The organism is Bradyrhizobium cedriense (assembly GCF_054602315.1).
On the sequence record NZ_JBTSWB010000005.1, the window covers coordinates 55275 to 110352 of the forward strand.

The 55078-nt window shown below is 62.6% G+C and carries 58 protein-coding genes (2 of these 58 only partly in view); 29 read left to right on the forward strand and 29 right to left on the reverse strand.

What is annotated here, in order from left to right; genetic code table 11:
• From ACYCVF_RS21535 to ACYCVF_RS21555, 5 genes are all read left to right on the forward strand, one after another.
• On the forward strand, positions 1-635 hold the 3' portion of the coding sequence (locus tag ACYCVF_RS21535) for an ATP phosphoribosyltransferase regulatory subunit (RefSeq protein ID WP_061026707.1). It extends 517 nt beyond the left edge of the window; 635 of the gene's 1152 nt are visible here — the last part of the coding sequence; the start codon falls outside the window, past its left edge; its stop codon occupies positions 633-635.
• A 3-nt stretch (positions 636-638) separates the two neighbouring features.
• A complete protein-coding gene (hisG, locus tag ACYCVF_RS21540) occupies positions 639-1610 on the forward strand; it encodes an ATP phosphoribosyltransferase (RefSeq protein WP_459600036.1) in 972 nt (323 codons plus the stop codon).
• A gap of 86 nt (positions 1611-1696) precedes the next feature.
• The gene (locus ACYCVF_RS21545) at positions 1697-2743 is read left to right on the forward strand and encodes a glycosyltransferase family 2 protein (protein ID WP_459600038.1); all 1047 of its coding nucleotides are present in this window, start codon (positions 1697-1699) and stop codon (positions 2741-2743) included.
• Positions 2740-3585 carry a ChbG/HpnK family deacetylase gene (locus tag ACYCVF_RS21550; RefSeq protein WP_459600040.1) on the forward strand — a complete coding sequence of 282 codons (846 nt, stop codon included), beginning with the start codon at positions 2740-2742 and terminating at the stop codon, positions 3583-3585. Before ACYCVF_RS21545 ends, ACYCVF_RS21550 begins: the two co-directional genes overlap by 4 nt.
• Positions 3586-3711: 126 nt before the next feature.
• Entirely contained in the window at positions 3712-4542 is an 831-nt protein-coding gene (locus ACYCVF_RS21555) for a DUF2076 domain-containing protein (protein ID WP_459600042.1), read from the forward strand.
• Positions 4543-4657: 115 nt separating this feature from the next.
• On the opposite strand, the gene ACYCVF_RS21560 is transcribed toward ACYCVF_RS21555, so the two are convergent.
• A complete protein-coding gene (locus ACYCVF_RS21560) occupies positions 4658-5458 on the reverse strand; it encodes a L,D-transpeptidase (protein ID WP_459600044.1) in 801 nt (266 codons plus the stop codon).
• Here ACYCVF_RS21560 and ACYCVF_RS21565 point away from each other — a divergent pair.
• Complete coding sequence (locus ACYCVF_RS21565; RefSeq protein WP_459600046.1) at positions 5451-5777, forward strand: hypothetical protein; 327 nt, start codon at positions 5451-5453, stop codon at positions 5775-5777. The genes ACYCVF_RS21560 and ACYCVF_RS21565 overlap by 8 nt on opposite strands.
• The gene (locus tag ACYCVF_RS21570) at positions 5777-6562 is read left to right on the forward strand and encodes a protein phosphatase CheZ (RefSeq protein WP_459600048.1); all 786 of its coding nucleotides are present in this window, start codon (positions 5777-5779) and stop codon (positions 6560-6562) included. The genes ACYCVF_RS21565 and ACYCVF_RS21570 overlap by 1 nt, the downstream gene beginning before the upstream one ends.
• Before the next feature lie 161 nt (positions 6563-6723).
• Here ACYCVF_RS21570 and ACYCVF_RS21575 read toward each other — a convergent pair whose 3' ends face one another.
• Positions 6724-7245 carry a hypothetical protein gene (locus tag ACYCVF_RS21575; RefSeq protein WP_459600050.1) on the reverse strand — a complete coding sequence of 174 codons (522 nt, stop codon included), beginning with the start codon at positions 7243-7245 and terminating at the stop codon, positions 6724-6726.
• Between the two features lie 316 nt (positions 7246-7561).
• Between ACYCVF_RS21575 and ACYCVF_RS21580 the strand changes: the two genes are divergently transcribed.
• From ACYCVF_RS21580 to ACYCVF_RS21590, 3 genes are all read left to right on the forward strand, one after another.
• Positions 7562-7858 carry a co-chaperone GroES gene (locus ACYCVF_RS21580; RefSeq protein ID WP_008544107.1) on the forward strand — a complete coding sequence of 99 codons (297 nt, stop codon included), beginning with the start codon at positions 7562-7564 and terminating at the stop codon, positions 7856-7858.
• Between the two features lie 146 nt (positions 7859-8004).
• The gene (gene groL, locus ACYCVF_RS21585) at positions 8005-9636 is read left to right on the forward strand and encodes a chaperonin GroEL (protein WP_459600052.1); all 1632 of its coding nucleotides are present in this window, start codon (positions 8005-8007) and stop codon (positions 9634-9636) included.
• 142 nt (positions 9637-9778) lie between these two features.
• A complete protein-coding gene (locus tag ACYCVF_RS21590) occupies positions 9779-10990 on the forward strand; it encodes a hypothetical protein (RefSeq protein WP_459600054.1) in 1212 nt (403 codons plus the stop codon).
• 125 nt (positions 10991-11115) lie between these two features.
• Here ACYCVF_RS21590 and ACYCVF_RS21595 read toward each other — a convergent pair whose 3' ends face one another.
• Together ACYCVF_RS21595 and ACYCVF_RS21600 are read right to left on the reverse strand one after the other, a co-directional pair.
• Positions 11116-11514, reverse strand: a complete 399-nt coding sequence (locus tag ACYCVF_RS21595) for an META domain-containing protein (RefSeq protein WP_459600056.1) — start codon at positions 11512-11514, stop codon at positions 11116-11118.
• Positions 11515-11652: 138 nt separating this feature from the next.
• Positions 11653-13317: an L-lactate permease gene (locus ACYCVF_RS21600; RefSeq protein ID WP_459600058.1), complete on the reverse strand. Its 1665-nt coding sequence runs from the start codon at positions 13315-13317 to the stop codon at positions 11653-11655.
• A 306-nt stretch (positions 13318-13623) separates the two neighbouring features.
• Here ACYCVF_RS21600 and ACYCVF_RS21605 point away from each other — a divergent pair, with 306 nt between their 5' ends.
• Positions 13624-15384 (forward strand): ABC transporter ATP-binding protein/permease, encoded by a 1761-nt coding sequence (locus tag ACYCVF_RS21605; protein ID WP_459600060.1) that lies wholly within the window; start codon positions 13624-13626, stop codon positions 15382-15384.
• A 129-nt stretch (positions 15385-15513) separates the two neighbouring features.
• On the opposite strand, the gene ACYCVF_RS21610 is transcribed toward ACYCVF_RS21605, so the two are convergent.
• The 5 genes from ACYCVF_RS21610 to ACYCVF_RS21630 all read right to left on the reverse strand — a co-directional run bounded on the left by ACYCVF_RS21610 (position 15514) and on the right by ACYCVF_RS21630 (position 21505).
• Positions 15514-16548, reverse strand: coding sequence for a TorF family putative porin (locus ACYCVF_RS21610; protein WP_459600062.1), 1035 nt, complete (start codon positions 16546-16548; stop codon positions 15514-15516).
• 400 nt (positions 16549-16948) lie between these two features.
• Entirely contained in the window at positions 16949-17317 is a 369-nt protein-coding gene (locus ACYCVF_RS21615) for a histone (RefSeq protein ID WP_459600064.1), read from the reverse strand.
• Positions 17318-17400: 83 nt separating this feature from the next.
• Complete coding sequence (glcF, locus tag ACYCVF_RS21620; protein ID WP_459600066.1) at positions 17401-18723, reverse strand: glycolate oxidase subunit GlcF; 1323 nt, start codon at positions 18721-18723, stop codon at positions 17401-17403.
• Positions 18724-19959: an FAD-binding protein gene (locus ACYCVF_RS21625; RefSeq protein WP_459600068.1), complete on the reverse strand. Its 1236-nt coding sequence runs from the start codon at positions 19957-19959 to the stop codon at positions 18724-18726.
• A 52-nt stretch (positions 19960-20011) separates the two neighbouring features.
• Complete coding sequence (locus tag ACYCVF_RS21630; RefSeq protein ID WP_459600070.1) at positions 20012-21505, reverse strand: FAD-linked oxidase C-terminal domain-containing protein; 1494 nt, start codon at positions 21503-21505, stop codon at positions 20012-20014.
• A 261-nt stretch (positions 21506-21766) separates the two neighbouring features.
• Here ACYCVF_RS21630 and cycA point away from each other — a divergent pair, with 261 nt between their 5' ends.
• Complete coding sequence (gene cycA / locus ACYCVF_RS21635; RefSeq protein WP_459600072.1) at positions 21767-22162, forward strand: cytochrome c-550 CycA; 396 nt, start codon at positions 21767-21769, stop codon at positions 22160-22162.
• Positions 22163-22280: 118 nt separating this feature from the next.
• On the opposite strand, the gene ACYCVF_RS21640 is transcribed toward cycA, so the two are convergent.
• Positions 22281-23237, reverse strand: coding sequence for an alpha/beta fold hydrolase (locus ACYCVF_RS21640; protein WP_459600074.1), 957 nt, complete (start codon positions 23235-23237; stop codon positions 22281-22283).
• A gap of 327 nt (positions 23238-23564) precedes the next feature.
• Here ACYCVF_RS21640 and ACYCVF_RS21645 point away from each other — a divergent pair, with 327 nt between their 5' ends.
• Positions 23565-23747, forward strand: a complete 183-nt coding sequence (locus ACYCVF_RS21645; RefSeq protein ID WP_459600076.1) for a hypothetical protein — start codon at positions 23565-23567, stop codon at positions 23745-23747.
• Between the two features lie 6 nt (positions 23748-23753).
• Here ACYCVF_RS21645 and ACYCVF_RS21650 read toward each other — a convergent pair whose 3' ends face one another.
• From ACYCVF_RS21650 to ykgO, 3 genes are all read right to left on the reverse strand, one after another.
• On the reverse strand, positions 23754-24014 hold the full coding sequence (locus ACYCVF_RS21650; protein WP_459600078.1) for a hypothetical protein: 261 nt from the start codon (positions 24012-24014) through the stop codon (positions 23754-23756).
• A 125-nt stretch (positions 24015-24139) separates the two neighbouring features.
• Positions 24140-24772 carry a tetratricopeptide repeat protein gene (locus tag ACYCVF_RS21655; protein ID WP_459600080.1) on the reverse strand — a complete coding sequence of 211 codons (633 nt, stop codon included), beginning with the start codon at positions 24770-24772 and terminating at the stop codon, positions 24140-24142.
• Between the two features lie 121 nt (positions 24773-24893).
• Positions 24894-25019 (reverse strand): type B 50S ribosomal protein L36, encoded by a 126-nt coding sequence (gene ykgO, locus ACYCVF_RS21660; protein ID WP_006611362.1) that lies wholly within the window; start codon positions 25017-25019, stop codon positions 24894-24896.
• A gap of 304 nt (positions 25020-25323) precedes the next feature.
• Here ykgO and ACYCVF_RS21665 point away from each other — a divergent pair, with 304 nt between their 5' ends.
• Complete coding sequence (locus tag ACYCVF_RS21665) at positions 25324-26208, forward strand: amidohydrolase family protein (RefSeq protein WP_124163064.1); 885 nt, start codon at positions 25324-25326, stop codon at positions 26206-26208.
• A gap of 77 nt (positions 26209-26285) precedes the next feature.
• Here ACYCVF_RS21665 and ACYCVF_RS21670 read toward each other — a convergent pair whose 3' ends face one another.
• Positions 26286-27020 carry an SDR family NAD(P)-dependent oxidoreductase gene (locus ACYCVF_RS21670; protein WP_459600855.1) on the reverse strand — a complete coding sequence of 245 codons (735 nt, stop codon included), beginning with the start codon at positions 27018-27020 and terminating at the stop codon, positions 26286-26288.
• Between the two features lie 193 nt (positions 27021-27213).
• Here ACYCVF_RS21670 and ACYCVF_RS21675 point away from each other — a divergent pair, with 193 nt between their 5' ends.
• The 3 genes from ACYCVF_RS21675 to ACYCVF_RS21685 all read left to right on the forward strand — a co-directional run bounded on the left by ACYCVF_RS21675 (position 27214) and on the right by ACYCVF_RS21685 (position 29788).
• On the forward strand, positions 27214-27552 hold the full coding sequence (locus tag ACYCVF_RS21675) for a winged helix-turn-helix transcriptional regulator (RefSeq protein WP_459600083.1): 339 nt from the start codon (positions 27214-27216) through the stop codon (positions 27550-27552).
• A 700-nt stretch (positions 27553-28252) separates the two neighbouring features.
• Positions 28253-28963, forward strand: a complete 711-nt coding sequence (locus ACYCVF_RS21680) for a Crp/Fnr family transcriptional regulator (protein ID WP_459600085.1) — start codon at positions 28253-28255, stop codon at positions 28961-28963.
• A gap of 48 nt (positions 28964-29011) precedes the next feature.
• Entirely contained in the window at positions 29012-29788 is a 777-nt protein-coding gene (locus ACYCVF_RS21685) for a Crp/Fnr family transcriptional regulator (RefSeq protein ID WP_459600087.1), read from the forward strand.
• A gap of 152 nt (positions 29789-29940) precedes the next feature.
• Here the strand turns inward: ACYCVF_RS21685 and ACYCVF_RS21690 are convergent, their stop codons facing one another.
• From ACYCVF_RS21690 to ACYCVF_RS21715, 6 genes are read right to left on the reverse strand one after another with little or no spacing between them, the layout of a single operon-like run.
• The gene (locus ACYCVF_RS21690; protein WP_459606611.1) at positions 29941-30957 is read right to left on the reverse strand and encodes a SphA family protein; all 1017 of its coding nucleotides are present in this window, start codon (positions 30955-30957) and stop codon (positions 29941-29943) included.
• A 14-nt stretch (positions 30958-30971) separates the two neighbouring features.
• Complete coding sequence (locus ACYCVF_RS21695) at positions 30972-31913, reverse strand: HlyD family secretion protein (protein WP_459600091.1); 942 nt, start codon at positions 31911-31913, stop codon at positions 30972-30974.
• Complete coding sequence (locus ACYCVF_RS21700; protein ID WP_459600093.1) at positions 31910-32155, reverse strand: DUF3302 domain-containing protein; 246 nt, start codon at positions 32153-32155, stop codon at positions 31910-31912. Before ACYCVF_RS21700 ends, ACYCVF_RS21695 begins: the two co-directional genes overlap by 4 nt.
• Before the next feature lie 40 nt (positions 32156-32195).
• Positions 32196-33638: a DUF1254 domain-containing protein gene (locus tag ACYCVF_RS21705; RefSeq protein ID WP_459600095.1), complete on the reverse strand. Its 1443-nt coding sequence runs from the start codon at positions 33636-33638 to the stop codon at positions 32196-32198.
• Entirely contained in the window at positions 33635-34150 is a 516-nt protein-coding gene (locus ACYCVF_RS21710; protein WP_459600097.1) for a hypothetical protein, read from the reverse strand. The genes ACYCVF_RS21705 and ACYCVF_RS21710 overlap by 4 nt, the downstream gene beginning before the upstream one ends.
• A 12-nt stretch (positions 34151-34162) precedes the next feature.
• On the reverse strand, positions 34163-35572 hold the full coding sequence (locus tag ACYCVF_RS21715) for a DUF1254 domain-containing protein (protein WP_459600857.1): 1410 nt from the start codon (positions 35570-35572) through the stop codon (positions 34163-34165).
• An 894-nt stretch (positions 35573-36466) separates the two neighbouring features.
• Here ACYCVF_RS21715 and ACYCVF_RS21720 point away from each other — a divergent pair.
• Entirely contained in the window at positions 36467-37438 is a 972-nt protein-coding gene (locus tag ACYCVF_RS21720; protein ID WP_459600099.1) for a helix-turn-helix domain-containing protein, read from the forward strand.
• A 154-nt stretch (positions 37439-37592) separates the two neighbouring features.
• Positions 37593-38036, forward strand: a complete 444-nt coding sequence (locus ACYCVF_RS21725) for a hypothetical protein (protein ID WP_459600101.1) — start codon at positions 37593-37595, stop codon at positions 38034-38036.
• A 290-nt stretch (positions 38037-38326) separates the two neighbouring features.
• Here the strand turns inward: ACYCVF_RS21725 and ACYCVF_RS21730 are convergent, their stop codons facing one another.
• Positions 38327-39058 (reverse strand): outer membrane protein, encoded by a 732-nt coding sequence (locus ACYCVF_RS21730; RefSeq protein ID WP_459600103.1) that lies wholly within the window; start codon positions 39056-39058, stop codon positions 38327-38329.
• A gap of 517 nt (positions 39059-39575) precedes the next feature.
• Here ACYCVF_RS21730 and ACYCVF_RS21735 point away from each other — a divergent pair.
• Positions 39576-39812 (forward strand): hypothetical protein, encoded by a 237-nt coding sequence (locus tag ACYCVF_RS21735; protein WP_459600105.1) that lies wholly within the window; start codon positions 39576-39578, stop codon positions 39810-39812.
• Positions 39813-40116: 304 nt separating this feature from the next.
• On the opposite strand, the gene ACYCVF_RS21740 is transcribed toward ACYCVF_RS21735, so the two are convergent.
• The 4 genes from ACYCVF_RS21740 to ACYCVF_RS21755 all read right to left on the reverse strand — a co-directional run bounded on the left by ACYCVF_RS21740 (position 40117) and on the right by ACYCVF_RS21755 (position 43218).
• Positions 40117-40407 carry a hypothetical protein gene (locus ACYCVF_RS21740; RefSeq protein ID WP_459600107.1) on the reverse strand — a complete coding sequence of 97 codons (291 nt, stop codon included), beginning with the start codon at positions 40405-40407 and terminating at the stop codon, positions 40117-40119.
• A 380-nt stretch (positions 40408-40787) separates the two neighbouring features.
• Positions 40788-41600, reverse strand: a complete 813-nt coding sequence (locus ACYCVF_RS21745) for a nickel-binding protein (RefSeq protein ID WP_459600109.1) — start codon at positions 41598-41600, stop codon at positions 40788-40790.
• A gap of 393 nt (positions 41601-41993) precedes the next feature.
• Positions 41994-42899 carry a LysR family substrate-binding domain-containing protein gene (locus ACYCVF_RS21750; protein WP_459600111.1) on the reverse strand — a complete coding sequence of 302 codons (906 nt, stop codon included), beginning with the start codon at positions 42897-42899 and terminating at the stop codon, positions 41994-41996.
• Positions 42900-43020: 121 nt separating this feature from the next.
• Positions 43021-43218 (reverse strand): hypothetical protein, encoded by a 198-nt coding sequence (locus ACYCVF_RS21755; RefSeq protein ID WP_459600903.1) that lies wholly within the window; start codon positions 43216-43218, stop codon positions 43021-43023.
• On the opposite strand from ACYCVF_RS21755, the gene ACYCVF_RS21760 reads away from it, so the two are divergent.
• The 4 genes from ACYCVF_RS21760 (at position 43217) to ACYCVF_RS21775 (ending at position 46531) form a co-directional block, all read left to right on the forward strand.
• Complete coding sequence (locus ACYCVF_RS21760; protein ID WP_459600859.1) at positions 43217-44035, forward strand: tripartite tricarboxylate transporter substrate-binding protein; 819 nt, start codon at positions 43217-43219, stop codon at positions 44033-44035. The genes ACYCVF_RS21755 and ACYCVF_RS21760 overlap by 2 nt on opposite strands.
• A gap of 5 nt (positions 44036-44040) precedes the next feature.
• Positions 44041-45117 carry a tartrate dehydrogenase gene (locus ACYCVF_RS21765; RefSeq protein WP_459600113.1) on the forward strand — a complete coding sequence of 359 codons (1077 nt, stop codon included), beginning with the start codon at positions 44041-44043 and terminating at the stop codon, positions 45115-45117.
• A gap of 159 nt (positions 45118-45276) precedes the next feature.
• Positions 45277-46008, forward strand: a complete 732-nt coding sequence (locus ACYCVF_RS21770) for a haloacid dehalogenase type II (protein ID WP_459600115.1) — start codon at positions 45277-45279, stop codon at positions 46006-46008.
• 55 nt (positions 46009-46063) lie between these two features.
• Positions 46064-46531 carry a YbaK/EbsC family protein gene (locus ACYCVF_RS21775; protein WP_459600117.1) on the forward strand — a complete coding sequence of 156 codons (468 nt, stop codon included), beginning with the start codon at positions 46064-46066 and terminating at the stop codon, positions 46529-46531.
• 110 nt (positions 46532-46641) lie between these two features.
• Here the strand turns inward: ACYCVF_RS21775 and ACYCVF_RS21780 are convergent, their stop codons facing one another.
• Positions 46642-46995, reverse strand: a complete 354-nt coding sequence (locus ACYCVF_RS21780; protein WP_459600119.1) for a hypothetical protein — start codon at positions 46993-46995, stop codon at positions 46642-46644.
• 210 nt (positions 46996-47205) lie between these two features.
• Positions 47206-48189: an AraC family transcriptional regulator gene (locus ACYCVF_RS21785; RefSeq protein ID WP_459600121.1), complete on the reverse strand. Its 984-nt coding sequence runs from the start codon at positions 48187-48189 to the stop codon at positions 47206-47208.
• Between the two features lie 280 nt (positions 48190-48469).
• Between ACYCVF_RS21785 and ACYCVF_RS21790 the strand changes: the two genes are divergently transcribed.
• Positions 48470-51079, forward strand: coding sequence for an autotransporter outer membrane beta-barrel domain-containing protein (locus ACYCVF_RS21790; RefSeq protein ID WP_459600123.1), 2610 nt, complete (start codon positions 48470-48472; stop codon positions 51077-51079).
• A gap of 256 nt (positions 51080-51335) precedes the next feature.
• Positions 51336-51593 (forward strand): hypothetical protein, encoded by a 258-nt coding sequence (locus tag ACYCVF_RS21795; RefSeq protein ID WP_459600125.1) that lies wholly within the window; start codon positions 51336-51338, stop codon positions 51591-51593.
• 39 nt (positions 51594-51632) lie between these two features.
• Here the strand turns inward: ACYCVF_RS21795 and ACYCVF_RS21800 are convergent, their stop codons facing one another.
• On the reverse strand, positions 51633-52574 hold the full coding sequence (locus tag ACYCVF_RS21800; RefSeq protein WP_459600127.1) for a LysR family transcriptional regulator: 942 nt from the start codon (positions 52572-52574) through the stop codon (positions 51633-51635).
• A 170-nt stretch (positions 52575-52744) separates the two neighbouring features.
• Here ACYCVF_RS21800 and ACYCVF_RS21805 point away from each other — a divergent pair, with 170 nt between their 5' ends.
• The gene (locus ACYCVF_RS21805; protein ID WP_459600129.1) at positions 52745-53443 is read left to right on the forward strand and encodes a pirin family protein; all 699 of its coding nucleotides are present in this window, start codon (positions 52745-52747) and stop codon (positions 53441-53443) included.
• A 137-nt stretch (positions 53444-53580) separates the two neighbouring features.
• On the forward strand, positions 53581-54180 hold the full coding sequence (gene wrbA / locus ACYCVF_RS21810; RefSeq protein ID WP_459600131.1) for an NAD(P)H:quinone oxidoreductase: 600 nt from the start codon (positions 53581-53583) through the stop codon (positions 54178-54180).
• 277 nt (positions 54181-54457) lie between these two features.
• On the opposite strand, the gene ACYCVF_RS21815 is transcribed toward wrbA, so the two are convergent.
• Positions 54458-54934, reverse strand: a complete 477-nt coding sequence (locus ACYCVF_RS21815) for an Lrp/AsnC family transcriptional regulator (RefSeq protein WP_459600861.1) — start codon at positions 54932-54934, stop codon at positions 54458-54460.
• 122 nt (positions 54935-55056) lie between these two features.
• Between ACYCVF_RS21815 and ACYCVF_RS21820 the strand changes: the two genes are divergently transcribed.
• On the forward strand, positions 55057-55078 hold the beginning of the coding sequence (locus ACYCVF_RS21820) for an RBBP9/YdeN family alpha/beta hydrolase (protein WP_459600133.1). The gene runs 518 nt beyond the window's last position; only the first 22 of its 540 coding nucleotides appear in the window; it begins with the start codon at positions 55057-55059; the stop codon falls past the right edge of the window.

Here is a 55078-nt window from a genome sequence, read left to right on the forward strand (position 1 = left end):
AGGATTTCAACCGCAAGATCAGCCTGGAGAAGGATCTGGAGCGACTGGCGGCCGCAACCACCGCGACGCGCAGCGAATATGAGGGCGTGCTGGCCGCCCTCGCCGGCTCCGACCGCAAGGCGGCGCTCGCCTTCGTCACCGATCTGATGTCGATCGCGGGCACCACCAATGTCGGCGGGCGCACCACGGCCGAGATCGCCGATCGCTTCCTCGAGCAATCGACGCTGAAGGGCGGCGCGCTGCCTCGCGAGGCGATCGCCGTACTCAAGCGCTTCCTGTCGATCGCGGGCAATCCCGACGAGGCGATCGCCGAGCTGCGCGCTCTCACCGCCGACGCGAAGCTCGATCTCGCCTCGGCGATCGATCAGTTCGAGAGCCGGGTCGGCTTCATGGCGGCGCGCGGTATCGACGTGAAGCAGACCCGCTTCTCGACGGCGTTCGGGCGCGGCCTCGACTATTACACCGGCTTCGAGTTCGAGCTTCATCACAGGGGCAACGGAGCCGAGCCGCTGGTCGCCGGCGGCCGCTATGACGGCCTGATGACCCAGCTCGGCTCGACAGCGCCGATCCCCGCGGTCGGCTTCTCGGTCTGGGTGGACGCGCTGACGCGTATCGGCCGCAAGGTGGGAGCTTAAGTGATGAGCGCGCCATTCGTATTGGCCGTTCCCTCAAAGGGCCGCCTTCAGGAGAATACCGAGGCCTTCTTCGCCCGCGCGGGGCTCAAGCTGTCGAAGGCCGGCGGCGCCCGCGACTATCGCGGAACGATCGCGGGCCTCGACAATGTCGAGGTCGCCTATCTCTCGGCGAGCGAGATCGCCTCGCAACTGTCGCGCGGCTTTGCGCATCTCGGCGTCACCGGCGAGGACCTGGTGCGCGAGAACATCGCGGATGCCGACAAGCGCGTGTCTCTCATCGAAGGGCTCGGCTTCGGTTATGCCGACGTCGTCGTCGCGGTGCCGCAGGCCTGGATCGACGTCCGCACCATGGCCGACCTCGACGACGTCACCACCGGCTTCCGCGAGCAGCATCACATGCGGATGCGGGTCGCGACCAAGTTCGTCAACCTCACCCGCGGCTTCTTCCAGGCGCATGGCATCACCGATTATCGTATCGTGGAAAGTGCAGGCGCGACCGAAGGCGCGCCGGCAGCCGGCAGCGCCGAGCTGATCGTCGACATCACCACGACGGGCGCGACGCTCGCCGCCAATGGCCTTCGCGTGCTCGACGACGGCGTGATCCTGCGCAGCCAGGCCAATCTGGTCGCCTCGAAGGAAGCCGACTGGTCGCCGCAGGCACGGGAGACGGCGCGTGTCATCCTCGATCACATCGCGGCACGGGCACGGGCCAACAAATACCGCGAGGTCCGCACCCGCTTCCGGGAATGCGACGCGACTTTGCTCGCCGAGGCCCACAGCCGTTTCGGTGTCGAGGCACCGTTCGGCGCGCCAACCTCCTCAGGCATGCTGACGTTGCACTGCCCGCCGGGGCAGCTCTACGCACTGGCGAGCTTCCTGCGCGAGCATGGCGCGGAGACCGTCTCGGTTGTCTCGCTCGATTACGTATTTGACCGCGAGAATCCGCTGTTCGCCAAGCTCGAAGCGTTCCTGTGAGTCTCGGGTTTGTTCAGCGTAGCGACAGCAAACGGCAGCTACCATATGCTGTTGAGAAGACCTAAACACCTCTGGAACCTTGATCGATGACGCTGGGCTCTGACGTTTCCGGCATGACGACCACGGCGGTCAGCGCCGCCGCGAAGGGGCTGTCGATTGTCGTCCCCGTCTACAACGAGGCGGCGGGGCTCGCTGCCCTGCACGAGCGCATCTGCGAGCTCGCGAAGACCTTGCGCCAGCGTTATCGCCTGTCTTGCGAAGTCGTCTATGTCGACGACGGCAGCGCGGATGCGACGTTGACGATCGCGCGGGCGCTGCCGGCCGACGCCGTCGATGTCCAGGTGGTGTCGCTGTCGCGCAATTTCGGCAAGGAGGCCGCACTGATGGCGGGCCTCGACCATGCCCGGCTCGGCGCCGTCATGTTCATGGATGGCGACGGCCAGCACCCGCCGGCACTCATCGAACAGCTGGTGCGGCACTGGATCGAGGACGGCTATGACGTCGTCTACACCGCCAAGGCCCATCGCGACAACGAGCCCTTCCTGCGGCGGGTCGCGGTGCACGGCTTCTACGCGCTGGTCAATTGGGGCGCGCGCCAGAAGATCCCCGAGGACGCCGGCGACTTCCGCCTGCTCTCCCCGCGCGCGGTCGCCGCACTCAGGCAGTTGCCGGAGCGTAACCGCTTCTTCAAGGGCCTCGCCAGCTGGATCGGCTTCCGCCAGATCCGCGTCGACTACGAGCCTGCGGCGCGCGTCCACGGCGTCACGACCTTCAACGCCGCCAGCCTGCTCGGCCTCTCGATCGAAGGCCTGACCTCGTTTTCGGTGGCACCGCTTCGCTTCGCCAGCCTCCTCGGCGTCATTCTCGCCGGAGGTGCCTTCCTGTTCGGCCTTTCGATCCTCTGGGAGGTGTTCACGACCGGCAAGCAGGTGCCCGGCTATCCCTCGCTCGTGATCGGGCTGATGACCATCGGCGGCGTGCAACTGATCATGATCGGCATCGTCGGCGAGTATATCGGCAAGATCCTTTCCGAGCTGAAGGCGCGCCCGATCTACTTCGTTGCCGAGCACAGCGAAAAGCATTTCGAGGCCGACAAGGCCGACGACGTCTCCAAGAGGACGGCGGCCGAATGAGCGCGGCGGCGAGGCCGCGGCGGATCTGGCTCTGCGCCGATGATTACGGCATCAGCCCGGGCGTCAACCGCGCCATCCGCGACCTGATCGAGCGCCGCCGCCTCAACGCCACCTCGGTGATGATGGTGGGTCCGGCGATCGAGCGCAGCGAGATCGAGGCGCTGCAGTCCGCCGCCAAGACGAGCCCGCGCTGCACGATCGGATTGCACGTGACTCTGTCGGCGCCGTTCAGGCCGCTCACCATGCATTTCCGCCCGCTCGACGGCGACATGTTCATGCCGTTTCCGAAGCTGCTGCGCGCGGGTGTATTGCGGCGGCTCGACCGCGAGTTCTTCCGCAATGAGGTCAAGGCGCAGCTGGCCGCGTTTGCGGACGCATTCGGGCGCACTCCTGACTTCGTCGACGGCCACCAGCATGTGCAGCTCTACCCGCAGGTGCGCGACGGCTTCGTCGATGCGGTCGTTGAGACTGCGCCGAACGCCTGGGTGCGTCAGGGCGGTCGCGATCTGCCGCTCGGGCAGCGGCTGGCCTCACCAAAAGCGCTGGTGCTCGATAGTCTCAGCGCGCAATTCCGCCGCCGCGCCCGCAGCGCCGGCCTCAACTTCAACCCCGGCTTCGCCGGCGCCTATGATTTTTCACGCGCCGCCGATTTCGGCGCGCTGATGCGGCAGTTCCTGGAAGGCCTGCCCGACGGCGGTCTCGTGATGTGCCACCCCGGCTTCGTCGATGACGTCCTCGCCGGCCTCGACCCGATGACCGACGTGCGCGAGCGCGAGCACGCCTATCTGGCCGGAGACGCCTTTGCGCGTTTGCTGACGGACAGCAACGTGACGCTGGGATGAAACCGGCGAAAGGCGGGCCGGGAGGCAGCTTGTCGCATACGGAAATTTAATCCGGCCGGCACTGTTGGGGCCACAATGGAACCCTACATCTCCTGCGCGCTTGATTTTGCGCGAAGGAGACAGATCATGACGCCGCAGGAACGCCAGCTCGTCGACGACCTTTTCGACCGGCTTTCAAAGCTGGAAAATGCACCGCGCGATCCCGACGCGATCGCCGCGATCTCCGACGGCCTGCGCAAGGCGCCCGGCGCAGTCTACGCGCTGGTGCAGACCACGCTGTTGCAGGACGAAGCGCTGAAGCGCGCCCATAACCGCATCCAGGAGCTGGAAGCAGGGCAGGCTCCCGAGCAGGCCCAGTCCGGCGGCTTCCTGGATTCCATGCGCGATACGCTGTTCGGCGGAGGCCCGTCGCGGGGCTCAGTTCCGAATGTGCCTCCGCGCGATTCGCGCCCCACCTGGAATAGCGGCCAGGCGATGCAACAGGGTCAGCCGGGTTATGGCCAGCCGCCGTACGGTCAGGCTTACGGCCAAGGTCCGGGCCAAGCTCCCGGCCAACCTCCCGGCCAAGGCTTTGGCGCGCCGCCGATCGGCGGTGGCGGAGGCTCGTTCCTCGGCACGGCGGCGGCGGCCGCGGCCGGCGTCGTCGGCGGCTCGCTGCTGCTCTCCAGCATCCGCGGCATGATGGGCGGATCGCATCAGCAGGCTTTTGGCGACACCAACGCCTCGGGCGACCGCAGCCCCTGGGGCGGCAGCGACCAGTCGGGCGGATCGCTCGCGCGCGACGCCGGCGCCGACGACATCGGATCGAACCGCGATTCCCGCCAGGGCCTCTTCGACCAGGCGTCGAACGACGACCGGAACAACAACAACGATCAGAACTACGACGATAACGACGACAACATGGACATGGCCGACGACAGCGATTTCGGAGACGACGGCGGCAGCGATTACGCCTGACGCCGCTCTCCAGCGCATCCACGCGAACGGCCGCCGATGAGGCGGCCGTTTTCACGAGACGTGTCTTGCCCGGAGGCCCTCCTTCTCCCCCAACGAGGGGAGAGGATAAAGCCGATCACATCACCACGACCTTGGTGCCGACATTGACGCGGCCATAGAGGTCGATGACGTCCTCGTTGCGCATGCGGATGCAACCGGAGGAGACGTTGGTGCCGATGGTCCAGGGCTCGTTGGAGCCGTGGATGCGGTAGAGCGTGGAGCCGAGATACATCGCGCGGGCGCCAAGAGGATTTTCCGGACCGCCTTCCATGTGCCGGGGCAGATCGGGACGGCGCGCGAGCATTTCCTTCGGCGGCGTCCAGTCCGGCCATTCGCGCTTGGCGGTGATCGACTTCACGCCGGACCAGGTGAAGCCGGGACGGCCGACGCCGATGCCGTAGCGCGTCGCCCTGCCATTGCCCTCGACGAGATAAAGGAACTTGTTCGGCGTATCGACCACGATCGTGCCGGGACTTTCGTTGCCGTTATAGTCAACGAGTTGCTTCTCGAATTTCGGATCGAGCAGGCGCTGCCGCGGGTCGACCGCCTCCTGCTGAAGGGCTGCGCCTTGTATCTGCGGCTCACCCATCGGCGGCAGGCGGCGCTGGTCGTAGTAAGCCGGCTGCTGCTGATACACCGGCTGCTGAGGCGCGTAAGCCGGACCTCGGCCGGGGCCATCGCCGAACAGGAACTCGATGAATCCGCCGCCCATGTTCGCATTGGAGGCGACGCGCACCGGCGCCGGCGGCACCTGCGGCGCATAGAGCACCGCCGGCGGATCGTTCGGAACGCTGTTGTCGAAGGCGCTGGCGCCGTTCACGCCGGCAATGAAGCTGCAAGCGCTGCCGAGCAGCGCGACGGACATTTTCTTGAACATCGACGTACTCTGTACTGTTTCGTCTGGATCGCATGCGCCGTTGGAAGGTGCCCGGCTGGACGGCGCCCGCGACGTGGTCAATAAAGAGCAAAAGCCGTTTTGTTTGGTAAACGAAACGGGCTTTTGGATTCACCACGTCGCGAGCGGCGGCGCAATTTGGCGATCAGCGTTTATTTTCGATGAACGCCGCGCATACATGGTTAATCGCTTCTTTGCGCAGCGTCGCACGCAGCCGCCCCCGACAGTTCCGGTTGTGAACCTCGTGTTAAATCGCTTCTGCCTACAAAGGCGCGTGAGTGAGGTGGGGGGAGTATCCTGATGGCTGTTCACCGCAAACGTTTTCGTGTCGAAGATATCGTCGGTGGCGAGATGCCCATTCTAGACGTGGCTGAAGAGGCACCCCCGATGCACAGCGAGATCATGGCCGAGCTGCGCGCGATCCGCGCACAGATGGCGAAGGGCGTCGCCGCGGCGCCGCTGTCCGGAAGCGCGGCCATGGCGGCGATCGACGCCTCGACGGCCCACGAGCTCGCTGAAGCGCGTACCATGCTCGACACTTACCGAGCACAGATCGAGCAGTGCGAGAAGCTGAAGGTCGAGCTCGACCTCATCCATGACGCCATCGATCGCACCAAGCGCGAGATCGCGACGCTGCACGGCAAGAGCTTCGACGGAGGGGAGATGGCCAAGGTCAATGGCGAGCTCGGCGCGGTGGTCGGCGGCACCGAGCAGGCGACCCAGCAAATTCTCGAAGCCGCGGAATCGATCGACCAGGCCGCCAGCGCAATGTCCAAGGTCGACTCGGCCGATCAGCAGAAGCGGCTCGCCGACGACATCCAGGAACGCGTCATCTCGATCTTCGAAGCCTGCAACTTCCAGGACCTGACCGGCCAGCGCATCAGCAAGGTCATGACCACCATGAAGTTCATCGAGCAGCACATCAATGCGATGATGGACATCTGGGGTGGCGTCGACGCGATCAAGGCCCATGTGCCGGCGCAGGTCGACAACCGCAGCGAGGACGAGAAGCTCCTCAACGGCCCGAAGCTCGCCGGCGAAGTCGGCCATGCCTCCCAGGACGACATCGACGCGTTGTTCGACTGAGCGGACGCGGATCACGGAAAAAGCAAAACGCCGGCGAGAGCCGGCGTTTCTTGTTTTTCATCTGAAGCTGTCATTCCGGGGCGATGCGTCAGCATCGAACCCGGAATCTCGAGGTTCCGGGTTCGGTCCTGCGGACCGCCCCGGAACGACAATCACAACGATCATGCCCGCGGCGCGCAGCGGACGTAGACCATGTTGCCGTAGCGGGTGGCGGCGTCCTTGTCGATGAAGCGGGTGATCAGGACGCGGCCGTCGAAGGAGATGATCTCGCGGTCCTGGTCGCCCGGCGTGGGACCGGCGGGCCCGATGTAGTTCTTGCCGCTCGGCGAGCCCTTCAGCCGCAGCTCCTGGGGTGTCGCCTGGTCGGCCAGATGCATGATCACGCCGCCGGAGGAACCGGCAGTGATCACATAGGGGTTCTTGCACTGGGCACGGGCGGCGGCCTCGGTGCGGGCGCGGTCGGCCGGGTTCTGGAACGAGGCGAGACCCCAGCGACCGACGATCTCGTCGGCGCGGATGGTGGCGGGCATTTCCGGAGCTGTACCGGGCTCGGCTTCGGGCGGCGGCGAGGACGACGAGAAGGACGGCAGGCTCATGCCACCGCCGCAGGCGCCCAGCAACAGCGCCAGACAAGAGGCGGCTGCCAGATTGGCAACCGTGCGCGCGTGAGCCGAACTGATCATGGCATTCCCCCCGAACAAAACCATGGCCGCACCCCTCCCGCAGCCAAGCGCAAAACCGCTGCCGGAGCAATGACGTCCTTGTATGCGCCGGCGCCCCGAACGAGTTTCCAATGCCACCATCCTATATCCGCCTCAACAATCGCTTAACCACCTTTGCTTGACAGGATCGCGGCCAAGCCATATTTCCGGGCCCACTATTAGCACTCGGAAAGCCCGATTGCTAAGCGCGCCGTTCAGTCCTCGAGGAGGGGGTGGACGGAAGCGCCGCCCCACCGACTTCCACTACTTCCGAAGCGAGCCTCCAAAGGGAAACGTCATGGCTAAATCCAAATTTCGTCCGCTGCATGACCGTGTCGTGGTCAAACGTATCGACGCCGAGGAAAAGACCAAGGGCGGCATCATCATTCCCGACACCGCCAAGGAAAAGCCCTCCCAGGGCGAGATCGTCGCCGTCGGCCCGGGCGGCCGCGACGAGACCGGCAAGCTGATTCCGATCGATCTCAAGGTCGGCGACCGCGTGCTGTTCGGCAAGTGGTCGGGCACCGAGGTCAAGATCGACAACGAAGAGCTCCTGATCATGAAGGAGTCGGACATCATGGGCGTGCTGGCCTAGGGCCATCTGCCTGAACAGCCGCTGAATGTCATGCCCGGATCGCGCGATCCGGGCATCCATCGTTCCACCCGGCTCGCTCCACGAGTCCCGGAATTGGTGCAACTGACAAGCGGCAGACACATCACGAAACACGAGGGATTGCAGACATGGCTGCCAAAGACGTCAAGTTTTCCGGAGACGCGCGCGATCGCATGCTGCGCGGCGTCGACATTCTCGCCAACGCCGTCAAGGTGACGCTCGGCCCGAAGGGCCGCAACGTCGTCATCGAGAAGAGCTTCGGCGCGCCCCGCATCACCAAGGACGGCGTCACCGTCGCCAAGGAGATCGAGCTCGAGGACAAGTTCGAGAACATGGGCGCCCAGATGGTGCGCGAGGTCGCTTCCAGGACCAACGACCTCGCCGGTGACGGCACCACCACCGCGACCGTGCTGGCCCAGGCCATCGTGCGCGAAGGCGCAAAGGCGGTCGCCGCCGGCATGAACCCGATGGACCTCAAGCGCGGCATCGACATCGCGGTGGCAGCCGTGATCAAGGACATCGAGAAGCGCGCCAAGCCGGTCGCCGCCTCCTCCGAGGTCGCCCAAGTCGGCACCATCTCGGCCAATGGCGACGCCGCCATCGGCAAGATGATCGCCCAGGCGATGCAGAAGGTCGGCAACGAGGGCGTCATCACCGTCGAGGAGAACAAGTCGCTCGAAACCGAGGTCGACATCGTCGAGGGCATGAAGTTCGACCGCGGCTATCTGTCGCCTTACTTCGTCACCAACGCCGAGAAGATGACCGCCGAGCTCGAGGACGCCTACATCCTCCTGCACGAGAAGAAGCTCTCGGGCCTGCAGGCCATGCTGCCGGTGCTGGAAGCCGTGGTGCAGTCGGGCAAGCCGCTCGTCATCATCGCCGAGGACGTCGAGGGCGAGGCGCTGGCCACCCTGGTCGTCAACCGCCTGCGTGGCGGCCTCAAGGTCGCGGCGGTCAAGGCGCCGGGCTTCGGCGATCGCCGCAAGGCCATGCTCGAGGACATCGCGATCCTCACCGGCGGCCAGCTGATCTCCGAGGACCTCGGCATGAAGCTCGAGAACGTCACGGTGAAGATGCTGGGACGCGCCGGCAAGGTGGTGATCGACAAGGAGAACACCACGATCGTCAAGGGCGCCGGCAAGAAGCCCGAGATCGAGGCCCGCGTCGGCCAGATCAAGGCCCAGATCGAGGAGACCACCTCGGACTACGACCGCGAGAAGCTCCAGGAGCGCCTCGCCAAGCTCGCTGGCGGCGTCGCGGTGATCCGCGTCGGCGGCGCCACCGAGATCGAGGTCAAGGAGAAGAAGGACCGCGTCGAGGACGCGCTCAACGCCACCCGCGCCGCTGTGCAGGAAGGCATCGTCCCCGGGGGCGGCGTCGCGCTGCTCCGCGCCAAGAAGGCGGTCGGCCGTCTCACCAACGCCAATGAGGACGTCCAGGCCGGCATCAACATCGTGCTGAAGGCGCTGGAAGCCCCTATCCGCCAAATCTCCGAGAACGCGGGCGTGGAGGGTTCGATCGTCGTCGGCAAGATCCTCGAGAACAAGTCCGAGACCTTCGGCTTCGACGCCCAGACCGAGGACTATGTCGACATGGTCGAGAAGGGCATCATCGATCCCGCCAAGGTGGTGCGCACCGCGCTCCAGGACGCCTCCTCCGTGGCCGGCCTGCTGGTGACCACCGAGGCCATGGTTGCCGAGACGCCGAAGAAGGAAGCCCCGCCCGCCATGCCAGCCGGCGGCGGCATGGGCGGCTTCTAAGCCTCCCAAGCAAGACAGTGTTGCGAAGGCCGCCTCCGGGCGGCCTTCTTTTTTGCCCACCCTGCTCGTTCGCTTTCCGATTCAACCTGCGCGCAAAACCCACTACGGTGGCGCGCCGATTCGATTGCGCGAGGATCCATCAATGCGTGCGCTTCTGGTTTGTTCGACAGCCGTGCTGGCGGCCCTGCTCACCGTTTCGCCGCACCCCGCGCCCGCGCAGATGAAGCTGTCACCAAAGGCCGCGGCGCCGGGCGGAACCGAGACACGCTATTTCACCTCGCTCGACGGGCTGATGGACGGCAATGCCGACGTGATCCTGAAGGAGACGCGCCAGGGCAAGACGGTCACCGCGGCGGTGCTCGACGTCTGTTATCCGCTCGCGAAGAATTCCGACCGCAAGGACCGCTTCGTCGTCAATCTCCAGGTCGCGGGCCAGACGCTGACGGGAACGACGCAGAGCATCAATGAGAAGTCGCCAGTCAGCGTCAAGCTGCTGCGCAAACAGTCCGGCGACACGTTCGAATTCCGCGGCCAGATCGCGATCGGCCAGGCGGTGACCGAGGTCACCTCCTCCGACAATTCCGATCTCAGTGAAAGGGAATTTCTGGACAACCAGACTTCCGACGACGGCATCACGCCGCAGCCGAAGGATTTCACCGACGTCTCGCCGGAAGCGATCGCGGTCAAGGTCAAGCTCGACGGTGCAACCGACTTCCTGAAGAGCCTGAAGGGCCAGGATGTCGAGGTGACACTGGCCAGCCTCACCGTCGGCTGCGATGCGCTGCGCGCGGGCGAGCAGACCATCAACATGTCGGTCGATCCCGAGCGCGCCGGCGCGCTGCTGTCGAAATTCAAGGCGATGCCCGGCGTCACGGCCGCAGGTTGGACCGCCGGCATGACCGAGATGGACCGTACCATCCGCTTCCCCGCGGCGGACTGGCGCGAGGGCGACAAGATCGACAAGGGCAAGCTTGCGACCAAGGTGGCGAGCGTTCTGAGCAGGACGCTCGCGGCCAAGCCGGTCTCGCAGAGCTTCAGCCCGTCGACCGGCAAGCTCAAGCTCGTATTCAAGCGCCCCAACCAGGATTTTCCGGCGCTCGAGCTCACCGACACGATCGAGGTCGCAGGGCTCGTCTCGCCGGACAAGCCCGGCTCCACGGACAAGCTCATGCTGTGGATCGGCAGCCCCGCGACCACGACCGCCGACGAGAGCAGCGGTCCCAAGCTCAATCTGTCCGAAGACGCGAGCCTGGACGAAGAAGGCGATCTGCCCGACGACAACGGCTCGATCGAGGCGCTCGCCAAGGAGCTGAAGGGGCAGCACTGGGACGCCGACAAGTCGGAGTGGAAATAGGCGGAGACACCCACCGCTGTCATCGCCCGGCTTGACCGGGCGATCCAGTACTCCGAGACAGCAGTGATGGAATCGATAGGCTGCGGCGTACTGGATTCCCCGCCTTCGCGGGGAATGACAGAGACCTAGTTCCCCGTCGTACGAAAGCGCAGCGGCTTGGGACCGACGAGCGTGAGCACATCGCCCTGGCGCTTCCAGGTCTCGACGCTGCCGAGCGCGGACACGAGCTCGTCGTCAGCCTGGGCCCTGGCCGGCGGACAGGAACGGTCCTGGATCTGACCGGGGACGAAGATCACGGTGTTGCCGGCAACGGAGAACTGGCCCTTGCCGCCCTTGCACCAGAGCTCCAGCACGACCTCGCCATGGTCGCCGATCTCGATGTTCGGAATTCGCTTCGAGCCAGGCTGCGGCAGCGCTTCCAGCGTCATCTCGGTGCCGAAGGGGAACCCCTCCTCGGCACGAGCGAGCGAGGACATCGCGAGCATTGCAAGTGCCGCACATGCCAACCGACTGAGCAAAACCATGAGACCTCTCGAACGACCTGACCTGCGGCACCTTCTATAAGACGGCTGCGCCGTTGAGAAGGTTCGCGCAGCCGCGGCGCAAAAATCCCCGCGGGGCGGACCTCGCGGGGATTTGCGTCGAAGCGAGGCCGGCGACCGCTACTTCAGAACCATCGCCGTGAATGGCCAGACATAGGCCTGCAACGTCACGAGCGCACCGACGAGACACGCGAGCACGATCGAGTGCCAGAACACGAAGCGCAGGATGGTGCCCTCGTGGCCGTACCAATTGGTGGCGGTGGAGGCGACCACGATCGACTGCGCGTCGATCATCTTGCCCATCACGCCGCCGGACGAGTTCGCCGCGGCCATCAGGATCGGCGACAGGCCGAGCTGCTCGGACGTGATCTTCTGGAGGTTGCCGAACAGGATGTTCGACGACGTATCCGACCCCGTCAGCGCAACACCGAGCCAGCCGAGCAGCGTGCCGAAGAAGGGATAGAGCACGCCGGTGGCCGCGAAGGCGAGGCCGAGCGTCGCGTCGACACCGGAGAGCCGCGTCAGCGTGCCGATCGCGAGCATCGCCGAGATCGTGATCAGCGAGATCGCGCACAGCCGGATGGTGCGGCCGTACTGGGTCACGAGTTGTCCGGGACCGACACCCATCAGGAGGCCGGAGATGATCGCGGCGATCAGCATGCCCGTGCCGGTGAAGGAGAGGTAGGTGAAGCCGAACACCGCGCTCTCTTTCGTCGGCGCTGGCGCGACCGGCGGCATCTTGTTGATCATCTGGTGCAGTTCTGGAACGGGATAGTTCCAGGTGAAGATCGAGTTCGCCCAGGTCTTGAAGCCGCCGTTGCCCCAGATCAGCATCACGATACAGACGATGATCCAAGGCAGCAGCGCGCTGAACAGCTCGCTCTGCGTGAGCGGCGTCTTGTCGAGCGGTTTTGCCGCGGCCATGGTGGAGGCCGATTCATCATTGCCGCGTAGCGCCGGGGACAGCCAGAGCTGCTTCGGCTGCCACACCTTCAGGAACAGAATCAGCGCACCCATCGAGATCAGCGACGCGCCGATGTCGACGATCCAGGGATTGATGTAGTTCGAGATCACGAATTGCGGGATCGCAAAGGATACGCCGGTGACCAGGATCGCCGGCCAGACGTCCTTCATCCCTTTCCATCCGGCAAAAGCCCATATCACCCAGAACGGCACGATCAACGAGAAGAACGGCAGCTGCCGTCCGACCATCGCGCCCAGGATGTAGGGATCGAACCCGGTGACCGAAGCAAGCCCCTGGATCGGCGTGCCCAGCGCGCCATAGGCGACCGGCGCGGTGTTGGCGATCAGCGACAGGCCGCTTGCCGCGAGCGGCGAGAAGCCGAGGCCGATCAAAACCGCACCCGTGATCGCGACCGGCGTGCCGAAGCCCGAGGCGCCCTCGAAGAAGGCACCGAAGGAGAATGCGATCAGCAGCAATTGCAGCCGCCGGTCCTCGGTGACGCCACCGATCGCGCGTTTGAGGAGTTCGAAGCGCCCGGTCGACACCGTCACCTGGTAGAGGAAGATGACGTTGAGGACGATCCAGCCGATGGGAAAGAAGCCGGTGACGATGCCCAGCACCGAGGCCCGGATCGACATGTTCGCCGGCATGGTGAAGACGAAGATCGTGATCAGGTTGGCCACGATCACGGCGATGATGGCCGCGATGTGCGCCTGGACGCGGCCGCTCGCGATCAGCACCAACAGCGTGACGACGGGCACCGCCGCCGCGATGGTCGACAGCACCGGGCTGTTCAGCGGATCATAGATTTGATTCCACATGGTCTTCCTCCCACGCATGTTACCGCAGGCCACCCGCGTGGAGAGCCGGTCCTGCTTGACGCCAAAAGCGATAACCCCGATCGGACGAACGTCCCGCGATGCGGGCGGTTCCCGTCCGCTCACAAGCTCGCGAAACCCGGAGGCACCCCGCCCCGCACCGTCGCGCCCATGCTAAGGTTGCAGCCTGCGACAATCCAACGCAAATTGCAGAACTTTCGACTTTAGTCTAAGCGCGCGCGTTTCCGCCATTGCTTCAGCGACTTGGCTCTGGACCGTTGCGCACATTCCCCGAGGAGATCCTGCTCTGTGAAGAACATCAGCGCCACGCTCGCGATCGTCTGGCGAATCGCCGCCCCTTACTTCCGATCCGAGGACAAATGGGCGGGCCGCGGCCTGCTCGCCGCCGTGGTCGCCATGGAGCTTACGCTGGTCGCGATCGACGTGCTGGTGAACCAATGGCAGAACAGGTTCTACAGTGCGCTCCAGAACAGCGACTGGGACAATTTCGTCAGGGAGATCTGGATCTTCGTCGCGCTCGCGTTCACCTATATCGCGCTGGCCGTCTACAAGCTTTACCTGAACCAGTGGCTCCAGATTCGCTGGCGGCAATGGCTCACCCGGCACTATCTCGGCGAATGGCTCCAGAGCGCCACGCATTACCGCATGCAGCTCAAGGGCGATGCGGCCGACAACCCGGACCAGCGCATCACAGAGGACGTCAAGAATTTCGTCGAGCAGACCCTGACCATCGGGCTCGGCCTGCTCTCATCGATCGTGACGCTGTTCTCCTTCGTTATCATCCTTTGGGGCCTTTCCAACGCCGCGCCGCTGCGCCTGTTCGGCACGGATGTCATGATCCCCGGCTATCTGTGCTGGGGCGCGCTGATCTACGCGATCTTCGGCACGGCGCTGACGCACTGGATCGGCGCACCGCTGGTCAACCTCAATTTCGAGCAGCAACGCTATGAGGCCGACTTCCGCTTCAACCTCGTCCGCGTCCGCGAGAATTCCGAGCAGATCGCGCTGCTCAAGGGCGAAGGCGCCGAACGCGCCCGCCTGCTCGATCGCTTTGGGTTCGTGATCGCCAACTGGTACGCCATCATGAGCCGGACCAAACGCCTCACCGCGTTCACGGCCAGCTACCAGCAGGCCGCGGTGATCTTTCCCTACGTGCTGGTGGCGCCGGCCTTCTTCGCCAAGAAGATCCAGCTCGGCGACATGATGCAGACCGCATCCGCTTTCTCCAGCGTACAGGGCGCATTGTCGTTCTTCGTCACGGCCTACCGAGCGCTGGCGGAGTGGCGTTCGATCGTTGCGCGGCTCGACGGCTTCGAGATGTCGGTCGAATCAGCTGCGAACCTGCCGGCCCACGAGCCGGCGATCGCGCTCAAGGCCGCCGGCGGCAGCCGCAGTATCGAGCTCGAGCAGCTCTGCGTGAACCTGCCCAACGGCACGCCGCTGGTGGTCGCCGACGCCTTCGCCATCCGAGCGCCGGAGCGTGTGCTGGTGACCGGACCATCCGGCTCCGGCAAGTCGACGCTGTTCCGGGCCATTGCCGGAATCTGGCCGTTCGGGACCGGCTCGATCTTCGTCCCGGAGAAGGCAAAGCTGATGATGCTGCCGCAGCGGCCCTATTTTCCGGTCGGCATCTTGCACGACGCCGTGGTCTATCCGGCAGCGCCCGGCGCGTTCGACCCCGTGCAAGTCCGCGACGCGCTGATCGCCGTCGGGCTGCCTGATCTGTCCGGGCGGTTGGGGGAGGACGGCCACTGGAACCGGATGCTGTCGCTCGGCGAGCAGCAGCGGCTGGGGCTTGCGCGCGCGCTGCTGCATGTGCCGGACTATCTGTTCCTGGACGAGGCGACTGCCTCACTGGACGAGCCGTCGGAGGCCCGGCTCTATCGGCTGCTGATGGAGAAGCTGCCACAGGCCACCATCGTCTCGATAGGCCACCGCTCGACGCTGGATGCCTTCCACACGCGTAAGGTGGCATTGGTGAAGGATGGTGCGATCCACATTGTCGGCGGCGCAGCACCGGCCGAGAAGGAGCCGAGTGCGGCGGGCTGATGCTTGAGGCAATACCGCGCTCGATTGAGCGTGGTCCGAACCACCGCTTCCACACACTCTCGCCGTGGCCAAAAAGCAAAAGGGCGGCAGGTTGCCCTGCCGCCCTCGCTAATCCGATCGAGACGAAGCTTACTTCAGGTTGGTCATCGCCGTCAGGTCGACAGAGAGCTTGGCGACGCCAGCAGCGCTACACCAGTTTGAGCCGAAAGCCGTGGCTGCGTTCGCGCCACCGTTGATTGGGGTGACGAAGCCGGGGCTCGAACTGGTCGCGGAGAAGTCGCTGGTGAAGGCGTTGCAGTCGCCCTTCGACAGATCGGTGTCATAGTAGCGCAGGTCGAGCGTGAGCACCTTGTAGGTGAAGCCGACACCGACGTTCCAGGTGTTGTAGCTCGGCTCCTTGATGCCGTTCGCGTACACCGGATCGCCTGCGATGCCGTAGAAGATGTCGGAGGTGCCGAGCCACTGGCGGCCGAACTCACCCGACACATACATGCCGACACCACTGGCGCCGAAGGTCGTGCTCGGCGCAGTCCACTTGGCCGTGACCGAGGCGTAGTTGCCCCAGGCGCCGAGGTTCAGGAAGTTCGGCGAATAGTACTCGTTGAAGCCGACCGTCCACTGGTCATTGATGGCGATGTTCAGCTTGGCATAGGCTTCGAAGAAGCTTGCGTCCTTCTTGGCGAAGTTGCCGTTGATCGGCAGGCCGATCGCGCCCTGGGAATTATCCAGGGTGGTACCGCAATTGCCCTGCGCGAGGGTACCCTGCGAACCGAAGCAGCTTCCGCCCGGATAGAGGTAGCCCCAGACACCGAAATCGAAGGCGAACATGCCGAAGGTCGGGCGGATACCGCCGTAGATGTCGACTTCCGCCGCGGCGCGGTTCGGGAACGAGATGCTCGCGGCAGCCGTACCGATATAGAGCTGGAGGTCCTTGTTGACGTTGTAGCGCGGCTCGAAATAGGCCGTGACCGACGGGTTGTGGTTCGACTGGGTAATACCGCGGAAGATGTAATCGCTCATGATGCCGGCGCCGAAAGCGATATCCCAGGGATCGAAGGCCGGCGGCGGGGGAGCCTTCAGCGCCTTCACCCGCAAGTCTGCCGCAAAAGCCGAACCCGTCGTCACCATTGCCAGCGCCGTTGCCAACAAAGCCACTTTTTTCATTTCGATCCCCATCACCAATTCTTACCAGTCGGACCCGGAAGCCCCCCGGGGCAAACGATGTGTCTGCACAATCGCGTTACTGCGACAATCTGGATCGGGGGACGCGAACCGTGAAGCAAAAAGCGCGGGCATCTGCCGACTTTTTAGGCGTTTTGACGGTTTAACGAAAGGTTGTCGGCCTGTGTTGCTTCTTGATCACATTATTTGCATTCCAAACTGCGCAGAGTCCCGTGTAAGTCCGGGGATCGCCGAGCAGCGTGACACCCAGGCTACGAATCAGACTGGCGCCGGAGATGGCGGCGAGCAAATCGGCTTGCGATGATGCGAAAAGGCCGCAGCCTCCAGTGCTGCGGCCCTTCTGTTTCCATATCCATCCAAGAGCGGATGAGAGGCCGGGTCCCTATCCCTGTCCCTCGGCCGGCGCCGATTCCGCAGAAGACGAAGGCATCGCCCAGCTTGTCTCGGCAGGCTCGGAAGCCGGAGCCTCCATCGGTGCTGACGGCTTCGGAGCAGGTGCTGCCTTCGCCTTCTTCGGTGCCGCTTTCCTGGCGGCTTTCTTTGCGGCTTTCTTGGCGGCCTTCTTGGGGGCGGCCTTTTTGGCCGACTTTGCCGCAGCCTTCTTGGCAGATTTCTTCGCGGCTTTCTTCGCAGCCTTCTTGGCAGGCCTCTTCGTGAATTTCTTGGCTGCCTTCTTTGCGGTCTTCTTCGCTGCTACGGCCTTCTTCGCCTTTTTGGCCTTCTTGCTTTTCTTCTTCTTCGCTTTCGCCATCGTGGTCCTCCTGTTGCGCCGAACAATGGTCGATCGGGCGTCGTTGTGCCGCCACCTCCGGACGAAAGCTCAGCCTTGAAAGCTCAAACTTGCGCGTTCAATGTCGGCCGCGACCCGCCCGTAGCCCAATCGAGAAGCTCAATCGTGTGTACGACCGGGACTGACGTGCCACTGGCAATCTGCACCATGCAGCCGATATTGCCCGCGGCAATCATGTCCGGCTTGACGCTGGCGATGTTGGCGACCTTGCGATCGCGCAACCGGCCCGCAAGCTCGGGCTGGAGAATGTTGTAGGTGCCCGCCGAACCGCAACACAAATGGCTCTCGGGCACATCTTTCACCACGAATCCGTTCTTGGAAAGCAATTCTTTCGGAAGGGCCGTGATTTTCTGCCCGTGCTGCAACGAACACGCTGAGTGATAGGCGACGACGATGTTGTCTTGTCTCGGAGCCGTCGCGAGACCGAGGCCGGCGACGTACTCGGTGATGTCCTTGGCGAGCGCCGACACCTTCGCCGCATCGGCCGCGAACGCGGTGTCCTCGCGCAGGAGATAGCCGTAATCCTTGATCACGGTGCCGCAGCCGGACGTCGTCACCAGGATGGCATCGAGCCCCTCGCCCGCCGCTTCCTTCCGCCATGCCGCGACGTTGGCGCGAGCTCGCGCCAGCGCATCCTGATCGTCGCCGAGGTGATGGGTCAGCGCACCACAGCACTGCTCGTCGCGGACCAGGACAACCTCGATGCCGTGGCGGGTCAGGAGACTGATGGCAGCCTGGTTGATGCGCGGCGCCAGCACCTGCTGGGCGCAGCCCTGAAGCAGCGCCACACGTCCTCGCTTCTTGCCGAGCGCCGCGAATACACTGCCCGAGGCAGGCCCTGCCGGCGGCAGCCGGTTGGGGGCCAGCGCCAGCATCGCCTTGATCCGCTGGATCAATCCGGGCGTCGCCGAAGGCCGCGGCGTTGGCAGCAAGACGCTCAGCGGACGGGCCAGCCGCGCCAGCCGCATGCTGACGCGAAAGCGCCGGGGGTCCGGCAGGACGAAGGCCAGCACCTGGCGCAGCATCCGCTCGGTCAGCGGCCGCTGATAACGCTGCTCGATCCGGACCCGGGCCTGGTCGACGAGGTGCATGTAGTTCACCCCCGAAGGGCAGGTCGTCATGCAGGCAAGGCACGACAGGCAGCGGTCGATATGCTTGACCACCTCGGCCGTCGGCGCCTGATCCTTCTCCAGCATCTCCTTGATCAGGTAGATGCGGCCGCGCGGGCTATCGAGCTCGTCGCCAAGCAGCACATAGGTCGGACAGGTCGCGGTGCAGAAGCCGCAATGGACGCAGGCGCGCAGGATCTTGTCGGCCTCGGCGATGTCGGGGTCGGCGAGCTGCGCCAGTGAAAATTCGGTCTTCATTCAGCAAGCGCCCCGCCTCAGGCGTCCCCGGTTGAGAATGGCCTTCGGATCGAAGCTGGCGCGCACCCGCTCGCTCAGCGCAGCCACGCCCGGCGCTTGCGGATGGAATACATCGACATCGCGCCTGACGTCCTCGGCCGCCCGGATCAGCGTGGCGTGCCCACCGAACGCCTCGCTGCGCTGGCGCACGGCCGGCGCATGCGCATCCGGCCCTGGGGGTAGCGCCGCCCAGATCAATCCGCCGCCCCAGTCGTAGATCACATCGCCCCCGGTATCGCGCACCAATTGGGTCCCGAGTGCCGCACCTGAAGCCGGCGGGCAGACGATCCGCCAGACCGGCCAGGCGCCGAGCGCGCCGCTGGCCGCAAACGGCAGCACGTCGCGGATCGTGGCCCACAGCGCTGCGGAGGCCGCATCCTCGACCAGCGTCGCGGTTCCGAACGGCGCAAGCAACTCCCGCAGCGAGCCGGCGCGGTGTGCCGCGGACGCGGTGATGCCCTCGAGCCGCAGCACGGTCAGCGCCTCACCCCCGCCCGCGATATCGTCGAGTCCGTCGGCCTTGGCCCGGAACGCCGAATTGGGCAGATGCGCCGCGCCGGAGACGTCGAAGGGCGAGCCAAGCGCCGCGGTCATCGCCTTGTTGGCCGCGGCTTCGTCGAGCCCGCGCAGCAGCAGCGTCCGCTCGGCTTCCGGCTTCGGCATCACCTTCAGCGTGACCTCGGTCATCACCGAGAGCGTGCCCCAGGACCCCGCGAGAAGCTTGCAGAGGTCGTAGCCGGTGACGTTCTTCACGACCTTGCCGCCGGTCTTGAAGCTGTCGCCGAAGCCGGAAACAGCGTGCGCCCCGAGCAGGTGATCGCGCGCCCCGCCCGCCCTGATGCGGCGCGGGCCGGCCAGGCCGGACGCGATCATGCCGCCGATGGTCCCGAGCGCGGGGGTGCCGAGCAGCGGGGCGGTGTTCATCGGCTCGAAGGCGAATTGCTGGTTCTTGGCATCGATCAGCGACAGCACGTCGGCGAGGGGTGCGCCGGCCTGGAGCGTGACGATCAGCTCGTTCGGCTCGTAGGAGGTGACGGCATTCAGCGCGGAAACGTCGAGCACCGCATTGGTTGCCATCGCATGTCCGATGCCGCGCTTACTGCCATGACCGATGACCTCGAGCGGCTGCTCATTGGCAATCGCCGCGCGTACCACCTCTTCGACGTCTTTGGCGTCTCTGACCTTGAGCGTATCCACGATTGAGCCGGTATCGAAGTTTCCAAGGGAAAGCAATTCGTTCGTCGCGGACCTAGAACCGCGGCAAATCCGGGAACGCCAGCTTGCCCGCATGGACGTGCATGCGGCCGAGCTCGGCGCAGCGGTGCAGTGTCGGGAACACCTTTCCGGGATTGAGCAGGCCCTGCGCATCGAAGGCGCATTTCAGCCGCTGCTGCTGGTTGAGGTCGATCTCGGAAAACATCTCGGGCATCAGATCGCGCTTTTCAATGCCGACGCCGTGCTCGCCGGTGAGCACGCCGCCGAACTCGACGCAGGCCCGCAGGATGTCGGCGCCGAAGGCTTCGGCACGCTCGATCTCGCCGGGCTTGTTGGCATCGTAGAGGATCAGCGGATGCAGATTGCCGTCGCCGGCGTGGAACACGTTGGCGCAGCCGAGCTGATATTTTTCCGAGAGCTCGCGGATGCGGGCGAGCGCCTTCGGCAGTGCGCCGCGGGGAATCGTGCCGTCCATGCAGAGATAGTCGGGCGAGATGCGGCCCACGGCCGGAAATGCGGCCTTGCGGCCGGCCCAGAACAGGTTGCGCTCGGTCTCCGAGGTCGAAATCTGGCAGGTGGTCGAGCCGCAGGCATTGGCGATGGTCTCGACGCGCGTGATCAGCTCGTCGACCTCGATCTTGGGACCGTCGAGCTCGATGATCAGCAGCGCTTCGACGTCGAGCGGATAACCGGCATGAACGAAAGCCTCGGCGGCGTGGATCGCCGGCTTGTCCATCATCTCCATGCCGCCGGGAATGATGCCGGCGCCGATGATGCGCGCGACGCATTCGCCGGCCGCCTCGACCTCGGCAAAACCGACCATGAGCGCGCGTGCCGTCTCCGGCTTTTGCAGGATGCGCACCGTGATCTCGGTGATGACGCCGAGCAGGCCCTCGGAACCGGTGATGACGCCCATCAGATCGTAACCGGCGGTCTCGGCCGACTTGCCGCCGATGCGCAATATCTCGCCGCTCATCAGGACGATCTCGCAACCCAGCACGTTGTTGGTGGTCATGCCGTATTTGAGGCAATGCACGCCGCCGGAATTCTCCGCGACGTTGCCGCCGATCGAGCAGGCGATCTGCGAGGACGGATCGGGCGCGTAATAGAAGCCGGCATGCGCGACCGCCTGGCTGATCGCCAGATTGGTGACGCCGGGCTCGGTGACGACGACGCGGTTGTCGAAATCGATCTCCCGGATGCGCTTGAACTTGCCGAGCCCGAGCAGCACGCCGTCTTCCAGCGGCAGCGCGCCGCCGGACAGCGACGTGCCGGACCCGCGCGGCACCACCTTGATGCCCTGCGCAGCACAATATCTCAGGATCAGCGAGACCTGCTCGGTCGTATCCGGCAACACCACGACCATCGGCGGCTGTCGGTAGGCCGTCAGCCCGTCGGATTCGTAGGCGCGCATCTCGGCTGCACTGTCGATCACGCCCTCGCCAGGCACGATTGCGCGCAACGCAGCAATGATCTCCGCGCGGCGCGCGAGCACCGCCTGGTCGCTCGCAGGCATCATGATGGCCATGACATATCCTTCCGGCTCAAAGCCCACGATCAAATTTGTCACGGCAAATCAACCACGTCCGCGTGTGTTTGGATAGGCCATCCGAAAGTCGGATCGAAGATGTTCCGCGAGTTCGCTCTGGGACAAGTAGGAAATCGTGAAACCTGTCATGGTTTGCCGGCTTGTCCAAGCCGAGCAGGCCTGCCAAAAGCGGCGGGCCGGCGATTGTCGAACAGGCAAGAGACCGACCAGACCCACCAGGGAAGAGACGAAGAGCACCCGATGACAAAACTGACTTTTGGCGCACTGACGATCCTCACCGTGATTGCCACCGCACCCGCCGCGATGGCGCAGGATGTTGCCGCCGGCAAGACATCGTTCAACAAGTGCCTGGCCTGCCACGCGATCGGCGAAGGTGCCAAGAACAAGGTCGGCCCCGAGCTCAATGGCCTCAACGGCCGCAAGTCGGGCACCGCTGATGGCTACAATTATTCGGATGCGAACAAGAATTCCGGCATCACCTGGGACGAGGCCACGTTCAAGGAATACATCAAGGATCCCAAGGCCAAGATCCCCGGCACCAAGATGGCGTTCGCCGGCATCAAGAACGAGACCGAAATCAACAATCTCTGGGCCTTCCTCGCCCAATACGACAAGGACGGGAAGATCAAGCAGTAGGCGCGCAAAAGGCGGCCGCTACAGCTTCGGTTCTGATTGAATCAAACCGAAGCTGTAGCTTTTTGCTTCGACGCGTTTTCTTCGCGCGAACCGCCATCCACTTGGCTCGAAAAACGCTCTAGTCGGCGGCCGCCTGCGCCGGGACTATCCTCCCGATCATCGTCTCGATCTCCGACTTCACGAGATCCGGCACGGCGTTCTGCACCATGTGGCCGAGGTCGGGCAGCACGATCAGCTTCGCATTCCGCACGGTCGCGGCAAAAGGGCGTGCGTGGATGTCGGTCTTCACGGTCTTGTCGGGCTCGCCGGCGATGATCGTCACCGGCACCGATATCTCTCCATAGCGCGCGACTTGTGCGGCCACCGCTTCCTTCAGCGTCACCAGATCATGGGCGTTGGCGATGAACTCGCGCGGACGCAGCAGCAGCGGCGTCGCAGAGTCCTTGACGAAGCCGTCCGGCATGATCTGCGGCAGGAAGACGTTGCGAGCGCCGGCTTCAGCGAGGGCGTAGCCGAGCGGCAACGTGATCGTGTAGGCGAGCAGCGGACCGATCACGGGCGTTGCGATGATCTCGTTGTAGCGGCCGACACCGCCGCGCCAGGGATGAGTGACGGGCGCGAGCATCACGAGACCGGCAACGCGGTGCGAATGATCGAGCGCGATCCGCGCGCCGAGGGCGCCGCTCCAGGAATGCACGACGAAGACCGCGCGATCGATCCCGAGCTTGTGAAGCGCCTCGTCGATCATTCGCGCCTGGATTTGCGGCGTCGAGTCCTGGCGCCGCCCGCGCGTGCTCCAGCCATGGCCGGGGCGGTCGATCAGAATCACGCGTCGATCACCGGCAAGGATATCGCCGAGCGGCCGCCGCATGGCTTCGAGATTGGAGCTCGCGCCGTGCAGCATCACGATAGGAAGGCCCGAATCGCGTGGACCGATATCGACGACATGAAGCCTCGCGCCGTCGACCTCGATCATGCGGCCCTGCGGCGGATAGGTGCGTTGCACGGCGACGATCCCCGCCTGCGTGACGAGCGCCAGCAGGACCAGCGCCGTCACGACTGACATCACGATCATGGAGAGTATCCGGGTGATCCAGGGCACAGGACAGTTACGGCTCTGATTGGGCGGCAGTTTCGCCGTCTGCTCGGCATGCTTCCACCGAAATCAGGGGGCTGTGGATATGTGCATAATTGCGGGACGAAAAAACATAATGAAATCAATGGTATTCTGGCGAGCGCACAAGCCCCGGAACAGCTTCATGCGACCGTCATCAGGGCTTCCATATAATCGCCACGGTCGGTTCCGCCATCTAGGCGCGGGTGGGCGCCGATCCTCCTCGCAACCTCGGGCGATGCGAGAAAGACCGGCAGGATTTGTCCTGGTTTGAACCGGAGAATTTCGATGAGCTTCAGATCGAACGACACTGCGATCGACGAAATCGTCGCGAGTTGCAACGGCGACCTGCGCGGTGCCGTGCGGGCGCTGCTCCTGATCAACGAGCATCTCGAGACCGAGCTGGCAAAGGCCTATGCCGCAGTCGCCGATCGCGGCCTCGCCGAGCGCGGCGGCAGCGTCCTGCATTGAGCAGAGCTAGTTCGTACCGTCCTCCTCCTTTTCCTCCTCGGGCGTGACTGCGGGACAGACGCGGATCGTCGAGCGGGCAATCTTGGCATCGGCCCTCGATTTGTAGGGACCGTCGCCGAACCAGATGTCGCCGATAATGACCGGATTGCTGGTCACGATGGTGCATTTGCCGGTGGCGCGGTTACCGACCACCCAGAACAGTCCGTCGGCGAAGCTCACCGTCCCGGACGCAAGCAGCAATACAGCTGCGACTACCCAACGCTTCATGGCTTTCGCTCCTGCCATGCAGGTAGGCCTGCGGCGGCGCTGGCAATAGTCCTTCCAACGCAGCGCATGCGAATGTGGTTAATCGGCGCAGGCTTCGATCGCTCGGGAAATGATCAACTTTTCAGCTAGATGTCGCGCCCCTCGACCTTCTCGGTCAGCGCCTTGACCTGATCGGGGATCTTTTCGAGGTGCGGATTGACCGCAAGCGCCTTGCGATAGGCGTCGAGCGCGCGCTTCTCGTCGCCGACCTCCTGCATGATCATGCCGAGACCGGCGAGCGCGCCGAAATGGCGAGGCTCCCGGATCAGCACTTGCTGGATATCCGCGAGAGAGCGGCCGTAGTCGTTCTGCATGTAATAGAGCGTCGCACGCCGGTTCCAGGCCTCGATATAATCGGGCCTGAGCTTGATGACGGAATCCAGCAGCTTGATCGCGACCTCGATCTTCTTCGCATCGACCGCGGTCTTGGCGCGTGACATGAGAAGCGCCGCGGTGTCGCTCGGGGTCTGGAGCCAGATCGCCCAGATCCGCGCCTCGACATGCTTGGCGCTCACTTCATCCGGGGCCGCCTTCAGCGCGCCGAACAGGAAATCGAGATTCTTGCCGCGATCGACCTTCGGCAGCTTGGCCGGCGCTTCGGGAAGCTTCTTCTGCTTGCCAGGCGGTTCAATCTGCTGCGCCACGCCTGGAGCAAGGCCGATGGTTCCCAGCACGAGGGCCAGGCACAGGGTACGCGCGAAAAGGAATCTCACTGCCATGGTGAAAGTCTAAACGCGCAAAGCCGCCCTTGCAAAGCAAAGGCGGCGTCAAACTCGTGTGAACGTGGTCTTGCGGAGCGCGCGAAGGAGTCCGGCCGGGCGAGATCAGCCCTGTGCTCGATCAGCCCTGCCGCGCCTTGAAGCGGCGCTGCACCTTGTTGATCACATAGACCCGGCCCTTGCGGCGGACCAGGCGGTTGGCGCGATGGCGACCGCGCAGCGATTTCAACGAGTTACGGACCTTCATGACAGAATCCTGAACGTTCGAAAGGCCGTGTTCGGCACTACCGTTTCGGCACGCGCGAATGTGGCAAAATCAGATTTTCCCCGCTGGCGGACAACCGCCCGGGACGGGGCGGTTCTTAAGGCATGGCAGGAGGTGATGTCAATGTTAACCGCCAGGTTCCGGGCCAGCAAATTCCGGAAAACAACCCCATGCACAGGTGAAGCGCCCGGATCGGCCTGATTCCCTCGGCCGATAGGCTGCGGCAACGCCTTGCCAAATTCGTTATATACTATAATCAATTTGGCAACCGGTCGGGAGGAAACTAATGCCGAAGCTGAAGCTGCCTGATATCGACAATGTCGTCGCCATCGACATCCACACCCATGCCGAGGAGCCGTGCGGTTGCCATCCCGACGATGGCTACGACGATTTCCAGGCGCAGATGGCCGAGTACTTCAAGTCGCCGAACAAGCATCCGCCGACCGTGCCGGAGACTGCGGCCTATTACCGGTCCAAGAACATCGCCGCCGTGATCTTCCCTGTCGACGCCGAGCGCGAGACCGGCTTCCGCCGCTACAACAATTACGAGATGCTGGAGGTGGCCTCCGAGCATCTCGACGTCCTCATCCCCTTCGTCTCGATCGATCCGCACAAGGGCAAGTTAGGGGCACGCGAGGCGCGCAAGCTGATCGAGGAATACGGCGTGCGCGGCTTCAAATTCCACCCGACCATGCAGGGCTTCTACGCCAACGACCGCATGGCCTATCCGCTCTACGAAGAGATCAACAATGGCGGTGCGATCGCGCTGTTTCACACCGGCCAGACCGGCGTCGGCTCGGGCATGCCCGGCGGCATGGGCATGCGGCTGAAATATTCCAACCCGATGTACATGGATGACGTCGCGGCCGATTTCCCCGACCTCAAGATCATCCTCGCCCACCCCTCCTTTCCCTGGCAGGAGGAGGCGCTGTCGGTCGCGACCCACAAGCCGAACGTCTATATCGACCTCTCCGGCTGGTCGCCGAAATATTTCCCGCCGATCCTCGTGCGCTACATCAACTCGATCCTGCAGGACAAGATGCTGTTCGGCTCGGACTGGCCGGTGATCACGCCGGACCGCTGGCTGTCGGACTTCGCCAAGATCGACATCCGCGACGAGATCCGGCCGAAGGTCTTGAAGGCCAACGCGCGCAAGCTGCTGGGAATCTAGTTTAGGCGCGTTTCGCCGCAGGGAATTGAGGGCTTCGATCCAACGGACGAAGCCCTCACGCTCAGACGCTGGCGGCCTCAGACTTGCGCAAGGCCTCCGTCGACGAAGACCTCGCCGCCGGTCATGTAGCTGCTGTCCGACGACGCCAGGAACGCGGCCACCGCCCCGGTCTCCGCCGGGTCGCCCACGCGCCCGATGGGGGTCGAGCTGCCGAGCGCATCGAATGCTTCCTCACCAACGACCTCCAGCGCCAGCTCAGTCTTGGTTGGCCCCGGCGACAGCACGTTGACGCGGATGCCCGTGCCGCGCAGATCCAGCGCCCAGCTGCGCGCCAGATTGCGGATCGCGGCCTTGGTCGCGCTGTAGATGCTGAATTGCGGCGTTCCCATCACGCCAGTGCTCGAGCCGGTCAGAATGATCGATGCTCCCTTGCTCATCAGCGGCAGCGCTTTCTGAACGGTAAACACCGTCCCCTTCACATTGACGTCGAAGATCTGGTCGTAGTGCTCGGGCGTGATCTCGCCGAGCGGCGCAAAGGCTCCGGTCCCCGCATTGGCGAACAGGACGTCGACGCTGCCGCGTTCGGCCTTGACCGTCGCGTAGAGCCGGTCGAGGTCGGACAGATCTGAGACCGAGCCCCGGACGGCCCGCGCCGAGGAGCCCAGCTTCGCCACGGCGCTGTCGAGTAACTCCTGCCGCCGCCCGAAGATGTAGACGAATGCACCTTCGTCGACGAACCGTTTGGCCGCTCCAAATCCGATGCCCGTTCCGCCGCCCGTCACCACCGCCGTCTTGCCTTGTAGTCTGCTCATGATGTGCTCCTTCACTGAGGTTGCACTGAGCTGGCGGCGTACCCACCTATCGACAAGTATGCACCTTTTGGTAAGTACTCCAAAAATGTCCTCAGGTCTTTCAGATCCCACCACAGCGCCGGCGCCCACTTCGTCGCCAGCCCAGAGTTGCACGCCGACTTTGCCTGGCTTCACGTGTGGCCTGGACGCAACCTTGCGGGTCATCGCCGGCAAGTGGAAGCCGCTCATCCTCTACTTCGTCGCTCAGGACGGTCCGACCCGCTACGGCGAGCTTCGGCGCGCCGTGCGCGATGTCAGTGACAAGATGCTGATCCAGCAGCTCAAGGAATTGGAGGCCGATGGCCTCGTGAAGCGGACCGATTACAAGGAGGTGCCTCCGCGGGTGGACTACAGCCTCACGCCTTTGGGCCGCAGCCTGGCCGAGGCGCTCGTGCCGCTCTGTGCGTGGGGCACGGAGCACATGACGGAGGTGAGCCGGGTCTTCGCTGAGCGGGAGGGCTGGACGCGTCGAGGACGTCAGCCGGCCGTCTAAGCCGTGAACCCTAAATCGGCCGAGCCGATCGCTCGCGAGAGTCCGCTATGTCCCCGTAGCGATCAAATTCCGCATCGGAGCGATATAACGCGACGGGCCAACAGGAGACATCCAGGTTCGTGACAAGGGCAACCCGAAGCGCAGGGGCGGCCCTATATTCGTGCTGAATGTCGCGATCCGGGATTGAATTGCCTTCGCTCACATCGCGACCGTCTACCGATTGCCCCAGCTTGCTGTCGCGCGAGCCTTCATCAGCATCGGCGCAAACCAATCGATCCGCTGCAAGATGTGCCGTCAGCATCTATGACATAACGGTACTCACTTCACTTTGGTTGGACCAGCCCCGGCGAGGTGAGCCAATCGTTTATGTGCGAGGCTGTCTCGGCTTGGCGTGCCCGGCGCAAAAGCAATTTGCGGACATGGCTGCCGGGCAGCTCCTTTTCGGCTGCCTCCTTGAACCTCCTGGCCTCCTCGGCCAACCGTTCTTCGAAGCTCATTGTATGTTTGATGCGCCTGCGCACTTGGGTCAGACCAGCGCTGAAACGTAGCGCCGCTGAAATCGCGGAAAAAGGCCCCGCTGAGTCGCGTAGCGGGCATAACCGATTCAGCTACCGTGCTAGTGTGCGTTATTGCTGGCCATAACACTGGGCGTCGGCAACTGAGAGTTCTTGCACTCCCGCCTGAAACTGGGAGCGCCAAGATGATCATGCACGCCAACGCGATACTCGCGTCTCTGTCCGCCAGCGACACGGCCGCCTTGCGACCTCACCTCAAAGCCACTCATCTGCAGCAAAAGACCGTGTTGTACGAAGCTGGCGACACGATCAATTCCGTTTACTTCCCGCTCAGCGCCGTGGTGTCTCTGGTCGTGACGCTTGCGACTGGCGAAACGACGGAGGCCGCAATGGTCGGCAGGGATGGCGCGATCGGCATGGCTTCGGCATTGGATGGAAAGATCGCGTTAAGCAGAGCGATCGTCCAACTAGGTGGCGATGCGATGATGTGCGATCCCGCTGCATTCAAGGGCGCTGCCCTGCAATCAGAAACCCTGATTTCAAAGATCATGCGCCACGAGCAAACCTTGTTTGCGCAAGCGCAGCAATCAACGGCTTGCATGGCAAATCATGAGATTGATGCTCGCCTTTGCCGATGGTTGTTGCGAGCCCGCGACCTGTCCGGAAACGATCACCTTCCATTTACGCAGGAGTTTCTCGCTGAGATGCTTGGCGTCCGACGGACGAGCGTGACCACCGTCGCCCGGACTCTCCAGGAAGCCGGAATGATCAAATACACGCGCGGCAAGATCGAAGTCATTGATGTCGAAGGTCTGCGGGAGGGAGCCTGCGAGTGTTACGAAACCGTCAAAGACCAGCACCGGCACTTGCTAGGCGAACAACCGAGTACGCTTTAGCCGGTTGGCGGCCGGTGGCAGTCTTGGGCCATGGAGGGATGACGTATCATGCCACATCGCAGGCTGATCGCGCGTTTGCAGGCGGTCGCTGGACTATCTGAGCAGGATCAGGCCAAGCTCGCACGCATGCCGTACAAGCTCAAGACGTTGAATGACGGCGAATATCTTGTGCGCGAAGGCGACAGCCCCACGAGCTCGATTGTTGTGGTCAGTGGGTTTGTGTCTCGCCAGAGGGTGATCTCCGCCCGCAACCAAATCTCATCATTCTATATCGCTGGCGATATGCCGGATCTTCACACGTTACACCTGCCCGTCATGGACCATGAGCTCTGCAGCGTAGGCAGTTCGACTGTAGCTTCTGTGTCTCATGCTCATCTCAGGGAACTGATGAGCGGATCTCCGGGACTTACGCACGCATTCTGGCGCGAGACGTTGATACATGCAGCCATTTATCGCGAATGGATTGAAAACCTTGGCGCGCGGCAAGCCTTGGGAAGAATCGCGCATCTGCTTTGCGAACTCGCGGTCCGGCTAGAGCTCGTTGGACTACTCGACAACGGCAGTTTCCATCTGCCCTTTACACAACAGGATGTTGCCGATGCATGTGGGCTATCAATCGTACATGTGAATAGGACACTTCAGGAACTCAGACGCGAAGGCCTCATTGAATGGCACAATCACACTGTGCAGCTACTTGACCGGGCCAGGTTGGAGGACGCGGCCGAGTTCAGCCGCCAGTATCTTCATGCGCTGGAGACGACCCGTTCGCCTGTCTGCAATGGCAGGGCTGGAGAGCCTAGCAAGAACCTGCGAAATGCCATTTGAACTGTCCGGTTAGGGCCAAAGGCTGCCCTCGGCGGCTCCACAATTGCGTTCCGCTCAGCCCTCGGAAGCGGACCGTGCGAGGCCAAGAGGGGAAGTCAGCCACGGGCCATAAGAAGCAGTAGACGCGCAGCAGACCTCCCGTACCTGTAGCCTCAATACTTCCGCGAGAGTGGCTTTGCCGCCGGCTCCGGGGCTGCAGGAGAGACCGCGAACGTGACCCAGGTACTCCAGGTATTGGCGCGGTTTTCGACCTCGACGTCCTTATAGCCTTTGACGTTCAGATAGCCCTGGTATTCCTTGGAAATCGGAATGATGAACCCGACCTGCGGACCGATGCCGACCGCGCGTCCTCTGAAACCGCCGAGCTTCGCCCCGGGGCCGCTATCGTCGGTAATCTGCTGATAGAAATATCCGGCCACTCCGATATGGAAATTCTTGCTCAAGAATTGCGACGCTGCCCAGTCCACGTGGAAGTCGATGCCGTTCTGATACTGCAGGTACGGATTCGGTAAGTTGTACGTGAGACCGCCGACAATTGAGAACTCATGCCCCGTCTTCGGATCGAGATAGGTGTAACCCGCACCCGCGTCGTAGGCGACGAAGCCGAGATTGAGATTGGCGAGCCGGTTGGGATCGTAAGTGCCGCTCGGGATATTCCCGGTGATGTAGACCATCCCATTGTGGACGCCCTGGTTCCATTTCAGCGTACCCTGATAGTACACGTCGGAGAGCGTCGTCCGATTATCCGTCCTGGCTCCCGAGATGGCATTGCCAAGCGGACCCGTAAGGGACGCATCGATGCCAAGTCCGACGTTGCCGGGAGCGGTAAGGATCGATAGAGCGGCCTGACCGCCGAGGACAGACATCGGCGACGTGTAGGTGATGCCGAGAGCGAGAGCGTCAGCGTGAGCATTGAGGCCGGTGACGACTGAGCCACGTGCTCCTCCGCTGGTGACGAAGTTCTGCGTACCTCCGGCCTTGGCTTGGAGATGCAGATAGATGGAGGCGTACGACCAGCCCGGGACGGTCGGCGCAGCCGCGAGGCTTCCGAAGATGCCTGGCAGCCAGAACCCCACGCCACCGGCGTCGGCCAATGCTTGCGTCGGACAAGCGGCCGTCGCGATGCCAAGCGATACCAGTGCGCCATAGGGAGTCGCTCTACCTTTCATGACATGTCCCCTGTCTAGAACGGACTTACGTAGTTTAGGATTGCGACTTGCCGCAACAACACCCGCCTGATGAAGTGAGAAGCCCGAACATGCGTGGTGTAAATCGCAGCCTGTCCCGTGCTTCCAGCTGGCAAATACTGAGCAAGAGCTGCATCGTCGAGCTTGACGCGAACCACGAACGGGGCGGTCTCAATCGCTTTAGGCATCACGGCCGTGCCTGACGTCTGCGTCTGCCCAGTCGCGATCGCCTGCAGCACACTCTCCACCTTTCCAGAATAAACTTGGCCCGGTGCAAACTTGAAGGTGACCTCGACCTCCTGGCCCGGTTCGACATAGCGGGCATCTATCTGCGCGATCTCGACGCCGATGAGCGTGTCGGACGTGTCAATGAAGGCCATCGCAGGCGACAGAGGCAAGTTCGCAACCCGCGCTCCTTTGCGCAGTGCCAGATTGGTCACGTAGCCGTCGGCCGGCGCCCGAACGGTCGTCTTATGCAGGTTCCAACGCGCGGCTTCCAGCTGCGCCTTGAGCTGATCGACTTCGGACTGCCGCTGCTCGACATCGAAGCCGCGGCCGGATTCACGTTCGAAAAGCTGCGTCATCTGGGCGAGCCGCGTGATGGCGAGCTTGAGTTGTGCATCGATCGCCTTCACCTGCGCTTCGTAGGGCGTTGGATCAATCCGGAACAGAATATCGCCGGTCTTCAGCGGCTTGTTGGCCGAAACCGGCACGTCGATCACCTCGCCCGCGACGTCAGGCACAATGGCAACGGAGTTGCGGACAACTAAGACCGAACCTTGCGGAGCGCCCCAGCCCATCGGGATGAAGAGACAAACGTTGAGCAACAGAAGCACGAGGAGCGGCGAGACCTTCCAGAAGCCATTGAACCGGATGATCCCGAGCCAGACGAGCGTGAACAGTGAGACAAGATACAGCCCCATCAGCGCGATCATCATGGCTGGCGTTCCTCCGATCGGGCGGCAGGAACGTCGACATAGGCCCAGATCAGGGCGAGCGGCCAGAGAGCCAAACCAAACATCAGCGTGACCCAGCCGGCGACGGTTACCGCTTCGGCCCAGGGATGGCTGCGTCTCTTGGCAACGTGCCCCGGCAGCGAGCCCATCAGCCAAATGACGGACACCATGACCGCGAGCAGGATGGCCAGAACGGCCCACGCAAAGAGGTCGAGGCCGTTCATGATGTTTGGACAGAAGCTAGGTGGGGCTCACGCTGCCTCATCATTGCATCGCCTCGAAATCTCCAGGCTTCCAGCTTCCGTCGAACGCTGCTTGCTGCGGCCCGTAAACGCGGAAATATACGAACCACCCTTTCCCCGGGGTGGTCTTGATCCAATTGTCTTCGCGCCCAGCAGGCGCTGTCGGACCAAAGTAAAGATCGGCAGAGTTTCCGGACAGGTTCTTGAGTTCGAACAGAGAACGCAGCGCTGCTTTGCCCTGGTCCGTTTGTATCTGACTGCGCGTTTCCGCATCGTACACCGTCACAGACCAGAACAGCCTGTCCGGCACCGGCAAAGGAACGCTGAGCTTGTATGTCTTGCCGCCGTCCAGATATGCGCCGCCCTTGTCCCGCAGGCCAAGCCAATAGAGCGAGCCAGCGGCCGGATCGCGCCGGAACATGGCGGGGGACGTCGCGATGGCCTGGTAAAACCACTTGTCCATGGCGTATGTGTCGCGATAGTCCGCCGTATCGAACGAGCCGTTTTCGGAACGAAGCGCGGCCCACTGCCACTGCCGGTCTTTCCACACGATACGGTCAGGACGGCGGTCGGCCAGCGATTCCACGCGCATGTGCGCCGATCCCATTTCGGCAGCTCGCTCGAGAATACGCTTCATGCGCTCATCGGGTTCGAAGGGCTGGCCCCTCGCGATCCCGAGCGCGGCGAGGTCGCCGTACTGCGCACGCGAGTCCTCAAGCGGAGGCTCCGAGTTGACGACCTCATGGAGTGATTGCCAATACTGCAACGTCCGTTCGAATTTCGTCGGTGTCTGGTCCTGTGGCATCGGCGTCTGATCGATCCAGGTTGGCTCGGACCATGCCGCCGACAGATCCAAGGGGTGGACCTTGATGGTTTTCAAGCGTTCGAAGGCGCCACGTACGTCGCCACCTTCTGAAATGGCCCGCATTCCGGCAATGACGCGGTACGACGTCGCCCGGCCCACAAAGTATCCGGCCGGAAGGTCGCCGGTATAACCCGGCGGCAAGAGCAAATGCTTGCCTCCCTTGCCGGCATCGGGACCGGGTATGCCCATATCCATGATCCAGCGCTGGTTGATGTCGAGGACGGCACCAAGCAACGGTCCCGCCGGGACGTCGATCACGAGAGGACCGGCATTCAGGTCGAGGAGAATGCCACCGTACGGCGTGTCCGAATTGAGCGTGAACCCGACATGTTTTGGCTGAGTATCAAGAATGCTGAAGACCTTGTTCGGCTGGACGCCAAGTCGAATGTTCTCTCTGAAGATCGCCGCGCTTGAAACTGTGGGATAAAAGAACCGGTACGCTTGCACAGCCCGGTTCAAATCAAGCTCATCGTAGACCTTCTGAACAGTATCAGTGTCTGGATAGCCGCCGCTAAACTTGTGGTTCTGCGCCGGAGAAGCGCTTGCCCACAAACTGGCAATCAGGATGCTCGCGATGCCGGCGGTTGCGCGTCGCTTCATCTTTGAATCTCCGGTCGAAAATGCTGCGCGTTCACGCGGTTGAGTGCATGGCGGACCACGTTGAATGTGAGGAGGGCTCCAGTGAAGTAGACGGCAAAGAAGAATGTCTGACCCAACAGCCAAGCGTTCTTGCCGGCTAGATCAGGCTGGTAGTAGAAATTAGGCCAGATCAAATTGAAAACGAAATAGCCGGGGTACCCGACCGCAAACACGCCAAGCAGGCCAACGATGCAGAGCTGCAGTGCCAGCGAACGCCCATCACCAGTAGACACAGCCTCGCCAGCGGCCAGCAGCGTTAGCCCGAGCGCAACCATCCCGAGACCACCCCCTTGCACAATCGCAACGGAGAGCGTCCACGGACATGCCCACCACAGCGTCACGTTCCGGCTGAACAGCTCGCCCACGTCGGCGCTGGCCCCAACGCAGTAATGTCCGATGACGCCGAAGGTGAGAAAGAGGCCGAACACGAAGAAGCCAAGGCCCCATTTAGCAAATCGTCGGCCCAGCATCATGGATAGAGTCCTTCAGTTTACGGCGAACGTCTCGACATCAGGCAGCACCCATTTCTTCTCGAAAAGCGGAGCCGTTGGCGCGTAGAGCCGGAACATTAATTCAAACTTTCGGGTGGGATCGGTGGGAAGCCAGTTCGTCTCCTTTCCGGCCGGAGCTTTCGGGCCAAAGAAGATATCAACCGATCCATCCGGATTCTTTTGCAGTTCCGGGATTTGCGACGATCGGCTTGCCCGAGAGACGTTCTTGATCAGAGCATGGGTCTGCCGGTCATAAGCTGTTACAGACCAGTACTGCTCGACCGGCGGATTTGGAGGCACCCGCAGACGATAAGTCTTGCCTCCATCATACACGTCACCATTCTGATCCCGAATAGAGATCAGATACATCTGGCCGGCGCCGAGCCTTTCGATACCTACATAGGCGTAGCTGTAGCCGAGTCCCCGATCGTCTACAGGATAGGAGTCGGCCTCTGAGAACGCGTTCTGCTGCGCCTTGATCAATTCCAGAGTTGCAGGATACGTCCATCGGCTGGTCTCGTTGAAAAACCGCGGAAGTCCAGCATCGTATTTTCTTTCCAGCCACGCACCAGCTTCTCGCGCCGCGGCAGCAAGAGCTGCCTTTGTACTATCGTCAGGGCTGAACGGCTTGCCTTTTTCGATGCCGATCGATTTCAACTGATCGATCATCGCCTTGTCTCGCGTTTGCCAAGGCTCGCTCTGGACGACGCGATTTAGGTTTTCGAATAGGCTTGCGTCGTATCGAATGGTTGAGTCGAAAAGCACGTCTTTCGCATCGGTAAAAACGGTCGGTGAAGGGTCTGCCGCTTGAGCAAGCGGATAGACCTTTACTGTTTTGCCGTAGGCGATTGCCTTTTGAACATCGAAGTCCGCGTGACTCGTGAGGTTGATACGAATTAGCCCGTAGCCTTTGAATACGTCCGACCGCAGAGCAAGATAGCCGTCCGGAACTGCTCCGGTGTATCCAGGAGGTAGAACTAGATATTTTCCGCCCGCGCCCTTGTCTGCGCCGAGAAGGCCGGCGTCCTCAAGCGGCGTCTGCCAAACATTGACGATGTTTCCATTGAAAGATCCACTTGCTGAAGCCGGCGGAACATCAAGCACGATTGGACCGTCTTTAGTGTCAAAGAACGCCATGAAGTAGAGCGTGTCCGGATTTGGGGTTAGAGTCTGATTTCGCCAGTCCAGCGGCCGCCCCCAATAGACGACCTGATTGATCTTGCCATTGGTCTTGGTGAGCATCTCCTGCAGCATCAAATCGTAATTGATGACAGGCATGCCCCAGATTGCGGCTTCAACAGCACGGGAGTGCAGCAGCCGATCCCCAACAGGCGCTTGTGCAAGTGCTGCGGGCGGGCAGACCAGAAGAGCCAATGCGATCCAGGCTAATCTGATGTTCACGATAGGGACTCCTTGTTTGGCCATCACGGCATGAAGATGGTGGACGGGTGCACCATCGCGCGGCTACCGCGGGCAGTAATCCCAAAACCCCTGCGTGCGAGACGGATCGGTGTAGTACCAGCACATTCCGGGTGCCGGCGCTGCGCCTGCCCATGTGGCTGCAGTCGCTGCTGTTACGAAGCCGATCGCTGCACCGGCTGCGATGGCACCGCCGACCGGCCAGCGATACCAACCGGGACGCGCCCAACGCACGCCACCTCCGCGATAGCCGGGCCGAACTACCGTCGTTCGGCGCACCGCGACGTTGCCACGTGGGCCGACTACTGCGGCGCCGCGGCGCGCCACGACTCCACCGCGCGGCCCCACTACTCCACCGCCCCGATGCACGGTAGCGCGTACCTGTGCGACATAGTTTTCGAACTGGAAGGAGGATGCGGTAGGCGCCAGCGGCGCTGAATGAAGCGGGCTCGGGACGGCACAACAAACCGCAAGGGCGAGGATAGAGGACGCTGAACCAAACCTCTTGGAGAATAGTCGATCGACGTTCATGCGAAGCAGCGGCATCCGATACGACGGCATTGTCGGCTCCTCCATCCTTTCTTGATTGGCTCGCCTGTGCGAGCAGATAGGTCAGTTTTTCGGTCCTAGTTCTTTTGGCTCCCTGATGTTCGGTATGCTTCAGATGAGCCAATCACGTACCGGTTGCATAAGCATGCTACCTCACGCATATGCGGATGTGATGCGCAGCTTGTGCCGATGCGACGCCGTGCCGCTTTCTGCCCGAAAGTCGTTGCATGCCAATAGGGTAGAGCGAGCACAATTTAGCAAAAAATGCCGAGGCCGTTTTTTGGGCGCAATTTGGTCAAAGCTTACCTTTGGACGATCGTCGAGCGGCACATGCGGCGCGTTGTTGCGACTATGGATCCGGACGGCGACGGGATCGTGAGATGCCGCGATCTCAGCATAGATGGATTCGAACAACTTCGCGCGGCGACACCGACTAGCAACTCCGAGATCATTCAGATCCAGGCTGGCCGCATGCATGGTCGCCTGAGGCACGCGAACGTGGCTGGACTGTCAGTCGGGTTCGGTACCTTTTCGCACGGCGTCATTTCCCAAGGCGTCTACAGCAATGAACGCGTGACCGTTGGTTTTCTCACCAAGACTAGCAGCCGCGACAGTCGCCGAGGAGACATCGGTACCTTGCGAATTTGGTCTCCCGGCATGGAGCATCAAACCCGGTACTCCGCCGGGGTGTCTTTCGGCGCCATCTCAGTTTCGACCGAGGATGTGGCACGGTTCTTCGGACCTGACAGTCGCTTCAGCGAACCGACTGCATGGCTAGCGCCGAACTCGTCCCGCATCACCGCGGAAGCAGGGAGCGTGTCGTCACGAGCGTTGAGAAGCATCATGTCCGGTTTCCATCGCCACGGAAGCAAGCTTACGCTGTCGGAGGCTGAGTATTGGAAGCGAGCCATCCTCGAGAGTGCATGTTTTGCGATTGCGAACTCGGAGCATTCCGATCAGTTCATCTCCTCGCCAGCACGGCTGGTTAACAGAGCGCAGGAGTATCTCGACGATTCGGTTGGTACTCCCGTTCATATCTCCGAGCTACTTTCGAAGCTTCGGGTGTCGAGACGTACCTTGCACCGAGCCTTCTCCGAAGTTCTCGGCATTCCTCCCATGCAGTATCTGCGGCACAGGCGTCTTTGCGAAGCTCGCCTCCGCCTGATTCGGGAAGCTGCAGCGAGTATCACGGTGGCGGAAGTCGCTTTCCAGCAGGGCTTTTCAGACTTCGGTCGTTTCGCGGGATATTACCGCAATCTATTCGGAGAGAATCCGTCGGATACGTTGCTGCGGAACGTTTAGTTCCCCACGGGACACAAGCCGCCTACTCGTGTTGAAGCGCAGTATCCACGCCTTCTAGATTAAGCTCATCGAACCGCGCACTTACAGGCCAAGGCCTCACTGGAACCTACATGCTCTGAGAACATTTGCATTTTTTATGTGAAGGAGAGCAGCGGTGCCCAGTACGTTCCATCGCGTCCCAGCTCACACGAGCGAGGAAATAAATCAGCGAATCCAGAACGACATTCGGAAACGCGTGCGCCATCTCGCGGCGCATCCCGACGCTATACCAGGTCGGCTCCGAGAACTCCGCGAGGAATGGGACATCGAGCGGGCCATTGAGGCGAACGCATCCACTCTCGCTTTCGCGGGTGTTGTCCTTGGCGCCACCCGAGATAGCAGATGGTTGGCGCTTCCAGTACTTGTAACGGCGTTTCTGTTTCAGCATGCCACACAAGGTTGGTGTCCTCCGGTGCCGGTCTTGCGCCGCATGGGATTCCGAACGGCTCACGAGATTGAGCAGGAACGCACGGCGCTGAAAGCGCTGCGCGGAGACTTCGACGCGATATCAGCACAGCAGGACAAGTCTGCTGCCGCGCTGGCGGCGGTAGGCTTGTGACTTTCAGGTTCAGCTCGGCACGTGTGTCTGTCTTGGGTCAAAAGTCTCGGTCAAGCGCTCGACTGCTAACTTCCGGTCTACCCCTGAGAATCGACATGTGGCGGCACCGCTTCAACGGTAGCGATAGGCCAAGAGCTGACATCGCCACGGCTTCCGCCAGCCCCAATCCATCGTTGGTCTGAACCTCCTTGAAGCCGCCCAGGGCCCGTCAGCAGCGACACCACCGAACAACAAAAAGCCCCGGACGATGCCGGGGCTTTGAGCCGCTGACTTTGATCAGGTTTGGCAGATCAGTATTTCGCGACCACCGGTCCGCCGAAGCGATAGCTGACGCCCGCGCGCACGGTGTGGAACACCGGATCATGTTCGTACGAGAAGGCGGGGAACGAGAAGGTAGAGTTGTTCCGGAAGGAGCCGAAATCGGTGTAGCGATACTCGACACGGGCCGACCAGTTGGGCGTGAAGCCGTATTCCCAGCCTGCACCGACGGTCCATCCGGTGCGGGTGGTGGAGACGGTCTCAAACAGAGTGTTCGCGTTCACGTAGGTGTGGTCCATATTCGCCCAGGCCACACCGCCGGTCACGTAGAGCAGCGAATTGTTGAAAGCGACACCGAGGCGACCGCGGATAGAGGCCTGAGTATCGATCCGGAAGTCCGTGCCGTCGAGGCTTCCACCGAGGCGATAACCGCCCTTGAGGTCGGCGCCCTCTATGTCGCCCTCGAGACCGAAGACGAATTGGCTAAACTGCCAGTTGTAGCCAATGTGACCACCGCCAACGACGCCATCAGCGTTGAAGCCCTGGACGAAGCCCGTTGGGAGGCCCGTTGCGTCGGTGAACTCACGGGTGCTGTTGTCACCCCAGGCGTAACCGACCTGCGCACCGATGTAGAAGCCGGTCCAGTTGTAAATGGCGGCCACGGGCGCGGGCGCCTTTGTGTAAGGCCGGGCGGCCAGATCGGCCGCTGACGCGCCGGCGGTGCCCAGGACGAGAGCGGTTGCGGCGATGGCGAGCTTCTTCATTATCTTCCCCAATTTTCAGACATGGAATGCGATCAACTTGATGATGCAAACATAGCCCAGGATTCGCACTGAGCGTGTCACCTGGACGCCACAACGACGACCACATTTTCCCGCGGGCAAAGCCGGGGCTCAATCGCAACCGAACACCGTTTTCCTTCCTTTCCGATGCTCAGAATCTTGGAAAATCAAAGGTTTGTACCCGCGCTGGCGATGAAGTCGGGCAAGTGCTCTATTTCTTATGAGGGGACGCTAAGGCAGGGGAAGAAACTGCGGCATGCGGACGCGGGTCGCACCCGCTTCGACTGCCGTTGGGAGCCAAGCGGACTTTCCCTGCTGGTCCGAATTGGGCTCACATCCCGACGGATCTTTCGGGCAGACGGCATTTGTTACAACTTGACCATGACCTCAACTCGCGAGAGCATCACTCCGTTGTTCCATCAATGTTGCCGCTCGGTGCCTGCTGATGTCTCCTCCGCCAACCCGCTAAAAGCTGAACCACGTTCAGCCGGAGACAAATGTGAAGGTCAACCTTCCCGAGACAGACCTCAAGTCCGTGCAGACCCTTGGCAGCCTTGAGCTCAAGGACGAGCGCGGCCAGCCTGTCGGCCAATACTTTTTCGGAAAGGGGCAGGGTCGAACCGTCTTCTTATTTGGGAAGTACAAGGGGACCTTTAAGACTCACGCGGAATGCCAAGCCTTCATCGATGGCGTGCTTGCGGGAATCGGCGAGCCCCCCGGCCAAACCAATAGCTAACTTGAAGACGATGAGCTTAGGCAAGGCGTCCCAACTCTCATCAGGGCGGGAGGAAAGGCGAGCTCCTACCAAAATGGCCGGGTCTGGTTTGAAGACACGTTTGGGAAGAGACAACGTCGGCTGCGGGTCCAAAGCGGCGGTAGATGCAAGCCAGACGGTGGTCCGGTTTGCCCCCTGACAGCAAACATGACGATCTTCAAGCAACCTTCGCCTGAGGGCCAAAGGCTGACATCTGGTTCGAGCCAACCAGTCAGTCGTTCGCAGCCGGGCGGAACTGTTCGTCAGTGGTCTCCGATGTCCGTTCTTAGGTGCGTTGCACCGCTCGCGGTCCAATAACAGCAGCCGCGAGTTGCGGCCAAAGATTGAAGAAGAAGACGTAGATGATGGCAAAGGCCCACCCGTAGATCATGCTGGCGACAAGGCCGTAGATGAAGCTGCCGACCGCAATCATTTCGAAACCGGGAAAGACAATCGGCAGGAATTCATGGCCCTTCAATTCCGGGAAGGCCAACCAGAGAAGCACGCAAAGAACGTAGGTCATCTGAAACAGCATGCATGTTGCGAACATAGTTCGCACATAGGGGAGTTTGGTCATGCCAGTTACTCCTATAAGGCGGGCGCATCATCGGTGCGCCACGCGGCGGGCGCCACCGTTGCGGGCCTGGCCTCGATCGGTTGGATGGCCGCCGTCAACTTCATGATCAACTCGGAATTCAAATGGGTGCTGCTCGGATTTGCGCTCATCTGGGCTGCAAGCATAGTGGTCTTCGCCTCGGAAAGCTCGCCGGGCCGACACCGACAGCCCGGTCGGTGATATCCGCTAGGGGTAACGCGCGGAAAAACTCAGGCTGGGCATATCGAGTCCGCTGCACCCCCAAGCAGCTGACATCCAACGGAGGTGCCAGGTGGGCCCCTTCGGGCCAGCAGCGGACATCGTCCGTCTCAATCGATACGTCCTCGGCAAAGCCGCGACAGTTAGCGCCATTCGATCTCGTATACGTCGATAGGCTGCAGGAAGCCTTTAAGATGGCAGGGACCGATGTTCTTGACATGCAAGCGATCCCGGATGCGATCCTGAACGGCACTTGACACAAGAATGGCATCGGGCTCGGCCAACTGACACAAGCGAGCAGCCAGTTGAATCGTCGCACCAAAAAGGTCGTTGCTGTCCGCAATCGGTTCTCCGACATCAATGCCAATTCGCACCTGAAGCTTCTCCTTGCTTGCCAGATTGAAGGCTTCAAACGCTTGCTGGACGGAGCGGGCGCATTGCGCGGAGGCGGCCGCGTCGGCGAAGGATGCCATGATGCCGTCGCCAGTGTGCTTCACCACATGCCCACCACTGTCCTTCAATGCGCGGCGGACCAGCGCGTCATGCGCCCGAACCATCTCTACAGATCGAGCATCGCCAAGACGCTCTGTCATGCTGGTAGATCCAACGATGTCGGTGAACATAATGGCCCGCAGGGCCGAATCGATTCTGACGTTGGTTGCCTCGCCGCTCGGTTCCGGATCAGACACTCTCCCCAGAAATGCCTGGACGGCTGAGAGGTCTACTTCGATCACATCTTTCGCCACCTCGCCGTGAGCTTCGTCATGAACTCGCATCGCAGTTTGGATATCCGGTGCGTCAATGAGACAGAAGCCCGTGCCGCGCGATTCATCAAACCAATACGTCAAGAAACGAACTCCGTATTGATCTTGCACTTCCAGGTCTTTTCGATGCGCTTCGGCGATATCGGAAGCTGTCAGACCCGAGAGATCGTGTCGGTCGAGGAAAATTGGCACTGGTGTTGCTCCACCGTTTCTTCTGACGACTCCATCGAAATTTGCAGCAAGCATTGCTTGGCCGAGAGTGACATTTAATGTAACAGCTTGGTGAAGCTTTGGAAGTGCAGCAAGCCCGAGCCGGGGGAAATTCCTGCACCCTGGTGTGCGCTGTGGGTCAAAAAGAGTCGGTTGGGCGCTCAGCGGCAACTTCCGGTCTGCTCCCGTCAACCGACATTTGGCTGCACCGCCTCAGCGGAAGCGGTGGGCCAACAGTCGACATCGTTGCGACAGGCTACCTGGTTGCTTTGCCCATAGCGTGGGTCAGAGGCGCACCATCCAGTCCCGCACTGGACATATCCCATAGCCGACGCCGCCATGTTAGCTCACACTCCGCTCTCCTGGCGTCCTGCTTCAAGCCTCCCGAGAATAGCGCTTGAGAGAAGCCTTGAGAACGTCGAGCATTTCGTCCCTGATAAAATCGCGTGTGCCGCGAGCCCAGGCCGCCGCGAGTGGCAACCTGTCCATGTCAGATGCTTGGAGCGGCACGTAACGAACCCCACGCGCCGCCATTCGGGATGTCCATCGTGGAACGATCGCAACTCCCAGTTCGGCGGCGACAAGATTGACGATGGTTTGCTTTTCATCGGCTAGTTGAACGATGCGTGCGTGCAGTCCAGCTTGAGCAAAAAGCTTCATAGTGAGATCGTGACTATGCGGACGTGAACGACGCTCGGGTACTATCAACGGCTGCTCTGCAAGATCGGCAATGGTCACTCGTCTTCTCGATGCGAGAGCATGACGCTCGGAAACCGCCACGACAGCCGTCTCGTGAAGGAGAAACAGAAATTCTAGCCGCTTATCGGGGTTCTCGGGAGGACGCACCAGTGCAACGTCCAGCCGTCCGGAGATCAGCCGAGGCAGCAGCCGGATCGTCTTGTCCTCGGTCAATTTGACCGTGACATCCGGCCGCCGCGCGCGAAAATCGTGAAGCAGCATCGGAAGAAGTCCGGCGGCAGCGCTATCGATCGCGCCAACGCGGATGGTTGCGGGCTGTTTCCGACCGCGGGCATGAAATTTAGCCGCAAGACCGTCCGCTTGTGCCAGCAAACTACGGGCTTCCTCGAGGAGGATCGCGCCATCATCGGTCAGCGTCACGCTGCGGGTGGTGCGCGTCATCAACCGTGTGCGGAGGTTGTCTTCCAGCAGTCGAATGTGACGCCCGAGCGCGGAGGGCAGCATTTCGAGCCGCTGGGCCGCGCGTCCAAAATGAAGCTCCTCGGCCGCTGCAACGAAGCAGCGAAGCTGGTGCAATTCCATCTCCCGTCCTCCTGCCAGCCGATTATATCAAATATTTGTATAAACATATGCCGGTTGCCGGGGCGAGACACTTGGCCGTAGCTTGACCGATCTCGCTCAATCCTTGGGTGATATCAGCTAATCAATAATCCGCAGGGAGTGACCACATGCGCTTCAATCGTCGCACAATGCTCTCCGGCGCAATCGCGGCGGCGTCGATATTGGTCTCGTACACCGCCACGGCGCAGAGTTCCTTTCCGACTAAGCCGATCACGATCATTGTTCCCGCCGCCGCGGGAGGCCCCACCGATACGGTCGCGCGCCTGATCGGCGAATCCATGAGTAGAACGCTCGGCCAAACTGTACTGGTTGAGAATGTTGGCGGAGCCGGTGGAACGCTCGGCATGGCTCGCGTGTCAACGTCGGCCGCCGATGGCTACACCCTCGCGATTTGGCACATCGCGCATGCCACGGCGCCGGCGCTTTACGACTCCCTCAAATACGACGTCGTCGGTGATTTCGATCCGATCGGCCGCATCACCGACGTGCCGATGACGCTAGTGTCAAAGCTGGACCTGCCTCCCAAGAACGTCACCGAGATCGTGGCGTGGATGAAGGCCAATGGCGAGAAAGCGACGTACGGACATGCCGGCATCGGCTCCGCCTCGCATCTGTGCATGCTGGTGCTGATGAAGGAACTCGGCATACAGATGAACGGCATTCCTTATCGCGGCACCGGACCAGCGATGAACGATCTGCTCGCCGGCCAGTTCGACGTGATGTGCGATCAGACCACCAACACGACCAACCAAATCAAGCAAGGCAAGATCAAGGGGTTTGCCGTCACCACCAAGACCAAGGTGTCGTCACTGCCCGACCTGCCGACGCTTGATGCCACCGCCTTCAAGGGTTTTGAGGCCACGGCCTGGCACGCCATGTGGGCGCCGAAGGGATTGCCGAAGGACGCAACGGACAAGCTGGTCCCCGCGCTTCAGGTCGCGCTGAAGGACCCCAAGGTGATCGAGCGGCTTGCCAGCCTCGGAACAGAGCCCGTTCCGGCCGCACAGGCAACGCCCGCTGCCCTCAAGTCACAACTGGAAGCCGAAGTCTCGCGGTGGAGTGCCGTGATCAAGGCCGCCGGGGTCAAAGGAAACTAAACACGATGAAGACGTACGCGATAGCAGCAATACCCGGCGACGGGATCGGCACCGAAGTCATTTCCGCCGGCGTGGAGGTGCTGCATGCGCTTGCCGCGCGGGAAGCAAAGTTCAACTTCAAGGTCGACCATTTCGACTGGGGCTCCGAATACTACAAGAAGCACGGCGTGATGATGCCGGAAGACGGCCGCGACCAGATCAGAAAGCACGACGCCATCCTGTTCGGCTCGGCAGGCGCGCCCGACGTGCCCGATCACATCACGCTGTGGGGTCTGCGGCTCGCGATCTGCCAGCCGTTCGACCAATACGCCAATGTCAGGCCGACCCGCATCCTGCCCGGGATCACCAGCCCGCTGCGCAACGTGCACGGGAAGGAGCTTGACTGGGTGATCGTGCGCGAAAACTCCGAAGGCGAATATGCCGGCGTCGGCGGCCGCGTGCACCGGGGCTTGCCGCTGGAAGTCGCAACCGATGTTTCGATTCTGACGCGGGCGGGCGTCGAGCGCATCATGCGCTTTGCCTTTAGGCTCGCGCAGTCGCGGCCGCGAAAATTGCTCACCGTCGTCACCAAGTCGAATGCCCAGCGCCACGCCATGGTGATGTGGGACGAGATCGCGACCGAAATATCGGGCGAGTTTGCCGATGTGACCTGGGACAAGATGCTGGTCGACGCCATGACCATGCGCATGGTGATGAAGCCGGAAAGCATCGACACAGTGGTGGCCACCAATCTGCATGCGGATGTGTTGTCGGATCTCGCCGCCGCGCTCGCGGGCTCGCTCGGCATCGCGCCGACCGCCAACCTAAATCCGGAGCGGACCTATCCGTCGATGTTCGAGCCAATCCACGGCTCCGCCTTCGACATCATCGGCAAGGGCATTGCCAATCCTGTAGGAACCTTCTGGTCTTCGGTCCTGATGCTGGAGCATCTTGGCGAGCCCGCTGCTGCGGCACGTCTGATGCTAGCGATCGAACGCGTCACCGCGCAACCGCGCTTTCACACCCCGGATCTCGGCGGCCAAGCCAAGACAGAGCAAGTTACGGCTGCCCTTATCGACGCCATCCATGGAGCAAACGACTGACCGCATTCGCTTCCCGGCACTTCGCGAGCGAAGCCTGCAAAGGTCCGCTTTGGAACACACTTGCAGTGGCAGACTTCCGCTGTGCTCTGGTAAGCTGACGATCATGCGCAATTCCCCAAGCGGAGTTCTTGTGACCACAACTGCCTGGAAGAACAGCCAATGACCATCAAAGCCGTCGTCTTCGATGCCTACGGAACGCTCTACGACATCCAGTCGGTCGCAGAGATCACCGAGGATGCGTTTCCGGGCTATGGCGAGATCATCACGCAAGTCTGGCGCATCAAGCAGCTCGAATACACCTGGCTGCGGTCGCTGATGCGACGCTACCAGGATTTTGCCGCCGTCACCCGCGACTCGCTCGCCTATACGCTGCGCATCCTGGGGCTCGCATATGAGGACGACGCATTCGAGCGCGTGATCGCGAAATATCTGCAGCTCGATCTCTATCCGGACGCGACGGGAGCGCTCGCAGCGCTGAAGCCGCGCAAGCTCGCGATCCTCTCCAACGGCAGCCCGGACATGCTGAACGCGCTCGTGCGCAATTCCGGCCTCGACGGCCTGCTCGATGCCACCATCAGCGTCGATGCCAGGAAGATCTTCAAGCCCAGCCCGGAAGCCTATGAGCTGGTCGGCGAGGTGCTCGGTACCGCGCCGCATGAAGTTCTGTTCGTCTCCTCCAATCCCTGGGACGTGGCTGGCGCGAAATCCTTCGGATTGAACGTTGCCTGGATCGAACGCGTCACGCCCGAAGCCATGGCGCTGGCTTGCGTCGAGAACGAACTCGTGGCACCGCTCACCATGTTCAAGGCGATCCGCACCCAGATGGATGAGCTCGGCTTTGCGCCGGATCATCGTGTCCGCGCGCTCTCCGAGCTGCCCGGGATCGCCTAGGCGTCGCGGCCCGCCTATGAATTCGTCATGAGCCGCCTGGAATGAGCTGCCTGGAATGAGCCTTCAATCCGTTCGTGATTTCTTCGCCGAGAAAGCCCCCGACATATCCGTCATCGAATCCCCGATCAGCTCGGCGACCGTGGCCCTGGCGGCCGAAGCCTATGGTGTCGAGCCGGGGCGGATTGCCAAGACGCTGTCCTTGCGGATCGGCGAGCGCGTCATCCTGATCGTCGCCGCGGGCACCTCGCGCATGGACAACAAGAAGGTCAAGGCGCAGTTCGGCGGCAAGCCGAAGATGCTGGGAGTGGAGGAGGTCGCAGAGATCACCGGCCACGAGGTCGGCGGCGTCTGCCCGTTCGGGCTGAAGTCGCCGCTGCCGGTCTATTGCGACGTCTCGCTGAAGACGTTCGATGTGGTGGTGCCGGCCGCAGGGTCGACCCACAGCGCCGTGCGCATCACGCCTGACCGGCTGGCGGAGCTGACAGCGGCTGAATGGGTCGACGTCTGCGAACACCGACCTTAGAGCGGGTTAGTGCGGAATGAGTTTGGGCTGAATCGATGGTGGCGGCGACTTCACCTCTCCCGGGGGAGAGGTGGACCCGAACGACCGACCTAGCCAAATTTCACTCGGCTCTAGTCGTCATCGTCGTAGGGCCCCGGTGCTGGTGCCATACCGGGTGGCGGGGCGGTGTTGTAGCGCGGTGGGGGCGCCGCGCGATTGCGCGGCACCGGCTGCGGCGATTGCGCCTGATTGTTGGACTGGAACACGGCACGGCAGCCGCTCGAGAGCTGCGGCGCGTTCTGCTGCAGGCATGCCACGATGCGATTCACATCCGGAACCTGGTCACTGCACAACCGCCAAACGTCCGGTGTGCAGGCCATCTGCTGTTCCATCGTGCCGCGATATTCTTGCGCGGAAGCCGTGCCCTGAACGAGGATGCCGCCGATCGCGAGCGCCATACCCAGCGCAATCCGCTCTGTTCGCATGTTCGGTCCTTCTCGAATCCGACAAATCTCATCAATCAATGAGGCGAGAGCCGGTTCTGGACCAACAAAAAAATGTGAAATGCCTGCAGGAACCTATTCCACCTTGCCGATCAGCTTCACAGCCGCAATCGCCCGCGATGTCAGGGGCAAACGACTCCCGCGCCGCCGCTCGAACCACACGTCCAGGACGGACCGAAGACATGCTTCCGACTAAGGTTTCTTGCCTGTTTCGGCGTGCCGCATCTTCGCGTCCATCGGGGTCACGCCGAAGCGCCGCCGAAATGTCCGGTGAAAATACGAGACGTCGTTGAAGCCGGAGAGATGGGCGATGTCGCTGATCTTGCCCGCCCGGTGTATCGGATCGCACAGCAGCCGCGCCGCCCGCAGCAGCCGCTGCTCCAGCACGAACTCCGAGTACGTGGCGCCGCTGCGCTCGAACAGCAATTGAATGGTGCGAGGGCTGGCGCGATGGCGCCGCGCGAGGTCGGCGAGCGTGAGGCTGCCGTCCCCGAGCCGCGCCAGAATATCCGCCTTGACGCCTTCCAGCCGAGCCGCGGCGAGGCCGCGCTCTTTCGCCTGTTCGGTGGCGTCGCGCCGGCCGCCGAGCACCAGCACCATCAAATCCATCAGGTGTTGTGAAACGGCGTGCTGCGCCAGCGCATTCAGTCCCGGAGCGTGCTGAACCGCGAAGTCGTAATATCGATGCAGCAGCGCAGTGAGCGCGGGGTCATGATCGAGCGGCCGCGCAACGCTGTCTTCGGCATTGGGGCAATAAGACAGCAGCGTCTTGCGGTCGAACAAGGCGGCCTTGTTGCTGCCCTTCGCGAGCTGCGCGACGAATGCGCCCTTGATGGAGGCGTCGATGAGACTGATGCCCAGCGGCGCGACCTCGAGCGCCCGACGGCCCATGACGGCTTGCAACGGCGAATCCGGCGCCATCAGTAACGCCAGATTGTCGCTGGCGGCGAGCGTCATAAACCTGATCGGCGTGCCGCTGCAGAAGGATATCGTCGCCTGCGGCAACATCAACGCCTTGACTTCGCAGTGAAAAGAGCCGTCGGACAAAGGTGCAAGATCGGCTGCCATCACGCGGCGGCAAAATTCCTCTCGCCACATCTCATAGGCCGGCCCATGCGGTTCGCCGGTATAGCCGAGGCGCGGCGCACCGTGGATCGATTGGTCATCGGCCGCCATGAAGGCGCGTCTCCGGGCTCATTCCAGACCCAGCAATATCGCGTTTGTTGCAGTGCGCAATACGCTTCAAATGAGATTGCGCGTCAGGCCAGGTGATTTTTCGCTTGAGTCCATTTCCAGCCGCGACGGGCCGCGCCGCTGTCGGCACAACCCGTGGCATCGCCGCAACAGAGTGACGCAAACCGGCGTCCTGCGCCTTTCGTCATAAGGCATTTCGCATAACGCCAAGAAACGCGACGACGTCCCCGCTAGCAATTGTGCTGGAATGAGGGAATCGTCGATGTCGACTGCAATACCGGCCTGTGCGCATACCACAATGAAGGCCGCCGCCCTGCGCAACACGCTGCTCGTCACCACCGCGCTGGCGCTCGTCTCGCTTCTCGTCGTGATCCCCGATCAGGCTCTCGCTGCCTGCACAGTGGCGGGCTCCGGCACGATCGGCGCGCTCAATTCGGGCGACGTTGCGACCTGCACCGGCGCGAATAATACCGACCATATCAACGCCACCAGCCGCAGCAACGTCAAGGTCAACGTCGGCGACGGCACGACGACATCGCTGCTGCCGGGCGCAGGCATACCGGCGGTCGTTTTCGACGGCACCATCGGCTCGCATATCACCGTCAACAATCAGGCGACGGTCTCGACCTACAGCGGAACCGTTCTGCTCTCCAACGGATCGAACAGCAACACCGTGACGATCGCGGCCGGCGGGATCGCGGAGGGTACGGGCAACGCCGAGGCGGCGATCGTCATCGACAATTCGAACAACAATCTCATCAACATCCGCGGGACCGCAGTCGGCACCGGAGCAAACACGACGGGACTTCGGATCAGCGGGACGTCGAGCGGCAATGCCATCCTCGTCTATGACAGCGGATCGATCGGCGGCGGCCATACCGGCGTGCAATTCATCGCCGGCGGCAATACACTCATCAATGGCGGCACGATCTCCGGCGGCTTCTTCATCGCCATCCAGGGCTCTTCCGGCAGCGACACCATCTTCAACTCCGGCACCATCTCGGGCGGCGGCAGCGGAGCGATCGAGCTGAATGGGGGCGATGATCTGCTCGGCCTCGCTCCGGGCGCGACGATCACCGGGAATGTTCGCGGCGGGAGCGGTACCGACACGCTGAACCTCGGCAGCGTTGGCAGCGCCTCGTTCGACCTCGGCAATCTCGGCCCCGGCCTGCAATATGACGAGTTCGAGCAACTGAAAAAGAACGGCAACTCCGTCTGGACGCTGACCGGCACCACCGCCTTCAACGGCGCAACGACGGTGGACGCGGGCGGCCTGATCGTGAACGGCACATTGCCCTCGGTCGTCACGATCAATGGCGGCTATGTCGGCGGCACCGGCACGGTGGGCGGTCTCCTCATCAACAATGGCGCCACGGTCGCACCCGGCAGTTCGATCGGCACGCTCAACGTCAATGGCAACGTCGCGTTCAACGCCGGATCGACCTATCAGGTCGAGATCAATGCCGCCGGCCAGTCCGACAAGATCGCGGCAACCGGGACCGCCACGCTCAATGGCGGCACCGTGCAGATCGTGCCGCTTGGCGCCGGCTTCATCGCCAACACCCAATATACGATCCTGACCGCGACGGGCGGCGTCAACGGGACTTTCGCCGGCCTCACGACCTCGGGCAGCCCGCTGGTTTCGGGGCAGCTCAGCTACGACGTCAACAACGTCTATTTCATCCTTCAGCAGATCGGTGGCTTCGGCACGCTGTCGGGTCTGACGCCGAATCAGGGCGCGGTGGCCGGCGCGCTGGACCAGGCGCAGCTCGGCGGCGCATCGGGGACGCTGACCACGGCGATCAACACCCTCGCCGCGCTCAATGCGTCCGGCATCAAGGCCGGCCTCGATGATCTTGCCGGTCAAGTTCACGCCGATGGACGCCGCTTCGTCGCCGATCAGGCCGACATGTTCCAGAGCTTCATGTGGAATGCGGGCACGCAGTCGCGCGGCGAGACCGTGCGCATGTCGGCCACCGCCTACGCGCCGGAGCCGGCGGATCCGATCGGCAAGGCGCTCGCTGGCCGGCGCGACACACCGGCGCGGAGCGTCTGGTTCGGCGGCTACGGCAATTGGGACCAGGTGGCGGCGAGCGGCATTGCCTTCGGCACGAACACGACCGTCGCGGGCGCCGCGCTCGGCGCCGATCTCTGGCACATGCCGGGCTTCACGGCAGGGCTTGCGATCGGCGCATCGACCGGCCAGCTGCGGATGGCCGGCCGTGCCGACCGGATCGACGCCAATGCCGGCCATGCGGGCTTCTACGCGCGCGGCGAGAGCGGCGGCTTCAATCTCGCATCCGCCATCAGCTACTCCTTTGCGGCGCTCGAATCCTCTCGCACGATCGCATTCCTCGGCGAAACTGCGACCGCCTCCTCGCGCGCGAACACCTTTGCTGCCTCGCTCGGCGTCGCACGTCCCTTCGCGACCGGATGGGGCTTCACGGCCGAGCCGTTCGCCAGGGCCGACTGGTATTCGACACGCCAAGGCAGCCTGTCCGAAACGGGTGCACCTGGCGTAAACCAGCTGGTGCAGGCCGGCAGCTTCGACGTTGCCTATGGCACGGCAGGTTTGCGCACCCGTCACCAAGTGATGATGCCGAACGGCCAGACGGCCCAATTCGGCGCGACCCTCGCCGTCCGCCACGAATTTACCGGCAGCGCAGCGTCCACCACTGCGGCCCTGGAGGGCGCCCCCGGCATTCCGTTCGCGATCACCGGCGTCGAACGCGCACGCACGGTCGCGCTCACCGGCGCGGAGATCCGGTGGGATCTCACGGCAGCGACCTCGTTCAAGGCGTCCTATGAGGGCGCGTTTGCGCCGGGATATGACCGCCACACGGTGCGAGGCGTGGTCCGCAGCGAGTTTTAGGACCGCTCCACGTTGCCGATCTTCTTCACTGCCGCGATCGGACGCGCGCTGTCGGCTGCGATGAATCGCGCGAAGACCGGCGCGTCCTGACATTGCGTCCGATCCATGAAGGGCTTCTCCTCCAACCTTGTCTTGTTTCGCTCCTGCCTGGCGCAGCGATGGGCAAGAACGAGATGTTTACGAAGCGTTAACCATGTTCGGCCGAGCCGGGAACGCCTCCCGGGGACGCGCAGTTACACTCCCAAGGGAGTGAGCCATGCGAAATGTTGAAACCATCGACGTCGCGTTGGACGAGATGCTGGTGAATCTCGCCGCGATCGTCTTGCGGCTTTCAAGGCCCGAGTTGACGCGAACCCCTGAAGCGCGGCACGCGCTGGCGCAATCCGTCCATCAATATGCGGTTTGCGCGAACCGTTCGAGCGACCCTCGCGTTCACGAATTGAAGTCGCAGCTTGAAGAAACGTTGAAGCCGAGCTTGCGCATCGTCGCGATCGACGGCGTGGAGGTGGCCTGACCGCGATGGTGGGCAGGGCGCAAGAGCGCCCTTGCCACCCTACGACGACAACGCCTTCGCCTTCCCGCGCGCCCGCCGCTTGCAGGTGCCCGGCAGCTTTGCCGCAAGAAAATCGCCGAGCGCCTCGACCCGGGCGGGGCGCGGACCACCCGGCGGCGTCACCAGGTGCACGGCGCCTTCCGCCTGTCTCCAGTCCTTCAGGATGACTTCGACGTCGCCGGAGGAAATGGCCTCACCGACGATGAACTCGGGCAGCTCGGCGATGCCGAGGCCGGCGATCAGCGCCGGCATCACGGCTTCGCCGTTGTTGACGCGAAGCGGGCCGCCGGGGCGCACGCTGGCCTGCTCGCCGGCCGAATTGGTGTAGTGCCAGACGTTCGGCGTCGAGAGATAGGCGTAGCTGAAGCACTTGTGCTGGGCGAGATGCATCGGATGCGTCGGCCTGCCGTGGCGCTTGAGATAGGACGGCGCAGCCACGGTATAGCGTGGCATGGTGAAGAGCTGCCGTGCAATCAGCGAGGAATCGGGCAGCCGCGCGATCCGCACCGCCATGTCAAAGCCTTCGCCGATCAGATCGACGGTCGCATCGCTCAAATGCAGATCAACCGAGACTTCCGGATAGGCCTGCAAGAATTCCGGCAAGAGCGGCGCCACCGCCTTGACCCCGAATGTCATGGGCACCGCGAGCCGGACCAGCCCGCGCGGCGCCACCGATTGCGCCAGCGCCTCGTTCTCCGCGGCTTCGCCATCGACGAGCAGGCGCGTCGCGCGCTCCGCGAGCTTGTGCCCGGCATCGGTCAACGCCAGGCGGCGCGAGGTGCGGTTGAACAGCCGGGCGCCGAGCCGCTCCTCCAGCCGCGTGACCGCCTTCGAGACCGTCGCCTTGGACATTGCGAGTTCGCCCGCAGCCCCCGCAAACGACCGTAATTCCACGACTTTCGCAAAAATCGCGAGAGCCTCGAAATCGGGGAGTTTTGCCATGGAAGCTGCCTCATGGGGACATTTAAGGAAACAATGTGTTTCGACAGTTTCTATTTCTATACCACACAGGCGGGCTTATCCAAGGGTCATCAGAAAGTCAGGGCTCAGTGTCGACGGCGTGGTCGGCGCCTGATCCGAACGCGGCCCATTCACGTCAAGGAATTGCACAGATGATCGAACTCAGACCTTTCGCAAAGCTCGGCGGCGCCGACCACGGCTGGCTCAAGGCCAAGCATCATTTCTCCTTCGCCAGCCATTATGATCCGAACAATATGGGTCATGGCGCCTTGCGGGTGTGGAACGACGACGAGATCGCGCCGAACACCGGCTTTCCCGCTCATCCCCACGCCAACATGGAGATCATCACCTATGTGCGCGAGGGCGCGATCACCCATCGGGACAGCCTCGGCAACGAGGGGCGGACCGAGGCAGGCGACGTGCAGGTGATGAGCGCGGGCAGCGGCATCCGCCACTCCGAGTACAATCTCGAACCGACCAGGACGCAGATCTTCCAGATCTGGATCGAGCCGGCCGAGCGCGGCGGCCAGCCGACCTGGGGCTCAAAGCCGTTCCCGAAGTCGGACCGCTCCGGCAAGCTCGTCACCATCGCGAGCGGGTTCAAGGACGACGCGGACGCACTGCCGATCCGGGCCGATGCACGCGTGCTCGCAACCACGCTGAAGGCCGGCGAGAGCGCCGAGTATGAGCCGCGGACATCGCGGCATCTCTACCTCGTGCCTGCGGCCGGCTCCGTCGAGATCAACGGCGTGCGCGTCAATGCCCGCGACGGCGCCGCGATCCGCGACGAGGCCAAGCTGAAGATCACAGCGCTCGAAGACTCCGAGCTCGTGCTCGTCGACGCGGCGTAACAATTTCTTCGTCATGGCCGGGCTTGTCCCGGCCATCCACGCCGATCCGCGATCGAACAAGAACGTGGATGCCCGGGACAAGCCCGGGCACGACGTCCCCAATAACTAGCCGTCAAACCCGCACAACGGAGACCACCATGACCAAAGTTCTCGTCCTCTATTACTCCGCCTATGGCCATATCGAAGCCATGGCCAACGCCGTCGCCGAAGGCGCGCGCGAGGCCGGCGTGACCGTCGACATCAAGCGTGTGCCGGAGCTGGTGCCGCCCGAGGTCGCGAAAGCCTCCTACTACAAGCTCGATCAGGCCGCCCCCGTCGCCAGGATCGAGGATCTCGCGAACTACGACGCGATCATCGTCGGCACCGGCACCCGCTTCGGCCGCATGGCCTCGCAGATGGCGAACTTCCTCGACCAGGCCGGCGGGCTCTGGGCCAAGGGCGCCCTGCACGGCAAGGTCGGCGGCGCCTTCACCGCGACCGCGACCCAGCACGGCGGCCAGGAGACGACGCTGTTCTCGATCATCACCAACCTCCTGCATTTCGGCATGGTGGTGGTCGGCATGAACTACGGCTTTGCCGGCCAGATGAAGCTCGACGAGGTCACCGGCGGCGCGCCCTACGGCGCCACCACCATCACCGGCGGCGACGGCAGCCGTCAGCCCAGCGCCAACGAACTCGCCGGCGCACGCTATCAAGGCCGCCAGATCGCGGAGACTGCCAAGAAACTGCACGGCTGACTGTATGGCTGAGCTGCGCGGCTAAGCTGGACGATCGACTGCATGGCTGATGCGATTGGGGCGGCATTCTCGTTTGGGAATGCCGCCCCATCTGTGTGAAGTGGAATGTTGGACGAAGACGACGAGAATGGCTTTCGAACTCTTGCTCATTGCACAGACGATCCGCAGGCCCGCCCAGGCGCTGGCGCGGCGCTGGTATTGCCGCAGCCTGTTCCGGGCGTCACGCGGGAGGTTGCAGTGCGCCGGGTGCACGGGATCTTGAGGCCCGGCGCCGGCCTCAACCGCGCTCGGCTTTATTGCTGACGAGCTCCCGGCCGATCGGCCGCGCAGGCTCGCTCCTCAGCACCAGCGAGGTCGTGACGGCGCCGAAACCGGCGATGCGGTCCACGATGGTTTCGAGGTCTTCCGGCGCCGGCACCAGCACTTTCAGCACGAAGCAGTCATCGCCGGTCACGCGATGGACTTCGACGATGTGGGGAATCTCGCTGAACCGTTTGAGGCAGGTCTTGATATGCTCATGCGAGGTGCGCAGGCGCACGAGCGCCATCAGGCCGAGCCCGAGGGCGCGCGGATTGATGCGGGCGCCGTAGCCTTCGATGATCCCCGCTTCCTCAAGCCGCTTGACCCGTTCGGAGACGGACGGCTGGGACAGCCCAACTGAGCGGCCAAGCTCGGACAACGGCACCCGCGCGTTGGCCTGCAGTGCCTCGAGGATCTTCAAATCCTTGGCGTCGACGCTCCCGAAGCGATCCAACAAAATTCTCCATTCCACCTTGAGATCATCGGCAGACGGCCGCTTCCGCCGATGACTTGCCATGTAATGCAGGACGGCGATCGGCCACACTGCGACGTCACCTCAGATATCACGGGACGATCATGCACGACATCATCACTTTGC

Coding starts and splice junctions, on each gene's coding strand:
- hisG (WP_459600036.1), top strand. CDS start 639: ATGAGCGCGCCATTCGTATTGGCCGTTCCCTCAAAGGGCCGCCTTCAG.
- ACYCVF_RS21545 (WP_459600038.1), top strand. CDS start 1,697: ATGACGCTGGGCTCTGACGTTTCCGGCATGACGACCACGGCGGTCAGC.
- ACYCVF_RS21550 (WP_459600040.1), top strand. CDS start 2,740: ATGAGCGCGGCGGCGAGGCCGCGGCGGATCTGGCTCTGCGCCGATGAT.
- ACYCVF_RS21555 (WP_459600042.1), top strand. CDS start 3,712: ATGACGCCGCAGGAACGCCAGCTCGTCGACGACCTTTTCGACCGGCTT.
- ACYCVF_RS21560 (WP_459600044.1), bottom strand. CDS start 5,458: ATGTTCAAGAAAATGTCCGTCGCGCTGCTCGGCAGCGCTTGCAGCTTC.
- ACYCVF_RS21570 (WP_459600048.1), top strand. CDS start 5,777: ATGGCTGTTCACCGCAAACGTTTTCGTGTCGAAGATATCGTCGGTGGC.
- ACYCVF_RS21575 (WP_459600050.1), bottom strand. CDS start 7,245: ATGATCAGTTCGGCTCACGCGCGCACGGTTGCCAATCTGGCAGCCGCC.
- ACYCVF_RS21580 (WP_008544107.1), top strand. CDS start 7,562: ATGGCTAAATCCAAATTTCGTCCGCTGCATGACCGTGTCGTGGTCAAA.
- groL (WP_459600052.1), top strand. CDS start 8,005: ATGGCTGCCAAAGACGTCAAGTTTTCCGGAGACGCGCGCGATCGCATG.
- ACYCVF_RS21590 (WP_459600054.1), top strand. CDS start 9,779: ATGCGTGCGCTTCTGGTTTGTTCGACAGCCGTGCTGGCGGCCCTGCTC.
- ACYCVF_RS21595 (WP_459600056.1), bottom strand. CDS start 11,514: ATGGTTTTGCTCAGTCGGTTGGCATGTGCGGCACTTGCAATGCTCGCG.
- ACYCVF_RS21600 (WP_459600058.1), bottom strand. CDS start 13,317: ATGTGGAATCAAATCTATGATCCGCTGAACAGCCCGGTGCTGTCGACC.
- ACYCVF_RS21610 (WP_459600062.1), bottom strand. CDS start 16,548: ATGAAAAAAGTGGCTTTGTTGGCAACGGCGCTGGCAATGGTGACGACG.
- ACYCVF_RS21615 (WP_459600064.1), bottom strand. CDS start 17,317: ATGGCGAAAGCGAAGAAGAAGAAAAGCAAGAAGGCCAAAAAGGCGAAG.
- glcF (WP_459600066.1), bottom strand. CDS start 18,723: ATGAAGACCGAATTTTCACTGGCGCAGCTCGCCGACCCCGACATCGCC.
- ACYCVF_RS21630 (WP_459600070.1), bottom strand. CDS start 21,505: ATGGCCATCATGATGCCTGCGAGCGACCAGGCGGTGCTCGCGCGCCGC.
- cycA (WP_459600072.1), top strand. CDS start 21,767: ATGACAAAACTGACTTTTGGCGCACTGACGATCCTCACCGTGATTGCC.
- ACYCVF_RS21640 (WP_459600074.1), bottom strand. CDS start 23,237: ATGATCGTGATGTCAGTCGTGACGGCGCTGGTCCTGCTGGCGCTCGTC.
- ACYCVF_RS21645 (WP_459600076.1), top strand. CDS start 23,565: ATGAGCTTCAGATCGAACGACACTGCGATCGACGAAATCGTCGCGAGT.
- ACYCVF_RS21650 (WP_459600078.1), bottom strand. CDS start 24,014: ATGAAGCGTTGGGTAGTCGCAGCTGTATTGCTGCTTGCGTCCGGGACG.
- ACYCVF_RS21655 (WP_459600080.1), bottom strand. CDS start 24,772: ATGGCAGTGAGATTCCTTTTCGCGCGTACCCTGTGCCTGGCCCTCGTG.
- ykgO (WP_006611362.1), bottom strand. CDS start 25,019: ATGAAGGTCCGTAACTCGTTGAAATCGCTGCGCGGTCGCCATCGCGCC.
- ACYCVF_RS21665 (WP_124163064.1), top strand. CDS start 25,324: ATGCCGAAGCTGAAGCTGCCTGATATCGACAATGTCGTCGCCATCGAC.
- ACYCVF_RS21670 (WP_459600855.1), bottom strand. CDS start 27,020: ATGAGCAGACTACAAGGCAAGACGGCGGTGGTGACGGGCGGCGGAACG.
- ACYCVF_RS21680 (WP_459600085.1), top strand. CDS start 28,253: ATGATCATGCACGCCAACGCGATACTCGCGTCTCTGTCCGCCAGCGAC.
- ACYCVF_RS21685 (WP_459600087.1), top strand. CDS start 29,012: ATGCCACATCGCAGGCTGATCGCGCGTTTGCAGGCGGTCGCTGGACTA.
- ACYCVF_RS21690 (WP_459606611.1), bottom strand. CDS start 30,957: ATGAAAGGTAGAGCGACTCCCTATGGCGCACTGGTATCGCTTGGCATC.
- ACYCVF_RS21695 (WP_459600091.1), bottom strand. CDS start 31,913: ATGATGATCGCGCTGATGGGGCTGTATCTTGTCTCACTGTTCACGCTC.
- ACYCVF_RS21700 (WP_459600093.1), bottom strand. CDS start 32,155: ATGAACGGCCTCGACCTCTTTGCGTGGGCCGTTCTGGCCATCCTGCTC.
- ACYCVF_RS21705 (WP_459600095.1), bottom strand. CDS start 33,638: ATGAAGCGACGCGCAACCGCCGGCATCGCGAGCATCCTGATTGCCAGT.
- ACYCVF_RS21710 (WP_459600097.1), bottom strand. CDS start 34,150: ATGATGCTGGGCCGACGATTTGCTAAATGGGGCCTTGGCTTCTTCGTG.
- ACYCVF_RS21720 (WP_459600099.1), top strand. CDS start 36,467: ATGCGGCGCGTTGTTGCGACTATGGATCCGGACGGCGACGGGATCGTG.
- ACYCVF_RS21730 (WP_459600103.1), bottom strand. CDS start 39,058: ATGAAGAAGCTCGCCATCGCCGCAACCGCTCTCGTCCTGGGCACCGCC.
- ACYCVF_RS21740 (WP_459600107.1), bottom strand. CDS start 40,407: ATGACCAAACTCCCCTATGTGCGAACTATGTTCGCAACATGCATGCTG.
- ACYCVF_RS21750 (WP_459600111.1), bottom strand. CDS start 42,899: ATGGAATTGCACCAGCTTCGCTGCTTCGTTGCAGCGGCCGAGGAGCTT.
- ACYCVF_RS21760 (WP_459600859.1), top strand. CDS start 43,217: ATGAGTAGAACGCTCGGCCAAACTGTACTGGTTGAGAATGTTGGCGGA.
- ACYCVF_RS21755 (WP_459600903.1), bottom strand. CDS start 43,218: ATGGATTCGCCGATCAGGCGCGCGACCGTATCGGTGGGGCCTCCCGCG.
- ACYCVF_RS21765 (WP_459600113.1), top strand. CDS start 44,041: ATGAAGACGTACGCGATAGCAGCAATACCCGGCGACGGGATCGGCACC.
- ACYCVF_RS21770 (WP_459600115.1), top strand. CDS start 45,277: ATGACCATCAAAGCCGTCGTCTTCGATGCCTACGGAACGCTCTACGAC.
- ACYCVF_RS21775 (WP_459600117.1), top strand. CDS start 46,064: ATGAGCCTTCAATCCGTTCGTGATTTCTTCGCCGAGAAAGCCCCCGAC.
- ACYCVF_RS21780 (WP_459600119.1), bottom strand. CDS start 46,995: ATGCGAACAGAGCGGATTGCGCTGGGTATGGCGCTCGCGATCGGCGGC.
- ACYCVF_RS21785 (WP_459600121.1), bottom strand. CDS start 48,189: ATGGCGGCCGATGACCAATCGATCCACGGTGCGCCGCGCCTCGGCTAT.
- ACYCVF_RS21790 (WP_459600123.1), top strand. CDS start 48,470: ATGTCGACTGCAATACCGGCCTGTGCGCATACCACAATGAAGGCCGCC.
- ACYCVF_RS21795 (WP_459600125.1), top strand. CDS start 51,336: ATGCGAAATGTTGAAACCATCGACGTCGCGTTGGACGAGATGCTGGTG.
- ACYCVF_RS21800 (WP_459600127.1), bottom strand. CDS start 52,574: ATGGCAAAACTCCCCGATTTCGAGGCTCTCGCGATTTTTGCGAAAGTC.
- ACYCVF_RS21805 (WP_459600129.1), top strand. CDS start 52,745: ATGATCGAACTCAGACCTTTCGCAAAGCTCGGCGGCGCCGACCACGGC.
- wrbA (WP_459600131.1), top strand. CDS start 53,581: ATGACCAAAGTTCTCGTCCTCTATTACTCCGCCTATGGCCATATCGAA.